General features: G+C 36.3%; 56 protein-coding genes (1 of these 56 only partly in view). 16 read left to right on the forward strand and 40 right to left on the reverse strand.

Going from position 1 to position 57671, the window contains the following annotated elements; translation table 11 throughout:
* The 8 genes from ACQKNC_RS00305 to ACQKNC_RS00340 form a co-directional block, all read left to right on the forward strand.
* A protein-coding gene (locus ACQKNC_RS00305; protein ID WP_427422921.1) for a TSUP family transporter crosses the window boundary here: on the forward strand, window positions 1-668 show its 3' portion. 100 nt of this gene lie to the left of the window's left edge; the window shows 668 of its 768 coding nt (coding positions 101-768); its start codon lies off the left edge, out of view; the stop codon is at window positions 666-668.
* A gap of 647 nt (window positions 669-1315) precedes the next feature.
* The gene (locus tag ACQKNC_RS00310; protein ID WP_427422922.1) at window positions 1316-1834 is read left to right on the forward strand and encodes an RNA polymerase sigma factor; all 519 of its coding nucleotides are present in this window, start codon (window positions 1316-1318) and stop codon (window positions 1832-1834) included.
* Window positions 1827-2714 (forward strand): DUF3298 domain-containing protein, encoded by an 888-nt coding sequence (locus ACQKNC_RS00315; RefSeq protein WP_427422923.1) that lies wholly within the window; start codon window positions 1827-1829, stop codon window positions 2712-2714. Before ACQKNC_RS00310 ends, ACQKNC_RS00315 begins: the two co-directional genes overlap by 8 nt.
* Before the next feature lie 364 nt (window positions 2715-3078).
* A complete protein-coding gene (locus ACQKNC_RS00320; protein WP_427422924.1) occupies window positions 3079-4203 on the forward strand; it encodes an endospore germination permease in 1125 nt (374 codons plus the stop codon).
* On the forward strand, window positions 4203-5660 hold the full coding sequence (locus ACQKNC_RS00325; protein ID WP_427422925.1) for a spore germination protein: 1458 nt from the start codon (window positions 4203-4205) through the stop codon (window positions 5658-5660). The genes ACQKNC_RS00320 and ACQKNC_RS00325 overlap by 1 nt, the downstream gene beginning before the upstream one ends.
* A gap of 712 nt (window positions 5661-6372) precedes the next feature.
* Window positions 6373-7134, forward strand: a complete 762-nt coding sequence (locus ACQKNC_RS00330) for a TerC family protein (RefSeq protein ID WP_427422926.1) — start codon at window positions 6373-6375, stop codon at window positions 7132-7134.
* A 207-nt stretch (window positions 7135-7341) separates the two neighbouring features.
* Window positions 7342-7974: a Bax inhibitor-1/YccA family protein gene (locus ACQKNC_RS00335; RefSeq protein WP_427422927.1), complete on the forward strand. Its 633-nt coding sequence runs from the start codon at window positions 7342-7344 to the stop codon at window positions 7972-7974.
* 108 nt (window positions 7975-8082) lie between these two features.
* Window positions 8083-8592 (forward strand): ferritin, encoded by a 510-nt coding sequence (locus ACQKNC_RS00340; protein ID WP_427422928.1) that lies wholly within the window; start codon window positions 8083-8085, stop codon window positions 8590-8592.
* A gap of 108 nt (window positions 8593-8700) precedes the next feature.
* Here the strand turns inward: ACQKNC_RS00340 and ACQKNC_RS00345 are convergent, their stop codons facing one another.
* The 15 genes from ACQKNC_RS00345 to ACQKNC_RS00415 all read right to left on the reverse strand — a co-directional run bounded on the left by ACQKNC_RS00345 (window position 8701) and on the right by ACQKNC_RS00415 (window position 29373).
* The gene (locus ACQKNC_RS00345) at window positions 8701-10767 is read right to left on the reverse strand and encodes an ankyrin repeat domain-containing protein (RefSeq protein WP_427422929.1); all 2067 of its coding nucleotides are present in this window, start codon (window positions 10765-10767) and stop codon (window positions 8701-8703) included.
* Window positions 10768-11195: 428 nt separating this feature from the next.
* Complete coding sequence (locus ACQKNC_RS00350; protein ID WP_427422930.1) at window positions 11196-13046, reverse strand: dynamin family protein; 1851 nt, start codon at window positions 13044-13046, stop codon at window positions 11196-11198.
* 262 nt (window positions 13047-13308) lie between these two features.
* Entirely contained in the window at window positions 13309-14190 is an 882-nt protein-coding gene (gene rbsK / locus ACQKNC_RS00355; RefSeq protein WP_427422931.1) for a ribokinase, read from the reverse strand.
* Between the two features lie 343 nt (window positions 14191-14533).
* Window positions 14534-15154 (reverse strand): MFS transporter, encoded by a 621-nt coding sequence (locus tag ACQKNC_RS00360; protein WP_427422932.1) that lies wholly within the window; start codon window positions 15152-15154, stop codon window positions 14534-14536.
* On the reverse strand, window positions 15097-15747 hold the full coding sequence (locus tag ACQKNC_RS00365) for an MFS transporter (protein WP_427422933.1): 651 nt from the start codon (window positions 15745-15747) through the stop codon (window positions 15097-15099). The genes ACQKNC_RS00360 and ACQKNC_RS00365 overlap by 58 nt, the downstream gene beginning before the upstream one ends.
* 382 nt (window positions 15748-16129) lie before the next feature.
* The gene (gene leuD, locus ACQKNC_RS00370) at window positions 16130-16723 is read right to left on the reverse strand and encodes a 3-isopropylmalate dehydratase small subunit (protein ID WP_427422934.1); all 594 of its coding nucleotides are present in this window, start codon (window positions 16721-16723) and stop codon (window positions 16130-16132) included.
* 30 nt (window positions 16724-16753) lie between these two features.
* Window positions 16754-18163: a 3-isopropylmalate dehydratase large subunit gene (leuC, locus tag ACQKNC_RS00375; RefSeq protein WP_427422935.1), complete on the reverse strand. Its 1410-nt coding sequence runs from the start codon at window positions 18161-18163 to the stop codon at window positions 16754-16756.
* A gap of 16 nt (window positions 18164-18179) precedes the next feature.
* Window positions 18180-19280, reverse strand: a complete 1101-nt coding sequence (gene leuB / locus ACQKNC_RS00380) for a 3-isopropylmalate dehydrogenase (protein WP_427422936.1) — start codon at window positions 19278-19280, stop codon at window positions 18180-18182.
* A gap of 177 nt (window positions 19281-19457) precedes the next feature.
* Entirely contained in the window at window positions 19458-20996 is a 1539-nt protein-coding gene (locus tag ACQKNC_RS00385) for a 2-isopropylmalate synthase (RefSeq protein ID WP_427422937.1), read from the reverse strand.
* Window positions 20983-22017 (reverse strand): ketol-acid reductoisomerase, encoded by a 1035-nt coding sequence (ilvC, locus tag ACQKNC_RS00390; RefSeq protein WP_427422938.1) that lies wholly within the window; start codon window positions 22015-22017, stop codon window positions 20983-20985. Before ilvC ends, ACQKNC_RS00385 begins: the two co-directional genes overlap by 14 nt.
* A 101-nt stretch (window positions 22018-22118) precedes the next feature.
* A complete protein-coding gene (gene ilvN, locus ACQKNC_RS00395) occupies window positions 22119-22634 on the reverse strand; it encodes an acetolactate synthase small subunit (protein ID WP_049664470.1) in 516 nt (171 codons plus the stop codon).
* Entirely contained in the window at window positions 22631-24397 is a 1767-nt protein-coding gene (gene ilvB / locus ACQKNC_RS00400; protein WP_427422939.1) for a biosynthetic-type acetolactate synthase large subunit, read from the reverse strand. The genes ilvN and ilvB overlap by 4 nt, the downstream gene beginning before the upstream one ends.
* Before the next feature lie 463 nt (window positions 24398-24860).
* On the reverse strand, window positions 24861-26531 hold the full coding sequence (gene ilvD, locus ACQKNC_RS00405) for a dihydroxy-acid dehydratase (RefSeq protein ID WP_427422940.1): 1671 nt from the start codon (window positions 26529-26531) through the stop codon (window positions 24861-24863).
* A gap of 356 nt (window positions 26532-26887) precedes the next feature.
* On the reverse strand, window positions 26888-28210 hold the full coding sequence (locus ACQKNC_RS00410; RefSeq protein ID WP_427422941.1) for a D-arabinono-1,4-lactone oxidase: 1323 nt from the start codon (window positions 28208-28210) through the stop codon (window positions 26888-26890).
* Window positions 28198-29373 (reverse strand): amino acid deaminase/aldolase, encoded by a 1176-nt coding sequence (locus tag ACQKNC_RS00415; protein WP_427422942.1) that lies wholly within the window; start codon window positions 29371-29373, stop codon window positions 28198-28200. Before ACQKNC_RS00415 ends, ACQKNC_RS00410 begins: the two co-directional genes overlap by 13 nt.
* Window positions 29374-29790: 417 nt before the next feature.
* Between ACQKNC_RS00415 and ACQKNC_RS00420 the strand changes: the two genes are divergently transcribed.
* Both ACQKNC_RS00420 and ACQKNC_RS00425 read left to right on the forward strand, forming a co-directional pair.
* Complete coding sequence (locus ACQKNC_RS00420) at window positions 29791-30339, forward strand: cysteine hydrolase family protein (protein ID WP_427422943.1); 549 nt, start codon at window positions 29791-29793, stop codon at window positions 30337-30339.
* A gap of 115 nt (window positions 30340-30454) precedes the next feature.
* Window positions 30455-30712 (forward strand): GlsB/YeaQ/YmgE family stress response membrane protein, encoded by a 258-nt coding sequence (locus ACQKNC_RS00425; RefSeq protein ID WP_053595582.1) that lies wholly within the window; start codon window positions 30455-30457, stop codon window positions 30710-30712.
* A gap of 247 nt (window positions 30713-30959) precedes the next feature.
* Here the strand turns inward: ACQKNC_RS00425 and ACQKNC_RS00430 are convergent, their stop codons facing one another.
* On the reverse strand, window positions 30960-31655 hold the full coding sequence (locus ACQKNC_RS00430) for a lytic transglycosylase domain-containing protein (RefSeq protein WP_427422944.1): 696 nt from the start codon (window positions 31653-31655) through the stop codon (window positions 30960-30962).
* 167 nt (window positions 31656-31822) lie between these two features.
* On the opposite strand from ACQKNC_RS00430, the gene mscL reads away from it, so the two are divergent.
* Window positions 31823-32212 (forward strand): large conductance mechanosensitive channel protein MscL, encoded by a 390-nt coding sequence (gene mscL / locus ACQKNC_RS00435; protein ID WP_370044391.1) that lies wholly within the window; start codon window positions 31823-31825, stop codon window positions 32210-32212.
* Window positions 32213-32343: 131 nt separating this feature from the next.
* Here the strand turns inward: mscL and ACQKNC_RS00440 are convergent, their stop codons facing one another.
* Together ACQKNC_RS00440 and ACQKNC_RS00445 are read right to left on the reverse strand one after the other, a co-directional pair.
* Complete coding sequence (locus tag ACQKNC_RS00440) at window positions 32344-32691, reverse strand: hypothetical protein (RefSeq protein WP_427422945.1); 348 nt, start codon at window positions 32689-32691, stop codon at window positions 32344-32346.
* Between the two features lie 445 nt (window positions 32692-33136).
* Entirely contained in the window at window positions 33137-33352 is a 216-nt protein-coding gene (locus ACQKNC_RS00445) for a hypothetical protein (protein WP_427422946.1), read from the reverse strand.
* A 189-nt stretch (window positions 33353-33541) separates the two neighbouring features.
* Here ACQKNC_RS00445 and ACQKNC_RS00450 point away from each other — a divergent pair, with 189 nt between their 5' ends.
* Window positions 33542-34657: a methionine biosynthesis PLP-dependent protein gene (locus tag ACQKNC_RS00450; RefSeq protein WP_427422947.1), complete on the forward strand. Its 1116-nt coding sequence runs from the start codon at window positions 33542-33544 to the stop codon at window positions 34655-34657.
* Between the two features lie 2 nt (window positions 34658-34659).
* Window positions 34660-35823: an aminotransferase class I/II-fold pyridoxal phosphate-dependent enzyme gene (locus ACQKNC_RS00455; protein ID WP_427422948.1), complete on the forward strand. Its 1164-nt coding sequence runs from the start codon at window positions 34660-34662 to the stop codon at window positions 35821-35823.
* Window positions 35824-35882: 59 nt separating this feature from the next.
* Here the strand turns inward: ACQKNC_RS00455 and ACQKNC_RS00460 are convergent, their stop codons facing one another.
* The gene (locus ACQKNC_RS00460; RefSeq protein WP_427422949.1) at window positions 35883-36311 is read right to left on the reverse strand and encodes an NUDIX hydrolase; all 429 of its coding nucleotides are present in this window, start codon (window positions 36309-36311) and stop codon (window positions 35883-35885) included.
* A gap of 480 nt (window positions 36312-36791) precedes the next feature.
* Between ACQKNC_RS00460 and ACQKNC_RS00465 the strand changes: the two genes are divergently transcribed.
* Window positions 36792-37088: a hypothetical protein gene (locus tag ACQKNC_RS00465; protein ID WP_427422950.1), complete on the forward strand. Its 297-nt coding sequence runs from the start codon at window positions 36792-36794 to the stop codon at window positions 37086-37088.
* On the opposite strand, the gene ACQKNC_RS00470 is transcribed toward ACQKNC_RS00465, so the two are convergent.
* The 5 genes from ACQKNC_RS00470 to ACQKNC_RS00490 all read right to left on the reverse strand — a co-directional run bounded on the left by ACQKNC_RS00470 (window position 37044) and on the right by ACQKNC_RS00490 (window position 40008).
* A complete protein-coding gene (locus tag ACQKNC_RS00470; RefSeq protein ID WP_427422951.1) occupies window positions 37044-37382 on the reverse strand; it encodes a cupin domain-containing protein in 339 nt (112 codons plus the stop codon). The genes ACQKNC_RS00465 and ACQKNC_RS00470 overlap by 45 nt on opposite strands.
* Before the next feature lie 39 nt (window positions 37383-37421).
* Window positions 37422-37943 (reverse strand): N-acetyltransferase family protein, encoded by a 522-nt coding sequence (locus ACQKNC_RS00475; protein WP_427422952.1) that lies wholly within the window; start codon window positions 37941-37943, stop codon window positions 37422-37424.
* 15 nt (window positions 37944-37958) lie between these two features.
* Entirely contained in the window at window positions 37959-38837 is an 879-nt protein-coding gene (locus ACQKNC_RS00480; RefSeq protein WP_427422953.1) for a YwqG family protein, read from the reverse strand.
* Window positions 38838-38979: 142 nt separating this feature from the next.
* A complete protein-coding gene (locus tag ACQKNC_RS00485; RefSeq protein WP_082172689.1) occupies window positions 38980-39132 on the reverse strand; it encodes a YpzG family protein in 153 nt (50 codons plus the stop codon).
* Between the two features lie 84 nt (window positions 39133-39216).
* Window positions 39217-40008: a nucleotidyltransferase domain-containing protein gene (locus ACQKNC_RS00490; RefSeq protein ID WP_427422954.1), complete on the reverse strand. Its 792-nt coding sequence runs from the start codon at window positions 40006-40008 to the stop codon at window positions 39217-39219.
* Window positions 40009-40524: 516 nt separating this feature from the next.
* Between ACQKNC_RS00490 and ACQKNC_RS00495 the strand changes: the two genes are divergently transcribed.
* A complete protein-coding gene (locus ACQKNC_RS00495; protein ID WP_427422955.1) occupies window positions 40525-42213 on the forward strand; it encodes a methyl-accepting chemotaxis protein in 1689 nt (562 codons plus the stop codon).
* A 312-nt stretch (window positions 42214-42525) separates the two neighbouring features.
* Here the strand turns inward: ACQKNC_RS00495 and ACQKNC_RS00500 are convergent, their stop codons facing one another.
* From ACQKNC_RS00500 to ACQKNC_RS00520, 5 genes are read right to left on the reverse strand one after another with little or no spacing between them, the layout of a single operon-like run.
* Window positions 42526-42774: a hypothetical protein gene (locus tag ACQKNC_RS00500; RefSeq protein ID WP_427422956.1), complete on the reverse strand. Its 249-nt coding sequence runs from the start codon at window positions 42772-42774 to the stop codon at window positions 42526-42528.
* A complete protein-coding gene (locus ACQKNC_RS00505; protein WP_427423495.1) occupies window positions 42767-43270 on the reverse strand; it encodes an RNA polymerase sigma factor in 504 nt (167 codons plus the stop codon). Before ACQKNC_RS00505 ends, ACQKNC_RS00500 begins: the two co-directional genes overlap by 8 nt.
* 7 nt (window positions 43271-43277) lie before the next feature.
* Complete coding sequence (locus ACQKNC_RS00510) at window positions 43278-43658, reverse strand: group-specific protein (protein WP_427422957.1); 381 nt, start codon at window positions 43656-43658, stop codon at window positions 43278-43280.
* Window positions 43659-43666: 8 nt separating this feature from the next.
* Window positions 43667-44416, reverse strand: coding sequence for an ABC transporter permease (locus ACQKNC_RS00515; protein ID WP_427422958.1), 750 nt, complete (start codon window positions 44414-44416; stop codon window positions 43667-43669).
* On the reverse strand, window positions 44413-45135 hold the full coding sequence (locus ACQKNC_RS00520) for an ATP-binding cassette domain-containing protein (RefSeq protein WP_427422959.1): 723 nt from the start codon (window positions 45133-45135) through the stop codon (window positions 44413-44415). Before ACQKNC_RS00520 ends, ACQKNC_RS00515 begins: the two co-directional genes overlap by 4 nt.
* A 266-nt stretch (window positions 45136-45401) precedes the next feature.
* On the opposite strand from ACQKNC_RS00520, the gene ACQKNC_RS00525 reads away from it, so the two are divergent.
* Window positions 45402-45989: a hypothetical protein gene (locus ACQKNC_RS00525; RefSeq protein ID WP_427422960.1), complete on the forward strand. Its 588-nt coding sequence runs from the start codon at window positions 45402-45404 to the stop codon at window positions 45987-45989.
* Between the two features lie 269 nt (window positions 45990-46258).
* Here ACQKNC_RS00525 and ACQKNC_RS00530 read toward each other — a convergent pair whose 3' ends face one another.
* From ACQKNC_RS00530 to ACQKNC_RS00580, 11 genes are all read right to left on the reverse strand, one after another.
* Window positions 46259-47362 (reverse strand): C45 family autoproteolytic acyltransferase/hydolase, encoded by a 1104-nt coding sequence (locus ACQKNC_RS00530; RefSeq protein ID WP_427422961.1) that lies wholly within the window; start codon window positions 47360-47362, stop codon window positions 46259-46261.
* An 87-nt stretch (window positions 47363-47449) separates the two neighbouring features.
* Window positions 47450-48298, reverse strand: coding sequence for a MerR family transcriptional regulator (locus tag ACQKNC_RS00535; protein WP_427422962.1), 849 nt, complete (start codon window positions 48296-48298; stop codon window positions 47450-47452).
* A 352-nt stretch (window positions 48299-48650) separates the two neighbouring features.
* Window positions 48651-48965, reverse strand: coding sequence for a DUF3784 domain-containing protein (locus ACQKNC_RS00540; RefSeq protein WP_427422963.1), 315 nt, complete (start codon window positions 48963-48965; stop codon window positions 48651-48653).
* Window positions 48966-48977: 12 nt separating this feature from the next.
* Window positions 48978-50270, reverse strand: coding sequence for an alpha/beta hydrolase (locus ACQKNC_RS00545; RefSeq protein WP_427422964.1), 1293 nt, complete (start codon window positions 50268-50270; stop codon window positions 48978-48980).
* A gap of 13 nt (window positions 50271-50283) precedes the next feature.
* On the reverse strand, window positions 50284-51363 hold the full coding sequence (locus ACQKNC_RS00550) for a DUF1648 domain-containing protein (protein ID WP_427422965.1): 1080 nt from the start codon (window positions 51361-51363) through the stop codon (window positions 50284-50286).
* A gap of 7 nt (window positions 51364-51370) precedes the next feature.
* The gene (locus tag ACQKNC_RS00555; RefSeq protein WP_427422966.1) at window positions 51371-51748 is read right to left on the reverse strand and encodes a GntR family transcriptional regulator; all 378 of its coding nucleotides are present in this window, start codon (window positions 51746-51748) and stop codon (window positions 51371-51373) included.
* A gap of 491 nt (window positions 51749-52239) precedes the next feature.
* Window positions 52240-52617, reverse strand: a complete 378-nt coding sequence (locus ACQKNC_RS00560; RefSeq protein WP_427422967.1) for a carboxymuconolactone decarboxylase family protein — start codon at window positions 52615-52617, stop codon at window positions 52240-52242.
* Between the two features lie 210 nt (window positions 52618-52827).
* Window positions 52828-54201 carry an argininosuccinate lyase gene (gene argH / locus ACQKNC_RS00565; RefSeq protein ID WP_427422968.1) on the reverse strand — a complete coding sequence of 458 codons (1374 nt, stop codon included), beginning with the start codon at window positions 54199-54201 and terminating at the stop codon, window positions 52828-52830.
* 82 nt (window positions 54202-54283) lie between these two features.
* A complete protein-coding gene (locus ACQKNC_RS00570; RefSeq protein ID WP_427422969.1) occupies window positions 54284-55474 on the reverse strand; it encodes an argininosuccinate synthase in 1191 nt (396 codons plus the stop codon).
* Window positions 55475-55843: 369 nt separating this feature from the next.
* Window positions 55844-56599 (reverse strand): SDR family NAD(P)-dependent oxidoreductase, encoded by a 756-nt coding sequence (locus ACQKNC_RS00575; protein ID WP_427422970.1) that lies wholly within the window; start codon window positions 56597-56599, stop codon window positions 55844-55846.
* Between the two features lie 8 nt (window positions 56600-56607).
* Window positions 56608-57555: an MBL fold metallo-hydrolase gene (locus ACQKNC_RS00580; protein ID WP_427422971.1), complete on the reverse strand. Its 948-nt coding sequence runs from the start codon at window positions 57553-57555 to the stop codon at window positions 56608-56610.
* Between the last annotated feature and the right edge of the window lie 116 nt (window positions 57556-57671).

The following is a 57671-nucleotide window of genomic DNA, read 5'->3' on the forward strand; positions in this document are numbered from 1 at the left end:
CATTACCTGCTCTTATGTTTGTTGGTCTCCCACCATCTGCAGCCGTGGCTACCAATAAGTTAGCAGGAACTATGGGGTCATTTACAAGTACTGTGACATTTTATCGCTCTGGAAAATTGGATATCAAATCAGTTTATAAGTTGTTCCCATTTGTTTTTATAGGTTCAATGATCGGTGCATGGATTGTCCATCTTATGGATCCTAGCGTTCTAAAACCGCTTATGCTTGTCATGCTAGCAGTTGTGGCTATTTATACTATTTTCAAAAAAGACTGGGGTAGCATTTCTACCTATAAAAAATTGACACCTAAGCGTTACGCATTTTTTGTGTTGATCATTACCTTCATCGGCTTCTATGATGGCTTTTTAGGGCCAGGGACAGGCTCGTTTCTACTATTTGCCTTCTTAATAGTTGGCTTTGATTTTTTAAAATCAGCAGGCAATGCCAAATTTTTAAATTTCGGAAGTAATATTGCCGCCCTTCTTATGTTTATATACTTGGGGCAAATAAATTATGCCTACGGTTTACCGATGGGACTTGCACAAATTGCAGGTGCAATTGTTGGTTCTAAATTTGCCATTAAACGTGGTAGCGGGTATGTACGTAATTTATTTATCGTTGTGACAATTCTATTACTTTTGAAAAATACATACGACTATTTTTCATGATTGATTCGTTATATCTTTAAAAACCAATTTAAGCGATGCAATTATATTGATTGCATCGCTTAAATGGTTTTAGATAAATATGTTGTTTTAATGTGACACTACTTTACAATCAAAAATAGTAAATTCTCGATTTGTGTATAGGCTTAAATATACCAACTTTATTACTCTCTGATTCTTCAAAGAGATAGAACATATAAGATACTTTTAGGTTCTTCTAGAAAATCGCCAGGAGACTATTTCTTCGATTGAATTCCACTTATTCAGATACTCTTCCTCCAGCTTCAAATAGCACCCGGTCAATATTATTTGTAATTGTGACCAATTTACCTTTTCCCCTTTCTAAGCAATAATAAAAGGTTTATAATTTGCTATGATTTTTCACCAAAATAAAGTTTAAAACAATATGCAACATTATTAATAAGGAAAAGTGAAACTATAATCAGCAGAGGTTTTCTTTACCCTACTGATTATTCACAAATCCGGTTTTTATAGGCAGTTAATGTGGGATAAATCACCATATACAAATTACTTATCTTTAATGTTAACAAAATAAGACAAGTTTTTATATGCTATCAACTTTTTTTCCCCCTTCACACGTCTAGTAGTTGTATACAAATTGAAAATGTTAAAAAGGGGCTTCTTAGGACATGAAAACAAGAAATGCATTTCAACACGAAGACGTGTTTGTCCAGTTTATTCGTGAACAGAAAGAACGGTTTTATTTGCTCGCGTATAGCTATACGAAAAATGAACAGGACGCACTTGATGTTGTACAAGACAGTATTCAAAAAGCAATGCTTTCTCTCGATCGACTAGAAAATGTCGAGTATATGAAAAGCTGGTTTTATAAAATCGTCGTACGAACAGCAATAGATTTTTTACGTAAGCATAAACGCTTACAGGTGACAGACGATGATACATTGCAATATTTAACACCTGCACAAGAGGATGTCTACGAAAACGTTGATTTAGAGCATGCGTTAGATGAATTACCTCTAATGTATCGTGAAGTTGTCATTTTACACTATTTTGAAGACTTAAAACTCGCTGATGTTGCAAATATCCTGAACATTAAGCTGAGTACTGCTAAATCTCGTCTTTATAAAGCGTTAAAGCTATTAAAAATTCAATTGCAAGATGTGAAGGGAGAAACAGCACATGGATGAAAAATTAAAAGAACTAGAAAAACAATATAATGAGATATCTATACCAAAGGAGCTAGATTTTGTGGTTGAAAACGCACTAAAACAAGGTAAAAAGAAGAGAAAAAAACGAGCGCCAAAATGGTTACTTGGCTCTGCAGCGGCAGCAATGCTTTTTACAGCTGGGTTAAATGTCAGTCCTGCAATGGCACGAACACTTTCAGAAATTCCTGTTGTTGGTAGCGTCGTAAAGGTTTTAACTTGGACTAAATATGAAGTAAAAGAAGAAACATTCGATGCTGACATTAAAGTACCTTCTATTGAAAATCTAAAAAATAAAGATCTTGCTAATAGTTTAAATGAAAAATACCGTTCAGAAGGTAAAGCTCTTTATGATGACTTTGTTTCTGAAGTTGGTTATGTAAAGGAAAATGGAGGCGGTCATGTAGGGATAGACAGCGGTTATGAAATCAAAACTGACAGTGACCAAATATTATCGATTGGCCGTTATACCGTCAATACAGTTGGATCATCTTCTACAACTATGCACTACGACACAATTGATAAAAAAGATGAAATTTTAATTACATTACCGATGCTGTTTAAAGATAAAAATTATATTAAAACTATCAGTGAAAACATTATTAAACAAATGCGTGAACAAGCTGCATCCGACCCAGATAAAAAGTACTGGGTAAAAGGAGGAGGTCTCCCTGATGAAGAAGTTATAGATGGATTTACATCTATTAAAGCTGATCAACAATTCTATATTTCTGATAAAGGTAAACTTGTTATTTCCTTCGATAAATATGAAGTAGCACAAGGCTATATGGGCGTTGTAGAATTCGAAATCCCAACGGATGTCCTAAAAAATGATCTTGTAAGCTCGAAGTATATTCATTAATCATTTGCTAATAATGTAAAACTATAATATCCGTGGGGGTTTTCTTTATCCCCACGGATTATTAGTCTTCACCAATCGAACTTTTACGAGCAGTTTTACCCGTACCGCACTTCTTTGCTGTGGGAAAAAACTGCTCGTCAATGCATGAAAAAATATAACTCTAAAATACGAGGTATTTGACATTTCAATCGTCAAATACCTCACTTTTTTTCTATGAAAAACTTTTCACGAACGAGGTGGGATTACGAAATTCACGAAAAGTTTATTTTTTTATTTCTTCTTTTCAGCGTAGTTTGTCACGCTTATAATCCTCTTATTTTTTGTCTAAGCTAAAATGTATCAATTAACGTTAGAGGGTTTTCATATGAAAGGCGTAGGAACAATTAGTATTTTACATGTTATCTTCTTATCTATGACTGTTATTGGCTTAAAAAATCATGTAACAATTATTCCCCCACTACTAGACGTCGTAGGGAGAGATGGTTGGGCATCTGTATTATTGGCTGGAGTTATTATATTCTTCTGGCTATTTCTTTTAGTTTATATTCAAAAAAAGACGAATCAGGAACCTATTAGAGACTGGTTAGATGGGAAAATCGGCAAAATTGGCTCTACAATTGTCATTTATATAATTGTTATTTATTTACTCATTTTGGCTGCTTTTACAATGGTTGAAACATTGCAATGGGTAAACACAACATTTTTACCTCAAACACCAGCCATTATATTATTACTCATTTATACAATTCTTTGTGTTTTACTCGTTGCAACAAGTTTACAAACCATTGTAATTTTAAACGTCTTTGTTTTATTCGGTGTAGTAGTCTTTGGTTTTTTTGTAGCATTTACAAATATACAAGTAAAAGAATACGAGTTATTACGTCCATTTTTTGAGCATGGATTCACACCTGTTATGAAAGGAATGATATATCCGGCATCAGGATTTATTGAATTAATCATGCTTTTATTTTTACAGCATCAATTTAGCGACCGCATTCGTTGGTATCATTTTGGCATCATGCTTTTAATTATAATGGGGCTTACTTTAGGGCCACTCATGGGCGCAATTGCAGAATTTGGTCCAACCGAAGCAGCAAAGCAAAGATATCCTGCCTACGAAGAATGGGGACTAGTATCCATCGGTCGCTATATTGAACATCTTGACTTTTTCTCTATTTACCAATGGCTTACTGGTACATTTATACGAGTCAGCTTCCTCTTATATGTTATAGCGGATTTATTGAAAATGACCGGGGATCCGAAGCAAATATGGAAAATGATAGCTCCACCCTTCTTTCTACTTTGTCTACCACTAATTATTTTAAATGAAAACATATTTCTAAAGGTGAAAGGGAACTATATATTGACAGTTACTTTTATTTTCTTTTTGCTTTTGTCAATTTTTTTCGTAATAATAGCTTTCTTTTCAGGTAAGTCTTCTAAAAAAGGGAAACCTGAAAAACAAGAAATGGAAAGTGGTGAATCATAATGCCTCAGCAGGAGAAGGCTATAGACCTAAACACCTTAAAAAAACTATTTCAAAAATCAGCAGATATTCAATTTCAGGAATATACATTTAATCAACATAAGGTTCATTTCATTACCTGTGATGCGATGATCGACCAACAATTGCTCAATGAAGTCATTATTCGGCGCGTTCAATTTCTTTATGATCATTTAGATGAGACATCCCTTGAAGAAAATATTACAAATCAACTTCATATCCCGACTCTTAAAAAAATCAAAGATAAAGAAGAAGCCATTACCTATGTATATACTGGTTTCCTACTGCTTTATTTTGAAGAGGAAGAGCTTTTATATGCTAGTAATGTTGCTAAAAAGCCTAATCGAAATCCCGAAGAAACGAAGATGGAGGTTCTTGTTAAAGGGCCAAGGGATAACTTTATTGAAGACATCCGCGTCAACATTGCACTATTACGAAAACGTTTACCTACAAATTCATTTTGTGTAGAAAAAGTGGAGTTAGGGAAACGTTCAAAAACAAGCGTGGCCATTCTTTATTTTGACGATATTGTCGATATGGATATTTTACACGGAATTAAAAAGCAATTGGCAGCTGTAGATACAGATATTGTCTTTAGTGGAGATGTCTTAATGGAGCGAATTAACAAAAACTCAAAGCTTTTCCCAAAATTCGATTACACTGGACGACCCGATTATGCAATTCAGGCTCTAATTAGAGGACGTTTTCTCATTTTTGTCGATGGTGTAGCATATGGCATCATCACACCTGTAAATTTATTTTTATTATTAAAATCTGCCGAAGATAATGAATACCCCATCGTTTTCAGTTCTATAGAACGACTTTTGAGGATTTTTGGTATTTTAATCGGTTTGCTGTTGCCTGCATTTTGGCTCTCTCTGACGACTTATCATCAAAATCAGCTACCATTCCAGCTTTTGGCAACAGTTGTCCAAGCAAAAACAGGATTACCTCTCCCCTCCTCTCTCGAAATGTTAATAATGCTACTAATGTTTGAATTGTTTCGAGAAGCTGGCTTACGTCTACCTTCAGTTATTGGAGGTACGATAAGCGTTGTGGGAGGTTTAATTATTGGTGATGCAGCCATTCGCGCAGGCGTGACAAGTCCAGAAATGATTGTGATTATAGCGATTTCTACGATTGCCTCATATACTCTTGTTAACCAATCCCTTGTGACAACTATCAGTTTATTGCGTATTATGTTCATTATTGCCAGCGCTTTTTTAGGTTTATTCGGATTTTTCATATCACTATACCTTACACTTCTTTACTTATGTAATATCCGGATCTATGGCTACTCTTACATGAATCTTGCAACAGATTTAAATTGGGCAACGATTAAAAAATCGATCTTCCGCCTATCACCAAAAGGCTACACTGAGCGTAACAAAGCACTTGCACCCCAAGATAGCTCTCGTACCTCTAGCAGGAAGAAGCAATGAAAAAAAATTATTTTACTAACAAGCTTAGCTAGTTCACTACTTCTTACAGGATGTTGGGATGTTACCGACCCCCAAAGAATGTATTATGTTCATGGCCCTGGTATAGATTATAAAGGCGATCAGTATGAAGAAGCATTAGCTAAAGATATTGATATTTATCGCCTTTCTGAATATCTATATCGAAAAAATGTGAAATTGTGAAAAAAACTAGAGAAGGATGGCAAGATCCCATTAACACCTAGTTCTATTAGTAAATTAGAAATAGACGTTAAAGTAAATTCTGGCCGTAAAAACTTTTGTAGAGACAATGAAAGAATAACATCCGCCGGGGATGAGCATCAGATTATTAACAACAATTTACTATCACCTAAAAAATTTTGCTTCATTTTTTTATTTGCAATTGACTTTAAGCATGCTATAATGCATTTATAAAGAATTGAATAGCTTTTGACAATTTTGTCAAAGGGGAGTAGCTAGCAGGTGCGAACGAAGCATCTGATTTCACATTCGTCATTACATGGTTATTTACCATCGGGTGTGAAGGCATATCTTGGCGTACATGATATTTTTCTGTGCAGCTTACAGTTAATTGCTTAGCAAGACCTTTGCCTATTTTTTAGGCAGGGGTCTTTTTATTTTGCCTAAAAAAGCGAAGGATACGTTAAAAGCAGTTTATTCATTCTGTTCTTAGTATATAGAGGAGGAAATAAATTTGGAAGCAATTTTATTAGAATACGCGTGGGTTCTCATCGTATTAATTGTACTGGAAGGTTTATTAGCTGCCGATAATGCTGTCGTTATGGCCGTAATGGTTAAGCATTTACCAAAAAATCAACAGCAAAAGGCACTATTATATGGTTTAGTGGGAGCATTTGTTTTCCGCTTCGCTGCACTATTTCTTATCACCACTCTTGTTAATTTCTGGCAAATCCAAGCTATTGGTGCTGCATACTTATTAATCATGTCTGGCAAGCATATTTACGATTCACGGAAAGCCGCACAAAATCCGGAGGAAATTCAAGAGCCTAAAAAACAATCTGGTTTCTGGATGACCGTACTGAAGGTTGAGTTTGCTGACATTGCCTTTGCCATAGATTCAATTTTAGCTGCTGTTGCCATTGCAGTTACACTACCTCATATCGGAAATTTTGATATTGGTGGCATTAATGCAGGGCAATTCGCAGTGATGTTTTTAGGTGGTATTATCGGTGTTATTATGATGCGTTTTGCGGCTCGTTGGTTCGTGAAAATTCTCGATAAATTTCCATCACTTGAAACAGCCGCCTTCTTAATCGTTGGTTGGGTTGGTGTAAAGCTGGCTGTTCTAACATTAGCACACGAAAAACTAGGTATTATTCCACATGAATTTCCACACTCACCACTATGGAAAACTATTTTCTGGATTGTTTTAGTTGGAATTGCCCTTGGTGGTTATTTAGTTGGTGTGAGAAACCAAAGAAAAAATGTAAAATAACAGAAAAATATCACCTAGTTCTAGCGAAGACTAGGTGATTTTGTATTACAAAACTAAGGATACTGGCACCCAGTAGACGGAAATTGCAGAACGAAATCGCCCCGATATTATGATAATGATACAAATTTTTTTGATCGAATCTTTTTCTTAATTGACTCGTATGTTAATACATAAAAGTTATTTTATAAAAAGAAAGGATTTTTCTATATGGTTTATGCTAAAAATCAAAACTTAAACAAAATTTTAAAACACTTTGCTTTTATGTGGGTATTGACAGTTGTCGGAATGTACATTGCAACATTATTACCTCCAGCTATTGTCATGCCTTTATCCATTATTGCTATTGTACTTCTTATCATCGCCTGCTTTGTACGAAGTCTTAAGCTTGCTAATTCCATTATGTATACAATCCCCTTTTTAATGGGAATATTACTATTTTGGACAACACAATTTTACATTACAGAGCTAGGACAGCAGCTTGTTCTACTTGTTTTCGTAGCAACCGTAGCAATTTTCATTGTGCTAGCACTAATTGGTATGATGATGAATAAAGACATTTCCAATTGGGGAAGCTATTTATTCACTGTATTAATCGTCGTAATTGTATTTTCACTAATCTTTATGTTTATCCCTGTTAGCAACATGGTCGCATTGATTATTGCGGGAATTACTGTACTACTTTTTAGTCTCTATACTGTTTATGACTTTAACAAAATCCGACATAATCATGTGTCAGATGCTGAAGTCGTTGGTATGGCTTTAAATCTTTATTTAGATTTTATTAATTTATTTGTCAATCTTTTAGAAGTCATTTGGCGTTTAAAAAATATAATTGATTAAACTTTCTAATTGAGAATAAACATCAATTAAGTTTTGCAATACTGCCTTTCTTCGCTGTATACTATAAGAGAAGCAACAGGTATTTACTTCAAAGGGAGGAAAACTTTTATGTTATCTGAAAAACTACACACAGCACTAAACGAACAAATGAATTTTGAATTTTACTCTGCGCATGCTTATATGGCGATGGCGGCATATTGCACAGATCAAGATTACGATGGCTTTGCCAACTTCTTTTTAGTACAGGCTGAAGAAGAACGCTTCCATGCGATGAAATTTTATAACTTCCTTAGTGATATGGGCTACCGCGCAACAATCCATGGCTTCGATAGCCCAGATAATCAGTTCGAATCTATTTTACATGCCTTCAAAACTGCCCTGTCACACGAGAAAGAAGTGACTCGCCGTATTTATAATTTATCGGATATCGCTTTAGATGAGCGCGAGCACGCGACAATGGCTTTCTTAAAATGGTTCATTGACGAGCAAGTGGAAGAAGAATCAACGTTCGACACATTAATCCGTAAAATTGAACGTATAGAAAGTGATTCTAACGCGGTCTTTATGCTTGACGCTGAATTAGCGACACGTTCATTTTCACCTGATGCTGAAGCTTAAAATTTAATATTAAATTGAGTCATTTTTTCCTCCTCAATGTTATAGTCGTACTTAACATTAACCCAGGAAGAATAAAAATGACTCTTTTCTTTACATATTTATATGGACTTAATCAAAGCTGCTACTATAATTAAGAAACCCTACTTCTTCGTTTGGTTTTAAAAGCAATAGTTGTTCTGTACCCTTTAAGTAAAATAAAGGCGCTTCATCATTGACATACGGTTCTCCTAAATCTTTATACCATTTTTCATTCAGCTGATTAGGAAAAAATTCAAACGAAATGTTTTCAATTTTATCGCCCATACCTATATAAGAACAATATTGCGTCTCTATATCTTTTCCTGTACTATCCTTCAAGTAATAAATATTACAGTCTATTTCACCATCTACAGTTATGTACTGTTCTCTCTTAGCTGGGTTTCCTAACTTATTAACTACATCTTTTCTGGAATTACCTAAAGTAATTCCACTTACCATAAAAATATTCTTTTGTTTATCAATCTTAATCATAAATTTATCTTGTTCAAATAATTCCACCAATGATTTATTAAACTTTTCAGCTACCTTTTGTGCTGAGTCCCCATTACTATTAACAGTTTTTATATCTGCCTTATTTTTGATTAGTTCTTCAACAACTTTTTTATCCCCATTTATTATCGCTAAATATAATGGTGTTTGCCCTTGTCCATTGAATCCATTTACATCTGTTCCCTTTTTTATTAATTCTGCTAGAAAAGTCAGATTATCTTTTTTATTATTAAGGAGAACATGGATTGCATTATTTCCAAATTTATCAACCTTATTAAGGTCTAGTCCCTTATCTATAAATATTTGAACTATCTCTTTATTTTGAGTAAGAATAGCCGTTTCGTATGTATTTTTACCATCTATATTCACTCTCTTTAAATCAATGTCTAGGTTTAATAATTCCTTGATTAATGCTGTATTGTTTAACTGCTGTAATAAGGCAACTTGTACAATATTGTTTCTCTCATTATCTACATCTTGAAGACCTACTTTCATTTCATTAATTAGGTATTCAATCATTTCTCTATTCCCGGTTTTCATTGCATAAAATAGGACGGTATTCCCCATCTCATCCTTTACGTTCATATCAACTCCGAATTTATGAAGTTCTTTTAAAATTTCATATTGTTCATTGATGACTGCAACATGCGCAAGGGTATGTTTCTCTTTTCCAACCTTGACACTTCCCATTCCTTTATTCATTAAGGAAATAGCTAAGTTTTTATTAGGTAATTTGATGGCTTCACTTATTGGATTTTCACCATCCCTATTTACAAAATTAACATTTGCCCCGTTTTCAATCAAAAAATTTATATCGTTCATATTTTGGCTTTTTACTGCTTCAATTAAAGAGTTATCCTTATCTTTCAATAAAAGATAATTTTCCCATGAAAATGTAAACTTTGTTATAAAGCCATAACCTGCAATAGCAATAAGCAATAAGAGACTTATCAATACAGAACTATATTTAAAGATTTTCTTTACTTTTTTCTTAGATATTTCACGTTGACGTTCTATTTCTAATAGTTCTTTCTTTTTATTTTCTTCCACATGTTTTTCATATAGTTTAATATGTTCATTTATTGTTTCTTCATTACTATAAATTGAAAGAACATGATCTTTTTCTCTTTTGCATCGCTTACATGTTTCCATATTCTTTAAGTTAAGACGTCCACATACACATGTCCATTTATCATTCAATATTTGTGAATAATATTTTGCATCATTTCCTTCATGTGCTTTCACAAACGTTATTTGCCTCGGGTTATTAATTTCTTTTAGTTCTACTTTCTCTAGCTCGGTTTCAGTTTTAGTCCATGTAGTCTCATCATTAAAAAGTACTTTATCAATGACTATATCTATGTTTCTTGCATGTAAAAAATTATCTAATAAAATTTTTTCATTGTCACCAAATGCTTGGTTAGGACCTATTGATTCAGTTAACTGAAGTTTATATTCAAGGCTATTAGATTCCCAACCAACTGGCTCACCAAATTGATCAAAACAATAGATAGTAGCATTAAAGCCTTTAATTCTTTTTTCTGAAATGTTATTAAATCTAAATGAACAATAAACCTTACCCGTTTCTTTACTTCTAAAAAGCTGATACTCAAGCATTTCGATTGGACAATTTATATTAACTAACATACAATTCCTCCGATTAATTTAACAACTCAAATTCCTCTTCTTTAGGCTTCACATTAGCTTTTAAACTTATTTCTTGGAGTAATGAAATAATTTTCGCAATTGCTAAAAAGAATATTCCTGTTACTACAAAAGATATTGCTGATACTAAAGTAGTAGTAAGATGAGATGTATAAACATCTTTTAATACAAAATATTTTTCTTCTATAAGGTTATTATCATATATTGAAACAATATCTATTATATACTAATTATCTATTATTTACTACGCACTCCAGAATACTTACCAGGATAATTTACACAATTTTTCTCTAGTACTTTATTCACTATTAAAGTTTGTACTGTTTTTAATCCCAATTAATGAAACATCACAAAATATAAAAAAATGCCCTAAAAGTTTAAATTACTTTTAGAACATTTTCTTTTAACGTTTATTCTTCATATTGAATATCTAATTTTTTCGGAATTTCTGGTATATCGTTTGATTTTACATCCGCTTCTGCTAAAGCTAACGTATGTAATGGATATTTTCTCTGAGCATCAAAAGGAATCGCAGTACTTTCCATTTTTTTGTTCATCTGACTACGTGCAAGTAGACCATTATTAGATAAATCAATGCTCATTATACTGTTAATCGTTTCTTTTAGCATACCAATATCCTTTTCTTTAAGTGGCATTTGCTCGTCCATTAAAAATGGTTGAATATTTTCTTTAATATAGCCCTGTGCCTCAATCAAACAAGAAAATTCATTTAATTTGTTAGCGTATAATTGTAATTGGCGCTTTTCTTTTGAGCGTTGTTGATTAAGCTCTTGCACTTTTTGCTCAATACTCACCAAACGATTTTTCGTTATATCCATAAGATATCTTTGTATTGAATCAATGGACTGAAGCATTATTGCCTCCGCTTCTTGCACTTTTTCAAATTGCGCAATACAAAGAATTTGCTGCTCATTTAACTTGTTAACTCGTTCCTTGAAAAATCCATTTTGTGTATGCTGACCAAAGATAGCTTTCATAAGGCCTTTTCCGTGAATTTTTTTATGCTGAGCGTCCAATCGATCATATTCACGTATATATTCGCTATGCATATTACGATATTCTCGTAACATTTGTTGATAAAAAATAGCAGTTTCTGTAAAACTTTCCACAACTTCATCTTGTAAATAATCATTTTGTGAGATGGTTTGTAAAAGTTGGTATAATGTTTGAACATTTTCAAATGTATTGGCAACCTGTTCGTATTCTTGCTCATATTCAGTCACAATCGCTAAATCACGTTGATAGCGTGAAAATTCATATTGTGAATCGCCTGCATATTTTTCAATGTTCTCAACAGCAGATTGGAAAGGATCTCTTTGTGGAATAACAGTTAATTCAAAGCGGAATCGTTCAAGCCATTGCAAGAAGCGAATTAAAATGCCATACGTTTTCTTATCACTATTTTCTGCAATCCGATGAATTTCTGAAATTAATTGTTCGTACTGACTATTTTGCCAAAGCTCATCACTATTAGTCTGTTTAGCTTCGATCGCTTCTCTAGCAGAGATAGCAACAAAATCACTTATTAAATGTCCATATCGTTCTCTCTCAGTATTGATAAACGTCTTCGTATTTTCATTTGAATCAATGGCATTGATAACACAAAGAGGCTCAACACCTTTGTTTTTTAACGTTTCCATCAATAATATTTCTGGATTAATAGCCATCGAACCTGAGCGTAATACCCAAAAGATTTCGTCGACACGGTTCATCAATGATTCTGGGAAGTAGGCCATTTCTCCTCCCCCAGATTCTAATGAAACAGAATCAATAATTGTCACTGATTTTAATAAATCATTTTTTAAATATACTTCTAGGTAATCTAAATGTTCTCGTAGTATTTGAGCTGCAAAAGTATCACCAGTTGTCAATAATTCTAGCTTACTCATATCGAATTTTGCTACAACACCATCTAAAAAATACGCCTTTATTTCTTCATGTTCACCATATCGCAAAAACGTATTGACCCCTGTTGGATGTTGATCACTAACAGGCAAAACTTGACGGCCTAGCAAACCATTCACAACTGTTGTTTTACCAACACGAGCTTTCCCTACAATAAGAATCATCGTTTCGTTGTTAGCATCTTGAATGATGCGATTTAAGTGTTTAGCTGTATCTTTTACATATGTATTTTGTAAAATAATGCCATGTAATTGTCGCAAATGATCAACTAGCTGTGGCAAAATATTATTCGCTGAGGCTGTATATTCGATCGGCACATTATCAATATTTGTCATCCTCAAAACCTCTTTTCGTATGTATCTAAAGTTATTATAAATGAAAATATTCTCTTATTAATACATAGTACTAAGAAATAACGACAAAAAAGGACAATATACTTAAATTCAGTTGTCACAAATAGGTAATAACTCTTACACCATTAAACCTTCTATCTCAGATATTATTACTCATTCAGACTAAAAGAAATAATTATTATCAGGATAAATCTGCAAGATTTAGTATTCTCGAACATTTACTATTATTCTTCTTTATTAATCTTTATTCTTCAATTCCAGCCATACGTGCGTAAACCGCTCCAAGTGTTGGCATTCCACCTTGTGCACCGAATTTCTCTACTGATAACGAAGCAGCAATATTTGCAAAATACACTGCCTGATCCAATGATTGCCCTTCTACTAAAGCATGAGCGAGTGCACCATTAAACGTATCACCTGCACCTGTTGTATCTACCGCCTTCGTTAAATAGCCAGGAACATGAATAGGATACTCACCATCAAAATAACGTGCGCCATCACTACCTAGCGTAATAATCATTTTATTAGGATATTTTTCTAATACTTGCTCAAAGTCATCTCCAAAAATTTCAGCACACTCCGTTTCATTTGGTGTGATATAAGTAATATCCTCCATCCATTGCACATCAAAATTAGCCGCTGGTGCCGGATTTAATAAAACAGGTACATTCGCTTCTTTACATAGTTTTATTGCAGAAGCGGTCGTTTCCATTGGGATTTCCAACTGCATAATTACCATCTGACTTTTCTGAATGATTTCTTTCGCTTCCTCTATATGCGCAGGCTTTAATTCATAATTAGCACCAGGCACTACAATGATACGGTTATCGTTATCGTAGATTAAAATATTAGCAATCCCAGTAGGTGCCGATACGCTCGTAATAGCTTCGGTTTGAACATGCTCTTGCTGTAAAACATTACGCAAAGTTTCACCAAAACTATCGGAGCCTACACAGCCTATCATTGCGACTTCACTTCCAAGCCGTGCCACAGCAGTTGCCTGGTTAGCGCCTTTTCCTCCTGGGATTGTTTGAAATTCTTTACCAAGGATTGTTTCTCCCTGCTTTGGAAAAACTCCCATTTGTACAGCCAAATCCATATTTATGCTACCTATAACTGTAATCATCTTTTTCCCTACCTTCCATCTTATTTTTCCATTTTAACTGAGAAAACAGTAGAAAGACAGGGCATTTACATTTGAAAATTGTGGAGTACTGATCTTCTAATCACATATTTCACAACATCCATTAATTTCAATTGCATAACAAACACATAGCATTAGAGAGTTTTTCATCATCCCAATTAAAGTTTTCCCAATAAACCTTTCCTTGCCTCTAATTCAATTTTTCTATCACAATCTTCACAGGAGAATTTTCCGTTCATATTTTGTTTATATAGTTTATATTTCCTTGTCCCTTCTACAACTTCAAATACTTTCTTACAAAAAATACAATGTAGCGAATAGCTAATCATAATACTTCCTCCTTTAAGCCGATGTAGTTTTTTGGGGAATATAACACAAAATATAATGAGACCGACAATAAAATACTTATAATACCGAAAATAATGGCAGTCATTTGAAGCGTAAATAATTCTGCAAACAGACCTAATAATAAGGTAAAGGAAATTTGTAAAATATTTTGAAATATACTAGAAATACTACCGAATCTCCCCATCATTTCAGGCGGTACATTTTGCTGATAAAACGTTTCATAACCAGTATTACTAAATGCCATAAAAAAACCTAGAAAAGCTAAACTTACAATTGCTAATATATTTGATGTCGAGGCATAAAAGGTTGTGTAAAATAGCATTGTCAGGAACAGGCCAAAAGCTATATATGATCGAGTAGACCATTTTTTGGCCAAGCTTGCGGCAACCATTCCACCTAAAATTGCCCCGGCTCCTGCACTACTCACCAAGGCTCCATATAAGCTATCGGATAACGCTAAATCTTGCTTTATAAATGTTGCTTCTTGAGAATCTAGTGCAAAAGCAATCATTAGTGCACTTTGAAACAGTAAATAAATCGTTATAAATAATGGATAAAAGCTATGACAGCTAGATAATCGCTTTTTAATAGTTGCCAAGTAATACGTTGCCTTGAAGTTTCCTTCATATCATCTACATCTGGTAATAAGTAAATGATCATAGCACAAACAAAAAATGTAAAGCTATTGAACCACATCGTAACTGTTGTATTAAAAAGCATGATGAGGAGCCCCGCTAGTGCTGGACCTACTAAAAATGAGCCTGAATTGAATGTGCCAAGTATTGCGTTGAATCGTTGTCTATCTTCTGAGGGAACAACCTTTGTAATATAATATGTACTACTAGGTCCAAAGAAACTATTCGCTATATTCGCTAAAAATAACAACGTATAGATGAGCCAAATAGATTCCATAAACGGCATACAAAAAACAATGAACCCTCGTATAACATCAGTTGTAATCATCAACCTACGTTTATTCATACGATCAATGAAAGATCCGGCTACCAAGCTTGTTAAAACTCTTGCTATTGGTCCGACAATAAAAATTCCAGCCATCGCAGCCGGCGATTGTGTTAAATGCCATACAAATAAATTTAGCGCTACAAGGTAAATCCAGTTTCCTAAACTTGAAAAACCTAACCCCCCAATTAACATACTGTATTTTCGAATGATAGCCCCCCCTTTCAACATAACTAACCTCATCATCATTCGATCCTTTTCACCGACCCAAATGCTTTATTCGGTGATGTTAAATTAACTACCCATGATTTCTACTAAACATTCCATTTTTTACCTCACAACTCTATTTATATATTATCAAAATATTGCATCAATTTGTGTGTAATTTTACAAAAAATATACATTTTAAATACCTAAAACATCCACCATGGGATTTAATTTAATTCGGCGGATATTATATATAAAAGTTGTAATCCTAGACATTTGCCAATTAAGGAGTTTTTCATAACTACCTGAGCGTTTCCCCCTTCAATCAAAGTAATTTTACTTCTTTATTAAAATAAAAAAACTGAAGACAACAAATGTGTCTTCAGTCTAAAGGTAATCGTTTCATTTATGAAAATGTAATACGTTGTGCTTCGTAAGCCGCGATTTGATCTTCGTATTTAAATGTTAGGGCAATTTCATCCCAACCATTTAATAATGTTTCTTTATAGTAAGGATCGATGCTAAAGCTATACACTTTACCATCTTCACCTGTTACTGTTTGTGTCTCAAGATTGACTTCCATTGAGTACGGTGTTTCTAAGCCTTTTGCTAAAATTTCATCACACTCTGCTTCAGTTAGCTTGATTGGTAATATCCCATTTTTGAAACAGTTATTATGGAAAATATCTGCAAATGACGGTGCAATTACTACATTGTAGCCGTAATCTAAGATTGCCCACGGTGCATGTTCACGAGAAGAACCGCAGCCGAAGTTATCTTGTGCTACTAAAATTTTGGAGTCTTTAAATTCAGGTTTGTTTAACACAAAATCCTTTATTTCATTACCATCTGCATCAAAGCGCCAATGGTAAAATAAATACTGACCAAAACCTGTACGCTCAATACGCTTTAAAAACTCTTTCGAAATAATTTGGTCTGTATCGACATTTTTACGATCAAGTGGAGTTATCACACTATTTACGATATTAATTGGTTCCATTTTCAATCATCCCTTCCGTGCAAATGGAATTTACACAGTTTCCTTTACGAATTCACGAACATCCACAAAGTGACCAGCAATTGCTGCCGCTGCAGCCATTGGCGGTGATACTAAGTGTGTACGAGAACCAGCTCCTTGACGTCCTTCAAAGTTTCTGTTCGATGTTGATGCACAGCGTTCGCCCGCTGGTACTACATCATCATTCATTGCTAGACACATTGAGCAACCTGTCTCACGCCATTCAAAGCCAGCATCTGTAAAGATTTTATCTAACCCTTCTGCTTCTGCTTGTATTTTCGTCGAATATGATCCTGGCACAACGATCGCTGTTACATTTTCATGCACTTTGCGCCCTTTAATAACATCTGCAGCTGCACGTAAATCACTGATGCGTGAGTTTGTGCAGGAACCGATAAATACGTGTTGTATATCGATTGAAGTTAATGGTTGACCTTCCTCTAAGCCCATATAGGCAAGTGCTTTACGAAGAGCAGCTTTATCTGACTCATCCTCATAATCTGCCTGTGTTGGAACATTATTTGAAACACCTGAACCCATTGATGGATTCGTACCCCAAGTGATGATTGGCTCAATTTCTTCTGCTTGAATAATTCGAATTGTATCGTATGATGCATCTTCATCGGATGCTAGGCTTAACCAATAATCTGCTGCTTCCTCAAACTTTTCTCCTTGTGGTGCATGTTTACGTCCATGGATATAGTCAATTGTCGTTTGGTCAGGAGAAATTAGCCCTGCCTTTGCACCAGCCTCGATTGACATGTTGCAAATTGTCATCCGTTCTTCCATAGAAAGCTTGTGGATAGCCTCTCCAGTGAATTCCACAATATGTCCTGTGCCGACACCGATACCGAATTTCGAAATAATCGCTAGAATAATATCTTTAGCAGCTACACCTACAGGGAGCTCACCTTCTACACGAATTTCCATTGTTTTCGGCTTATTTTGCCATAAAGTTTGTGTTGACAATACATGCTCTACTTCAGATGTACCAATACCGAAGGCAATCGCTCCGAACGCACCGTGAGTAGACGTATGGGAGTCGCCACAGACAATCGTTTTACCAGGCTGAGTTAAACCTAGCTCTGGTCCAATTACGTGAACAATTCCTTGGTCTGGATGCCCCATCCCTGCAAGTTCAACCCCAAATTCTTCAGCATTTTTTGCTAACGTTTCAATTTGGTTACGTGCAATTGGATCATGAATCGTTGGTAGATTTTTTGTAGGTACGTTATGATCCATTGTTGCAAAGCTTAAATCTGGACGACGCACTTGTCGTCCGTTCAACCTTAGACCTTCAAAAGCTTGCGGAGAAGTTACTTCATGAATTAAATGGAGATCAATATATAACAGGTCCGGTTTGCCCTCTTCTTGATAAACAACATGTCTATCCCAAATCTTTTCAATTATATTTTTGCCCATCATCTTCACCTATTTCTTAAATGTATGTTGTCATAATGCTTTCTGAAACAAAACTTGTATCAATCTCGTTAATAACTTTATCTGTCCATTCATTCGTCGAAAGTATACGACCGCCATCACGGACAAGATCTGCTGTGAAATAGCCATCATCAAATACTGCACTTACAGCACGTTCGATTTCTGCTGCCTCTTCCTTTAAGCCAAATGAATATTGTAGCATCATGGCAACTGAAAGAATTGTTGCTGCTGGATTTGCTACACCTTGGCCTGCAATTTCTGGTGCTGAGCCATGTACTGGTTCATATAGACCAAAATTATCTCCACGAATGGATGCAGATGGTAATACGCCTAAAGAGCCTGTTATAACAGATGCTTCATCACTTAAAATATCTCCAAACATATTTTCAGTAACTACCACATCATAATGACTAGGATTTGTAATTAATTTCATTGCAACTGAGTCTACTAAATTGTGCTCCACTTGCACATCTGGATACTCTTTTTTCTTCGCTTCTACAACTTCACGCCATAAACGACTTGTTTCTAGTACATTTGCTTTATCAACAGAGCATAATTTGCCTCCACGTAAACGTGCTAATTCAAAGGCATTTTCAACGATACGCTCGACTTCTGCAGTTGAGTAAACAGTTGTATCAATCGCGCCATTCTCAGTACGCATACGTGGTTCCCCGAAGTATACGCCGCCTGTTAATTCACGTACAATCATTAAATCGACGTTTTCGGCTACTTCACGCTTTAATGGTGAAGCATCTAGTAAACTCGGGAACGCCTTTACTGGACGTAGATTTGCGAATAAGTCAAAGTGTTTGCGAATACGTAATAATCCTTTTTCTGGACGTAATTCAGGTGGGTTATTATCCCATTTCGGACCACCAACGGCTCCAAGTAAAACTGCGTCACTATTTTCACACATCTCAATTGTTTCATCTGGTAGTGGATTATTGTGTTGGTCGATGGCAGCGCCTCCGATTGTCGCATAACCTAAATGGAATGTATGGTTGAATCGCTTACCAATTACCTGTAATACACGTACAGCAGAAGCAACAACCTCTGGCCCAATTCCGTCACCAGGAAGTACTGTAATTTTTTTCTCCATCGTCAAAACACCTTTCTTTGTATAGCGTTGAACTACGCTATTTTAGTAAGACTCTCACCTATTTGAATAGGTGAGGTCATCAATATTACGACTGACTACACGCTTTTGGGATGTGAATTTGCTGACCCATTGCACTACCATCAATATCTGCGACATTCACAGAAGCTTGATGATCCATTAACTTACAGGCTGTGCACGAAGGCTTGCTTGAATTAAATGACGGTTGATGGCATTTAAATAAGCTTTTGCAGAAGCTTCTAAAACATCTTGTGATGAGTTTCGCCCGGTTGCTGATACACCATCATAGCGGATATTAATCACGGCTTCACCTAGTGCATCTCGTCCCTTACCAACAGACTTAACTCGGTAATCAATCACATGAATGTCTCCTTGTACAAGTTGCTCAAGCGTATTGAAAATGGCTTCCACTGAGCCTGAACCTGTTGCAACAACTGTCTTCTCTAGACCTTCTGGCGTTAAAACAATTGCTGTTGCTGTTGGTATATTTTCTGTACCATATTGCACCTGTACCATCTTCAGTTCATAGAGTGGAACATCTTCTATTTGAACTTGTTGCTCTGTAAGAAGCGTTAGTAAATCTTCTTCCGTAATTTCTTTTTTACGGTCAGCAAGCTTTTTAAATTCAGTAAATGCTTTATTTAGTTTTTCATCAGAAAGGTTAAAGCCCATTGTTTCTGCTCGGTCACGGAATGCTGCGCGACCTGAGTGTTTACCAAGAACGAGCGGTACCTCCCCTTCACCGATTAGGGCAGGTGAAATAATCTCGTACGTTTCTGGATTTTTCAACACACCATCTTGGTGAATACCTGATTCGTGTGCAAATGCGTTTTTACCAACAATAGCTTTATTCGGCTGAATAACAACATTTGTCAATTTACTGACTAATTGAGATGTACGTTTAATTTCTTGTAAATGAATACCTGTTTCAACAGGGTATATATCTTTACGGATATGAAGGGCAACTGCGATTTCTTCAAGCGCAACATTTCCAGCGCGCTCCCCGATGCCGTTAATCGTACCCTCAACTTGTGAGGCACCATTTTCAATGGCTGCAATTGTGTTAGCGGTTGCCATACCTAAGTCATCATGGCAATGTGCAGAGAATTTTACCTTGTCAGCACCTTTTACGTTTTCAAGTAAGAATTTAAATAATGCACCATATTCTTGTGGCGATGCATATCCTACTGTGTCAGGTACATTAATGGTTGTCGCACCCGCCGCAACAACTTCATTCATAATGCGTACTAAAAATTCACGATCTGAGCGGAATGCATCTTCAGCAGACCATTGTACAAGCGGAAAGAATTTTTTTGCATATTTTACGGCTTCAACCGCTTGTTCTACCACTTGATCAGGTGATTTTTTTAGCTTGTATTCCATATGAATTGGGGAAGTTGCTAGGAAAATATGAATGTGCGGTTGCTCTGCCACTTTAATTGCTTCCCACGTTGTGTCAATATCTTTTTGTACACAGCGAGCTAAGCCTGTTACGATAGAGTTTTTCACTGTCCCTGCAATACGATTTACCGCATCAAAGTCACCGGGTGACGAAGCAGGAAAACCTGCTTCTATAATTGTCACTCCTAGGCGCTCCAATTGCTTGGCGATTTCAATCTTCTCTGCTGTATTTAGATTAATACCAGCAGATTGTTCGCCGTCACGAAGGGTTGTATCGAAAATATCAATTTTTCGCACTTGCAGCCACTTCTCTCACGACTTTTTCTTTACCTTCGTTAATGAATGGCATCATAGCACGTAATTTAGCACCAACTTCTTCGATTTGATGGTTAGCACCATCTTCTTTGAATTTTGTATATTCAGGACGACCGTTTTCGTTTTCTTGAATCCAACGGCGAGCGAATGTACCATCTTGAATATCCGTTAATACATCTTTCATACGAGCTTTTACTGAGTCATCGATAATGCGTGGTCCTGCAACATAGTCACCCCACTCTGCTGTATCTGATACTGAGTAACGCATTGTTGCCATACCACCTTCAAACATTAGGTCAACAATTAATTTTAGTTCGTGAAGTGTTTCAAAGTATGCTAACTCTGGTTGGTATCCTGCTTCTACTAAAGTTTCGAAACCTGCTCTTACTAATTGTGTAGCACCGCCACAAAGTACAGCTTGCTCACCGAATAAGTCAGTTTCCGTTTCTTCTTTGAATGTTGTTTCAAGTAAACCGCCACGAGCTGCACCGATTCCTTTACCGTATGCAAGAGCTAAATCTTTTGCTTGACCAGTTGCATCTTGATGAATTGCGAATAACCCTGGTACACCAGCACCTTCTTGGAATTGACGACGAACTAAGTGTCCTGGACCTTTCGGAGCAACTAGGAATACGTCCACATCTGCTGGTGGTGTAATTTGACCGAAGTGAATGTTGAAGCCGTGTGCAAACATAAGTGCTTTACCCGCTTCAAGATGTGGAGCAATTTCTGCCTCATATACAGCTTTTTGACGCTCATCTGGAAGTAAAATTTGGATAACATTTGCTTCTTGTGCTGCTTCTGCAACAGTTTTTACATCTAATCCATCCGCTTTTGCTGCATCGAAAGATCCGCCTGGGCGAACTCCTACTACTACATCGAATCCTGATTCTTTAAGGTTCAAAGCATGTGCGTGACCTTGTGAACCATAACCGATGATTGCGATTTTTTTCCCTTTTAATACTTCCTCGTTGATGTTTTGTTCATAGTACATAGTAGCCATTGTTTGTTTCCTCCTAATATTTGGGTTTGTTTTTTTCAACTTCGGATGCTAGCAAACCAACGAAGGGCTATGCATTCAAAGCTATCAATTTTATATGCAAACTATTTTAAAATAGAGAGCTGCGTATTTGAGATTTTTTGTGTTTCACGAACAGATGCAGTAGCCCCCGTACGTGTTAATTCTTTAATGCCATAAGGTCGAATTAGCTCAATAAAGGCATCAATCTTATCTGGATCTCCTACTACTTGATATGTGACAACATTTTTCGCTGTATCGATAATTTGTGGACGGAATGGTTCAACAATTGAGTTCATTTCCAGTCGTAAATTTGGTGGTGAAATTACCTTTACAAGCGCAAGCTCGCGTAGCACGATTGATTTATCTGTAATATCATTGACCTTTAACACATCAATTTGCTTTGATAGTTGCTTCACCAGCTGTTCAATTTTACGCTCATCCTCTACGTTTACAACAAAGGTCATTTTCGAAAAGTTTGGCTGTTCAGTATGACCAACTGTGATTGATTCAATATTGAATTGACGCTTCATAAGTAAACCTGTTACACGGTTTAACACACCGCTCTGGTTAATCACTGTTACTGTAATTACTCGTTTCAATTCTTTTTCACCCCAATCATTTCATGTAAACCTTTGCCTGGTGCTACCATTGGATACACACATTCAAGCTGTTTAACACGACAATCAATTAACACTGGCTCATCAGAAAGTAGTGCCTCTCGGAAAATACATTCCGCTTCGTCGATTGTGTTAATTCGATAGCCCTTAAGACCGTATGCATCAGCTAATTTAACAAAATCTGGTTGGATAGGCATTAATGAAGATGAATAACGCTCCTCATAGAATGTTTCTTGCCATTGGCGTACCATTCCTAGACAGCTATTATTTAAAATCACCACTTTTACTGGTAAGTTGAACTCTTGTAGCAGAGATAGTTCTTGTGCAGTCATTTGGAACCCTGCATCTCCTACAATGGATACAACTTTTTTGTCTGGCTTCGCAAACTGGGCGCCAATTGCAGCTGGGAAGCCGAAGCCCATCGTACCAAGTCCACCAGACGTTACCCATCCATGATCATTGTTTAGGCGATAATATTGTGCAGCCCACATTTGATGCTGACCAACATCTGTAGTGACAATTGCGTCACCTTCTGTGATTTTATGCACAAGCTCTAATGCTTCCTGCGGTAAAATTTCTTTGTCCCCTGGCTCCTTGCTGTACCATAATGGATATTTCTTTGTATGGTTATTTAACAATGCTAGCCATTCTGTTGTTTCTGGACCCTCGAATTCTTTTTTCAATAGTGCTTTTAATGCTTCTTTAGCATCTGCAACGATTGGAATATCTGTCGGAACGTTTTTTCCAATTTCCGCTGGATCAATATCGATGTGTACGATTGTTGCATTTGGAGCAAATGTTGCCAAATTACCAGTTAAACGGTCATCAAAGCGAGCTCCGATATTCAACAATAAATCTGATTTTGTAATAGCTATGTTCGCTGTTGCAGTCCCATGCATTCCTGCCATACCGATGAATAATTCATGCTCTCCATGGATTGAACCAAGTCCTAATAAAGTGTTTGCTACTGGAATTTGGTATCTTTCAGCGAATGCTGTTAACTCTTCCTTGGCATCTGCAAAGAGTACACCAGCCCCAGCTAAAATGACTGGATTTTTAGCCAATGAAATCGCCTGAATGGCCTTTTGAATTTGTAAATAATTCGGTTTGTATGTTGGTTGATAACCTGGTAAATAAATTTCATCAGGAGCCTGTGGCGGATTCTCCACATCAAATAACATTTGAGAAACGTTTTTAGGGAAATCCACTACAACAGGGCCCTTTCGACCAGTGCTTGCAATATGAAATGCCTCTTTAACAATACGCGGGATATCATTAACGTCCTGCACCTGATAGTTGTGCTTTGTAATTGGTGTCGTTATTCCCATAATGTCCGCTTCTTGGAAAGCATCTGTACCAATTACAGACGTTGCAACTTGACCTGTGAATATAACTAATGGGATGGAATCAATCATCGCATCAGCAATACCAGTTACTAAGTTTGTTGCCCCCGGACCGCTTGTTGCAATAACAACACCAGTTTTATTTGAAACACGTGCATAACCTTCCGCTGCATGGATTGCACCTTGTTCATGTCTTGTTAAAATATGACGAATCGGATTTTTATACATTGCATCATAGATTGGCAGTACCGCTCCACCCGGGTAACCAAAAACAATTTCAACACCTTGGTCATGCAGTGCTTGCACTAATACGTCAGCACCATCTTTTGCTTGATAGGTTTGTTCAGCTTTTACTGCTGTTACTAATTCTTCTTTCTCGTTGATAGAAACATTCGTACTCATCAAATTTGCCTCCTTCTTATCATTCAATTTCACATCAGTAATGCGCATCATTGAAGTATTACAAGCTGGTTATCTCATTGAAAAGAGATGACAGACTATTTCTTACGCCGTAAAAAAATAAAAAGCCTTTTTCTCCACACGCAAAGAATTACCTTACGTAGGGATGAAAAAGACTTTCCATGGTACCACCCTTTTTTATAGCAAATAATTGCTACCTCGTGAATAAATATAAGCATTTATGCACCAATGCGAATCATTCGCATCCAATATGGTGTCATAAATTATTTATTCATTAATAACGAGCACTTTCGATTATGCCCGGAGCTATCTAATGGCGATCACGCGTTTAATAGCCCACTCAGAGGGGATGTCGGATCTAGTTGTATCGCCGGCTTCCAGCACGACCGGCTCTCTGGTAAATACAAGGCTCTAGAACCTTTAACCTCATCAACGCTTTAACTTTTTAAATTTTCATAACGCCACCTGTAGAGGCGTTTGTTACTAATTTTGAATATCTTGCTAGCCAACCGCGCTTAATTTTCGGTTCAAATTCCGGTAGTTGTGCACGACGTTCAGCTAATACTTTATCTGAAACTTCTAAATTTATAGTACGATTTGGTAGATCAATTGTAATAATGTCACCATTCTCTACTAAAGCGATTGGACCGCCTTCTGCTGCCTCTGGTGAAATATGTCCGATTGAAATACCACGAGATGCACCTGAGAAACGTCCATCTGTGATTAACGCAACTTTTGTGCCAAGACCGCGACCTTGAATCGCAGACGTTGGTGCAAGCATTTCAGGCATCCCTGGGCCGCCTTTTGGTCCTTCGTAACGAATGACGACTACATGGCCCTCTTGAACAGTCCCGTTATCGATATTCTCTTGTGCCGCTTCTTGTGAATCAAAGACGATTGCTTCGCCTCTGAATACTTTGATAGAAGGGTCTACAGCTCCTACTTTAATAACAGAACCTTCTGGCGCGATATTACCAAATAACACCGATAAACCACCAACTGGACTATACGGATTGTCTTTCGTACGAATAACTTCATCATTTGTAATATGATAATCTTTTACAAGTTCACCCATTGTCAGTCCTGCAACTGTTGGTCGATCTGGGTGAATGGCTCCTGGAATAGACGCTAATTCATTAATAATGGCACTAACGCCACCCGCTTTATTAATATCATCCATTGAAATATCTGAAGCAGGCATAATTTTTGCTAGATATGGAACACGTTCTGCAACTTTATTAATATCTTCAATGTTATAATCGATTTCAGCTTCATTGGCGATTGCTAATGTATGGAGGACTGTATTTGTCGAGCCACCCATCGCCATATCAAGTGCAAATGCATCATCAATTGCTTCTTTAGTAATAATGTCACGAGGCTTGATATCCTCTTTAACCATACGGACTAATTGTTTAGCAGCCTCTTTAATAAGCTTATGGCGCTCTTCAGAAGTAGCGACGATTGTTCCATTACCTGGTAAAGCTACTCCTAGCATTTCCATTAAGCAGTTCATAGAGTTTGCTGTAAACATCCCTGAACATGAACCACATGTTGGGCATGCATTGTTTTCAATATCTAACAGCTCTTCAGCTGACATATTGCCTGATTTATGAGCCCCTACACCTTCAAAAACTGAAGTTAATGAAAGTTGCTTGCCAGTAGCAGAAGTACCAGCCTCCATTGGACCACCAGATACGAAGATAGATGGTACGTTAGTACGAACTGCTGCCATTAACATTCCCGGTGTGATTTTGTCACAGTTAGGAATATAGAATACTCCATCGAACCAGTGTGCATTAATTACTGTTTCAGCAGAGTCTGCGATAATTTCACGACTCGGTAAAGAGTAACGCATACCAATGTGCCCCATTGCAATTCCATCATCTACACCGATTGTATTAAATTCGAATGGAATACCACCCGCTTCAATAATGGCTTCTTTTACAACATCAGCAAATGTACGTAAATGAACGTGACCTGGTATAATGTCGATGTAAGAATTACAAACCCCAATAAATGGCTTGCCTAAATCTTTTGCTTTTACTTTGCCTGTTGCATATAAAAGACTTCGATGTGGCGCTCGATCTACGCCTACTTTAATCATGTCACTTCTCATTTTAAACGCCCCTCATTTATTGCTATGTTCGTTGCTATATACGAAATGTTCTGTCTATTTCGTTTTTGCGTATATGTTAATCTCCTAGAAGATAACTAACTGCTGTAACGAACGTGTTAAATTGTTGTAATCATAGTACGAAAAAAAGGTCTCGTCAACAGTATTTTTTGAATTGTTTAAACAATTTAAATAATCCGCAAAATTTGAAATCGTTTTCATGCTGATTAAGCATTGCTTTTATCTCGTTTTGATAAATATTTTGACATTTCGTTCAAATTTTAATTTTTTTAATAATCTATCAATAATATTTCAAAATCCTTCAACTGTAAGTAAACAGCTAATTAATGAGATAGCGCTTACAATGTAATTAATTTTCTTAAATACCCAGTTAAAAACACATTATCAGGATCATATTGACTTTGAATTGCTAAAAATTTTTCGATATCTGGGTATAGCTCATAAACATATTTAGCAGTTAAATGACTCAGCTTGCCCCAATGTGGTCGTCCCTTATATTTCTTCATCATCGTATGGACCCATTCAAAATAAGGCTCTTCCGGCATTCCTTTATACATGTGAAAGGCAATAAACGCTGACTCTTGCCCTTGAGTAGGACTTAAAAAACCTGCTTCCCCTGCTGACGTACGACATTCTAACGGGAAATGTACATCAAAAATTCCACTTTTAAAGGTTGCGTGGATCTCCTCCATACATGCATCAAACTGGGTTAATGGAATAGCATATTCACTTTCTTGGAACTTTACGCTACGTGGAGACGGATAAATTTCATAGCTAATCCCTGTTTTCTCCCCTTCAACTACATTGGCTGATGCTAATTTACTCATAGCGCCACTGAACGAAGGTTTCCATTTACATAGCTCTGACATTGCAAAAAAAGCACCGTTTTCTACTATTTGAAGTTTCAATGTTTCTATTCTCTTACTCCAATCACTCTGATAAACAGGCGCTATAGCATTCATGCGCTTCACTTGAATTGTTTCGCTCCCTGGGAAATAAAACCACTCAACATGTCGATGCTGTCGAATATCTTCAGCAAATATCCTCAGCCCATTCGCTAAAGTTTCTCTTGTGCTCACATAATGTAAGCTGTAAAGAGGTATTATCTTAATCGTTACCTTCACAAGCACACCCAACAAACCTAGCGAAACATGCAAAGCTTCAGATAAATCATCCATTCCTCTCACATGCTCCCTATAAGTACCTGTACCATCTACAAAACCCCATCTTGTTACAGCTGAGGATAACGAACCAAGTGTTATACCTGTTCCATGGGTACCCGTTGACACTGCTCCTGCAATCGTTTGCTCTTGAATATCGCCCATATTTATAAGGGCAAATCCATGCTTCGCAAGCAACGGTCCTATTTCATATAAATACGTTCCACCCCAAAGTGTCGCCTCTTGCTGCTCTTCATTTACAGCTATGAGCCCACGCATATTATGTAAAGAAAGTGCTATATGCTCAGGCATTGCAACAGCGCTAAAGGAGTGAGCTGCACCTGTGACACGAATCGTTTTTTCTGATTCACGTGCATGCTTCACGATATTCGTAACCTCTTCAATTGATCGAGGTAAGTACATCTCCGACGGAAAAGAGATTACATTACCAGCCCAGTTTGTCCACTTCTCGCCATTTTTCCATTTATCTATAGAAAACATTGATCATCCCCCCTATAGGTTGAATAAGCTCCTACATACTTGTCCCCTCTAATGCCATGTAATTCTTGAAATCTTTCACAAAGTTCACCAGCCTTTGCATGTCGAAAATATAGCGTGTCTCCTACGTTAACTTTTTTACGCTTTACCTTTACCGGTGTCTGAACTTCTCCTGCCCCTTCTAGGCTAAGATATGAAAAGAAGGTTGGCTCATAGAATACTGGTAATCGATCGGCACCAATTGCCCCAGATGCCGTATAACCTCCACCATGACAAACAACAATATTTTTTTCTGGCTTTCTTGTTACACTTAAAGCAAATCCAGCTGCCTTTTCTAGCTGTAGATGTGTAAATTGGTCAAATAAGGCTGGAGCATAAAATGCAGAGCCAACTGTAATTTCTGATACTTCCTTCTGTTGTGCCGTGTACGCCATACTTCCTGAACCACCACCATTTACAAAGTGCAAGCTTGGAAAATACGCTTTTATATGCGCGATTGCTAATCTACGAAACTGAGTAACTTGCTTTTTAGCTTGCAATTGCATTACTTCAATTAGTCTTCCTTTTACAGCATTGGCTGGTCGATTACCAACTCCTGCAATTTGTGCCTCATAGCCCATCGCTCCAACTACCTCAATAAATGCTTGATTTTTAATAAATTCGAGGAAAGGTGTAAGTGACTCAAGTGAATGAAGCGAAGAGCGTTTTGTACCAAAATAAAGCAGCTTAAAATCATTAGATACATTAATATCAATACATACTTGCACACGGACACCTAGCTCTTGCCCTAGCTCCGCTAAAAATCTGACATGTTCCCGCTTATCCACCATAAAAGTGACAGTTTTCCCCGCCCTTACAAAGTCCAATAACTGACGAACAGCAACTTCTTCCATCACGGGATATCCTAGTAGTAAATTATCAAATTGCTGTTGAAGTAAAAATATTGTTTCTGCTGCTGTAAACGTCATAAATCCCGTCACATTGAGGAGATTTTGTTGTAAATAGCGTAATATTTCCACAGAACGAACTGATTTTGTCGCAATGCGAATATTTTTCTCCCCACAAGAGTCATGTACAGTTGTAATATTCTGATCTAGTGCATCAAAGTCCAACCAAGCAAATGGACGCTCTAGTTCATGGAACGCTCGATCAAATCTAGTGGTCATGCTATCACTCCTTTGTTTACGCCATTGTCTTTATTATTCATTATAAAAATTCTATTTAGACAATAAAAAAACAACCGTGGACATGCAATCAATTTTGCCTTCACGGTTGTTTTAATAGTAGACAAGCATTTAACTCACCTTTCTATATTTTTAAGAGATTACGAGGAAAATATGAAATCCGCTGCTAAATTTAGTAACACTAGCAGATGCAAGCCTGCAATAAGTAATCCTTGGCGATTTAAACGTTTCATAGCTGTCATATTCATATAGACCACTCTCCTTTTTTTCACATTATACTCCCAGAAAAATCAATTTTCAAACTATTCTTAATATTAAATTTGAATCATTTTTCTGACAAACAGGCCCAAATATGGCATGATAAAGAGTGATATTATACCTATAGGGAGAGTGAAAAGGTTGAAAAAGGCTTTATTAGTAATTGATTATACGTATGATTTTGTCGCTACTGACGGAAAACTAACATGTGGAGAGCCCGGTCAAATGTTAGATAAGAAAATCTCATCCTTAATTCAAAAATTTATTGCTGAAAACGAATTTGTTGTTTTTGCGAATGATCTACATGAGAAAAATGATTCATTCCATCCTGAAACAAAGCTATTTCCTCCTCATAATATTCGCAATACTAAAGGACGCCATTTATATGGGCAAGTTGGTGAAATTTATAACCTTCACAAAGATAAAGTATTGTGGCTCGATAAAACTCGTTATAGTGCATTTGTCGGAACCAATTTATCGATTTTATTGAATGAACGAGGTATCAAGGAAATTCATTTAGTCGGCGTTTGCACAGATATTTGCATTTTACATACAGCTGTTGATGCTTATAATTTGGGCATTTCAACGGTAGTTTATGCAGATGGTGTTGCAAGTTTTGATGCTGTGGGTCATGAATGGGCATTACGTCATTTTGAACATACATTAGGCGCAACAGTTGTTAAATCATAAAAACCTAAGCGTGAATTTGTAATAATTACTAAAGAAGCAAGACGCGTTTAATATACTCCAATCAGGGCATAACTAAGTAATCGCCATTATATCTTAATTTAAGGAGATGAAAAAAATGATTAGCTTCATTTGGTATTTAATCATCGGCGGAGTTTTAGGTTGGTTAGCTGGCGTTATTTTAGGTAAAGATGTACCTGGCGGCATCATCGGAAATATCGTTGCAGGGATTGTCGGTTCTTGGATTGGTAGTATGGTTCTTGGCAACTGGGGTTGGAGAGTTAGTAATTTTTACGTATTCCCGGCATTAATTGGTGCTGTAGTGCTGATCTTCATTGTAAGCATTATTTTAAAAAGTATGCGTAAAGCAACCTAAATATGTAATAAAGAGCCATCATTTTTTGATGGCTCTTTACATATATTTTTGAAATATAAAATGATCAAGGGAATATTTTGAGGTGGCAACGTTTTACATGAGTTTGTCGAGTCCTTTTCGCATGTAAATATCCATTCGAATTTCCTTTTTACAACAACAAATAATTTAAATTACATACCGGGAAATCAACCCTATGTTTTGCCAAATTACAATATTTTATTAAAGAGCCATCTTTTTTGATGGTATTTTACTTTTCTTTATAAACGACTGCTTCCTTTAGTTCATCATGATAGTCATTATACAAATTGAAATAATATAACACCTTTTCAACATATTTATCACTGTGATTGTACTTAAAAACAGCTTGCTTTATATGACCATCTGCTGCACCATTTTTCGATAAATAATTCGCGGCACTAAATATAGCGTCCTCAATATCATAAGGATCTGCTATGCCGTCTCCATTAGCATCTACTCCAAATCCACCATATTTTTTAATCGTTTCTGGATCCATTAATTCAGCCTTCGATATATTCCCTTTTCCTAACCCCGAGCAGGAAGGATGTTTCCAACCAACAAATGTACAAGGCATAAACTGCATAGGACCTTCTGCCCCGGCTGATGAAACGAGCGATTTCATTGAGGAGAAGCGTGTTTCTATTCGATGATGGGCGGCAAGTAAAGTCCAAGGCACACCGTATTTTTCTTCTGCTGCCACATAGATGGGAATATATTTCTCAGGAATATTCATATCAAAATTTTGTTGAATTTCTTCTATTGCTATTTGCTGTGCTAATTTTTCAAATATAGGTAACGTCTGTAGTTCCTTCCACGCAAAAAAAGCGAAAACAATAACAGTTATCGCTATTGGTATTAATAAAGCTATCATGCCTAATTGAGAAGAAGGCGATAGCATCGGTTTTTTCTTCTTTTTATTCGCCATATGTCACACCTAATCTTTTATTCTTTTTCTATATTACCAAAATTTCTGTTTGTATAGCAGTTTTTTTAGAATATATTTACACTACTTTAATAGTTGAAAAGGAAGGGAAAAATATAGTAAAATATAATTCGATTATTTTATATGGATAATAATAGGAGGAATTTATTTTGTGGAAAGACTTTAAAGAATTTGCTATGAAAGGCAATATTGTCGATCTAGCAGTGGCAGTTGTAATTGGTGGTGCTTTCGGTAAAATTGTTACCTCCTTAGTTGCAAATATTATAATGCCATTAGTAGGTGTCTTAACTGGTGGTATTGATTTAACAGAAAGCTTTGTGTTTGGCTCAGGAGATGCGAAAGTTAAATTAGGAGAATTTTTACAGTCGATCATTGACTTTTTAATAATTGCATTTGCAATTTTCATGGCATTACGAATAATGACCAAGCTTTCTCGTAAAAAAGAAGAGGCTGTTGTGGAAGAACCAGCGCCAGAATTGGATGCTAAAGAAGAGCTACTGAAAGAAATTCGAGATTTATTAAAAAAAGAACAAGCTTAAAAATAAGAATCTGTCTAATTTCCCTTGGATAAACCGAGAAAATAGGCAGATTCTTTTTGTTCAATAGACTTATTCCTTTATGGGCGCAAATTCCATGGTTCAAACACGCCCACATGTTTTTCCGGTATTTCTTATTTTATAGCATCAATAATTCCATGTGCAATTTCATTATTTGTTAGCCATCTTGAGGAGTTCTTACCTTCTATGATAAACCCCAGTTTTACCTCTCGATAAATTATATTAGAAAGTAAATAACTTTTTGTACGGTCATTATTTATGTAAGAGCTACTCCCTTTTATATGATAGAAAATCACATTTTTTGTGTTAGGAATTGCTTGGAAAAGTGACTCCCAAATTCTTTTATCAGAACCATGAATCCAAGCAATTATTCCATCAATTGATCCCTTAGTTTGCTGTGACTCTATTAATGCTAATTTAAAGCTATTGTAATTCGTATATTCAACTATTAAAGGAAACAATTTCGAAGCATTTTTAGCATCATTTATCAGGTGTGTTGATTAACCATTTTTATCTACCTCAATTGATTTGAAGGCTCTGATTTCCGCTACGGGCTACTCGCTTTGTTGCTGTCGCTTCGCTTTCGCACAGATAAAACATTTGTTGCTGTCGCTTCGCTTTCGCACAGATAAAACATTTGTTGCTGTCGCTTCGCTTTCGCACAGATAAAACATTTGTTGCTGTCGCTTCGCTTTCGCACAGATAAAACATTTGTCGCTGACGCTTCGCTTTCGCGCAGAGCAAGGCTTCCTGCGGGCGAGTGTCGAGCCGCTTCCTCCGCTAAAGGAACGAAGGCTAAGTTCGTCACGTCCTGTGACAATGCCTTCGTGACCAACATCGTGTTGGCCTCAGGGTCTCGTCTGTCTCGCTTTCCCGCGGAGTCGATTAGCCCTACGCTACAATCAGTTAAAATGGGAATATATTAGCAAAATAGCAACAAAAAATCCTTTTATCCCTCAATAATAAACCTATTTTTCCCAATCCACACGCCTGATCATTTATCAAACTTTGCATTTTCTTTTGTTGTCTCCCGATAACGGTTACATGATTCTCTTGCTGTAGAAGCCATATAGAAACATCCTTTAGCATTCCTGTTCCACCTATTACTAGCCAATTCTTCATTTACCCCTCCTCCTTTTTACATATCCTACTATTCCTAGGCGATTTCCTATAAATAATATCATCAATTTTCTGAAATTATCTTGTTCTTCTTTAGTATACATGTTAAATTGGTAACAATTATTTAGAATATGGGGAAAAGAAAGTCTAATTAACTCCCCCCTTTATTATGATGAAGAAAAGAGTGACGACATGACAAACAGCAGAAGTATTGGAACAAAACTTGTACAACTTGGGAATATAAGTGATCCGAGAACAGGCGCTGTCAGCCCCCCAATCCATTTATCGACAGCTTACAAACATACAGGTATCGGAGAATCCACTGGTTTTGATTATACACGTACAAAAAATCCAACTCGTGCTCTATTAGAAGCAGGAATTGCTGATTTAGAGGGCGGAGATGCGGGCTTTGCCTGTAGCTCTGGGATGGCAGCTATTCAATTAGTTCTATCCTTATTTAAGCCTGGTGATGAATTAGTGGTGCCTGATGATTTATATGGTGGTACATATCGACTTTTTAATTTCTTTGAAGACACATATAATATTAAGCCTGTCTACTCAAAGTTTGAAACAGTTGAACAGGTAGAAGCATTAATCAACGATAATACGCGTGCTCTATTTATTGAAACGCCAACAAACCCGCTTATGCAGGAATTTGATTTGCAAGTATATGCAGAATTAGCTCACAAGCATGGGGCATGGTTAATTGTCGATAACACGTTTTATACACCATATTTCCAACGTCCAATCGAATTAGGTGCAGACATTGTCATTCATTCGGCGACTAAATATATTGGCGGACATAATGATGTGTTAGCTGGTTTAGTTGTCGCTAAAGGTGCTGAATTAGCAGAACGTATTGGCTTTATTCATAATGGTAGCGGTATGGTATTAGGAGCGATGGATTCCTGGTTACTTATTCGCGGATTAAAAACAATGCATCTTCGATTAAAGCAGCACGACGCGAATGCCAAAGCCATTGCCGCATTTTTAGAGGAAGAAGAGCTTGTGACAGATGTGCTATACACAGGAAAAGGTGGTATGCTATCATTCCGCTTGGAAAAGGCTGAATGGGTTGACCCATTCCTACGAAACTTAAAGCTAATTACTTTTGCTGAAAGCCTTGGCGGTGTTGAAAGCTTTATTACGTATCCTGCTACTCAAACACATGCAGACATGCCTTATGAGGAGCGTATTGAACGTGGTGTATGTGACCGATTACTCCGCTTCTCTATTGGAGTTGAAGAGGCTGAGGATTTAATTGAGGATTTAAAACAAGTATTCGATATCCTTAGAAAAGAGGCTTAAAGATGAAGCAGCATATTGAAACAAGCCTAATACACGCAGGTGTTCGTGACGGCTATGAAAATAAAAAAGGTGCAGTCAATGTACCTATGTATTTATCATCTACTTTCCATCAGGAGAGTATTGATGAATTCGGCGAATATGATTATGCACGTTCTGGCAACCCTACGCGTGAGGCATTGGAAAAAGCTGTAGCAGAGCTTGAAGGTGGCGTACGAGCCCATGCATTTTCTTCTGGAATTGCCGCTGTATCTGCAGCATTAATGCTATTATCTCAGGGGGATCATATTGTCATTACGGAGGATGTTTACGGAGGAACATACCGCTTCGTCTCTAAGATTTTACCACGCTTCGGCATTAGCTATACCTTCGTTGATTTCTCAGATTTAGCAGCGATTGAAGCAGCCATTAAACCAGCTACAAAACTGCTCTATATGGAAACACCGTCGAATCCGACACTTGGTATCACAGATATTCGCGGAGTAGTAACACTTGCCAAGCAGCATAAATGCTTAACGTTTTTAGACAATACTTTTATGACACCTTTACATCAACGTCCACTTGAACTAGGTGTCGATGTTGTTATTCATAGTGCTACAAAATTTTTATCTGGACACTCAGATATTATCGCGGGATTGACAGTAACTGCTGACGAAAAGATTGGTCAGGAGCTATACTTTATCCAAAATTCATTCGGTAATATATTAGGTGTACAGGACTGCTTTACTCTTTTACAAAATATCAAAACAACAGATGTGCGTTTTAGTCGTTCTGCTGAGTCGGCACAAAAGATTGCGGAGTTTTTAGCTGCTAATCCCCTAGTTGAGCAAGTTTACTACCCGGGGCTTGCATCACATCCTGGCTATGAGATTCATCATAGTCAGTCTACGAGTGCAGGTGCAGTACTATCCTTCCGCCTACCAAGCTATGAAACTGCAAAAGCACTTGTAGAAGCAATTAAAATTCCAGTTTTCGCTGTCTCTCTTGGTGGCGTTGAATCAATTTTATCCTACCCTGTTAAAATGAGTCATGCAGCAATGGAGCCTGAAGAGCGTGCAAAACGAGGTATTACTGACGGACTATTACGTTTTTCAGTAGGACTTGAACATGTGGACGATCTGATCGCCGATTTTGCACAAGCATTAGAGGTTGCCTCAAAGGCTATATAAAACACAACCGCGTTTCTAATTATAGAAACGCGGTTTTATTTTTATATATAATTTCTCAATCAGTTGTTCACACGAGCTAGCACTCGATATAAATAATCTCCATGTCCCTTTGCAAGTGTTACTTCTTGTTCATCTGTTATCCAGTAAAATGAAAACACAAAACCTGACTCGTTTAAACCTGTAGGACAATGCTGCCATGCATCTCGTTTTTCCTTTGTAGTTAAATGATAAAAATAACGTTTTTGCAGAACCCCTGAATGATGATTAAAATAATCTTGGGCAATTAACCCCTTAACTGTTAAATCGACTAAACCTGTCTCCTCAAACATCTCTCGGGTTACAGCCTCTAGTGGTGTTTCCCCTTCCTCAACCGTGCCTTTAGGAATTTGAATCCCTGCTCCTTCTGTATTTTGCTCAAATACTAGCACTTGTAACTGACCTTCATGCTCTCTCGTAATATAGCCAAATGCCTTCTCAACAACTTGCATGAAGTCATCCCCCTTTTTACATGATTAAAAGTTACAATAAATAGTCTCATCACCATATCATGTGGTTGATTTCCGTTCCGGCTGGGCGCTTTTCTAGGTGCGTCTGGCCCAACAGATGTCTTTTGTGCGAAAGCGAAGCGGCAGCGAAGCGGCAGCAACAACAGGTTTTCGTCTGTGCGAAAGCGTAGCGACAGCAACAATAGGTTTTCGTCTGTGCGAAAGCGAAGCGGCAGCAACAACAGCACGATTTTGGTCACGAAGGCGTTATCACAGGACGTGATGCTTTTAGTCTTCGTTCCTCTATTGCTAATCCCCGTGGAGTCACCCAGCCTTCACTCCAATCAACTAATATAAAATGCATATTTTAAAAAATGTCACCCACAAATTTTGGTGATGAATCAATAAATAGAAAAATTGGAACTGGGTTAAAAAGTATTGATATCAATTATATAACATATGTAAAAGAATGACATCATTTTCGTGCAAGAAATTGCCAAATGGAGTTGGTTTGAGCTACTCCCACTTTGGTTTTGTTATTCTGATATTTTTATCACGATGTTTGATGCTTTACCAGCGATTCTTGTACTTTTATCAGCGATGTTCGAGGTTTTATCAGCGATTCTTGTACTTTTATCAGCGATGTTCGAGGTTTTATCAGCGATTCTTGTACTTTTATCAGCGATGTTTGAGGTTTTATCAGCGATTCTTGTACTATCAATTCAAATATGTAATCTATGCAAGATTGATTTGCTCGGATTGAATGACAAGTGCTGTTAAGCCTGAATTACTACCGGATTCATGCGCCTCTCCTTTTTGCCAAAGAATACCGTCCCCAGTCTTTATCATTTCTTTTTCTTTATCCTCACCGCAAACCCATCCTTCACCCTGAATAACAATAAATAACTGTGGCACAGGCGCATCATGCATCCCAACAACACCACCAGGCTCTATATAAATGAGGCCAATATTTGTAGGCTCCACAGTTTTCGTGATTTTCGTATAAAAAGAATTCATTGATTGATAATTATTAATTTGATTGGCCATCTCTTGTGTGAATTTAAATATTTTCATGTTGTTTGCATGCTCCTTTCTATTTAAAACCCAAAATTATTATTTGCGAACCATTTTATACATTAAAACATCGTCTATATATTCATTGTCATGTAGCTTTATTTCATTTATTTTTCTTCCTTCTTCAACAAATCCCATCTTTTTATAGAGCGCAATAGCCCTTTCGTTTGTTGAAAATACGCCAAGACTAACTTTTTCAATATAGGGGTTATGCTCTGCCCACGATATTACCCTCTCCAGCAAAAGTTTCCCAATTCCTAGACCACGATATTCTTTTAGCACCATCATGCCAAACGTACCTGTATGCGCTAATCGCTTTCGATGTGGTGATTGAAATACAAGCCAGCCAACCAATTTTCCTTGATATTGTGCGATAAAAATTGTTTCACGTTCATTTGCCAATTTTGCTTGTATCCACTGTTTTTGCTCATCGATCGATCGCTGAAATTCTTCGAATGTAGTTATTAAAAAATCTTCTTCTGCTATTACTTCTTTCTGTATTTCTAGCATAGTTGCTGAATCTTCTTCGACAGCAACGCGAATATTAATTTGTTTTTCCATTTCCCCTCACCTCTTTTAAAAGCATTGTAAAACAACCCACGCTTTATCAAATTGTTTATTTTTACAATCTTCCTCACGAATCCAGAAGTACAATCTGCCACTATCGCCCCACATAAACCCTAGATCATCTTCCGAATCAATTTGGAGTAATAACCGCCAATCAGTCGCTCCTTTCTCTAATTCCTTTCGTAAAGGATCGCTATAACCTGTTGAGTCGCCACAATATAAGCCATTTGTCACCAGTTGACATTCCAAATACATGTCGCCTTGAATCGCATCTGGATAACCGTCTATACGATGAGTAGCCCTAGACAAATCATCTACCTCTATCCACTCGTATTCAAAATCTCTATAGCTATCAGCCTCCTCTTCATTTAAAATTTCTTGTAAAAACATCGAGTAAGGCGAATCCCATGATGGAAGTGTCAATTCATTTTCAAATTGTAGCGCTGCGCTGTCGATGTTACCATGCTCGTGTAATGATGCGGGAATTTCCATTCTATTCAGGCTACTAGTCTCTTGAGAGAAATAGAAAACTTTAAAGCCATCACGATCTTTCGGGTCGTATCCCCAAGGTTGCTCGACAGCATCATAGAAAAAAGACAGCACACCATCCGTGGGTAATAAGCTGTTTGTATCGTAAGTTTTGGTTTCTCTTAGATTTAGTTGGCAAAGAAAATACAACGGTCTATTGTCGTTTGTATAGGGCCATGAAAAACCTGATGGTACATCCGGACAGCCACCAATTTTTGAGCTGCCAATCTGAATTTTTTCTTCAGGTATTTGATTCACCATCATTCGAATGGATTCCTTTGCGAAAGTTAATAATTCCTCCGCTCTATGCTCTAATCCAAATTCCTTTAATCCTTTTTTTAGTTTTTCTACGTTGCTCATTTACTTTCCCCTCCTAAAATTTCGTATTTTTTCATATATCCATTTTATCAAAATAAAAACAAAAATCCCGCAAATTAACAATAAACAAAAGAAAAACCCAGAATATGTTCTGGGCTTGATGACACTTACTTTTCTAGCATGATTAAAACTGTCGGGCTTTTGCTTCACTTCTCAAGATACGGTTATGGAGAGTAATCTCCGTTTCACCATTTACTTGAGATTTTGAACGCTTAATCCTTGACCAGTTGCGGTGGATTTTTTGAGATTTTGGGTCTAACTGTTCAAACCTACTCATTTGCCATCCTCCTCATCAATATAGATTTCATAAGTGAAACCTTTTTTAGTATGACCTTACAATTAAAAATTATTCAGTTTTCTATCACCCTTGCCCCCATACTTCTTGCAATGTACTTCTAAATAACCCGTCTAATTTTTGTGTAGGATCATCCACTTTGACATAAAGATTTTTACAGTATGCTTCAATATGCTTTATTTCATTAGCTAAATACTCATTTATTATTTCAATTCGTGGCTCCATATTTAGTTCTTCACCAGTCATTTTTCTCTGCAAAAGCTGCTGAATTTCCGTTTTTAAAGGGCCATCAGAAATTATTTCATTTAGCAATTCCTGAAAATCAATTGGTGGAACCGTAATGTTTTTCTCTATCCATTTACATGCTAAAACTGGTCTTAAGACATAGAAATATTTTTTTATTTTTACTTCTGAGCCCTGTAAATACTCTCGATAATTGTTTTTAGCCATATTTAAATAGTGATATAAGCTTGCAATTGGAGAAAATACTTCACTTTCCAGTAATCTTACCATGTCAATAAATGAATATTGTTGGTCATAAACAATATTGCTTCGTAACCACTCTAAAAGAGGTGGATTACTTTTGCGAAATAGCCTTAATGCTTTTGTTATTTCCCACCCACTAATATCTAACAAATCATTAATAGGTACTTCAATGACATCTCTCTTAGCACCAATTCCTTGAGGGTCGATTGAAAGATACCATTGAGGTTGATGGATATATATGAAACGAACATCATAATCACTGTCCTTGGAAGGAAATCCCCAAGTGCGACTACACGATTCTACTGCATATAAAATTTTTATTTGATACTCTTTTTCAATTTCTTTTAATTTATTTAGTATTATTTCTTTCATTTAATACACCACTTCCCAAATTTCACTATTTAGATGAGGTCTTTAAAACATTTTAAAAACCTTCCATCACAGCCGACTATCTATATATTGCCCTATAAAGGCGATAATTAGGCTCCTCACCAAAACTTGTGCTTGATTTCTGTTCATGACATTACTTTTTTAAAAGTATCTCCCTCTTTATCCTTCATTCCTTTCTTTAAAGAATTTTTTTGTTATAATTCGAATCAATAATCGGGAATATATTCCTTAAAAATAAGTAACAGTTATATCAAAATACCTTCTTAGATATAGTAATTGTATGTAAAAATAAGTAAGAATTCTCTACAACTTAATATTTAATATGATTTAAGTATGATATATACTATAGAATGCGGGAAAATATATTCAATTTATATATAAATTGTAACTATAGAAGGGAAGTGTCAACTTTAGATTCTACACATCTGATCCAACGATTTTACCCATATTCTCATAAAAGAACAACTTAATATAAAAAAGAAGTGGAGAAAAATTACTATGTCTATCAGAAAAAAGCTATATATTGGATTCGGAACAATTATTCTATTTTTATTGATCAGTTCCTCTATAGCCTACTACCAAATGAATAAAATTAATAAACAGTACTCTTTGTTAATTGAGGATCGTGTATTTAAACTTATAGAAGTAAATAATTTACTCAATGCTTCTTCTTTAGAGGCGAACTATATTCGTTCTTATATTATCGAACCGAGTGACACAGCCATTAAAAATTTAGAAGATCAAGAAAAAATTATCAACAAAAAAATAGAGGAACTTGATAAACTATTCACTAGTCAAACGACACGAGATCAATTGCAAATTATTAAAACGAACCAAGCCATTTTCGAAGAAGCAGCAAATGAAATTATCATTTCATATAACAAAAAAATTGATTCACAAGCTATTATTGATATTATGAGAAAAAAAGGACGCCCTGCAGGTGAAGCGATTCAACAAGCAGTTCAAGAAATTGTCATTTATCAAACTGAACAAGTAGATAAAGTAAAAGCCGAGTCGTCTAAAACGGCACAGGTAAGTTCAATAATCATTATTATTTTCGCTATTGTTTCTACAATTTTTGCCTTATTGATTGCGTTATTAATTACACGGTCTATTACAATTCCAGTTAATAAACTAGCAGCCGCGGCAAAAGTAATTGCTAACGGGGATTTACGGCAAGAAGACGTGGAAGTGAAGACAAAAGATGCAATTGGAAATTTAGCGGCTTCATTTAATTTAATGAAATCCAATTTACACTCACTAATTAATAATGTTTCTACAAATGTAGAGCATACTACTTCTCTAGCCGAGGAATTAGCAGCAGGTACTGATGAGGTATCTCTTTCTTCCAACAACATTGCCAAACGTATAGAAATAACGGCAGACAGCGTTAGCCAAGCAGCAACAACTGGACGTGATTGCTCTATTGCCATGGACGAAACAGCATTCGGTGTTCAACGCATCGCTGAAGCAACACAAGCACTCCACACGAAAGCTGCCGATACACAGTCTATTGCAAATGATGGTGGGGAAATGTTAAACACGACTGAAAATCAGATGATGATTATTCAGCAATCCTCTCATGAGACAAACGAACGTATCAAACAATTTAGTGCTCAATCGGCTGAAATCGAAAATATTTCGAAAGTCATTACCAACATTTCTGATCAAACAAACCTACTTGCACTCAATGCAGCCATTGAAGCGGCACGTGCAGGTGAGCATGGACAAGGCTTTGCTGTTGTTGCAGATGAGGTGCGTAAGCTAGCCGAAGAATCGAAAAAATCTGCCAATCAAATTGTCGGCTTAACAACGCTTATTCAGCAAGATACAAAAGAAGTAGAAAAAGCGGTAAGCGTTACAGTGCAAAATATTGATGAAGGCGTTGCTTACGTTAAAAATGCACAATCTGCCTTTACTGACATTATGAAAGCAATTGAAGATATGGCATCTCAAATTGAAGACGTTACTGCTTCTACACAGCAAATTTCAGCAAGTACCGAAGAGGTTTCTGCATCCATCAACGAAATGTCTTCTACGGCAAATAATGCGGCTGAACAATCTGAATTGATAGCAGCTACCATTGAGGAGCAAACAGCAACTATTCACGAAATAAGTGTTGTTGCAAAATCCTTAAGCGAAGATGCAACGGCCCTACAAAAAAAGATAAGTAAATTTGATGTCTAATCATCAAAGAAAGTAGCTATAAATCTAAGACTGGGACATAACTGGTTCAAACCTTAAAAAGCGCGAGAAAATCAATTTTTTTAAAATTAATTTCTCGCGCTTTTCTGATGTGAAAATTTTTAATTTTCTTTGAAAATATACTATGCCCCCTGCCTCTTTTCCTCCACTCCGATCAACTAATATACAGGGCATATATAAAAAAAAAAATATCATCCACAACTTTTGGTGATGAGCCGATAATTAGTATTTTATTCATTAAAAATACCACAACCGAATGATTGTGGCAGTGAGAAATTTAATAGTTAATAAAATTTATTGCAATAAAATTTGGAGAATTGTAATAAATACAGCCGCGACAATGGGCACTATTTTCAAAGAAGTGTAGCCGATTGAAGATGTACATATTGGCTCTAATGGATCCTTTGTTGGTGATGCTAAATATTGAAGAAAACGTTGCCAGCGACTTTTCTTGTATGTCATTAGCTGCTTGGGAATCTCCACTTTATCGTGATCTAAGCTGTCTTTTAACCATTGTTCCTTTTGAAATTCATCCTTAAGCATTGAAATCCTCCTTTAGCTCTTCCTTTAAAGTTCTTATCGCATTATGTAGCCTTGATTTAACTGTGCCAAGAGGAATGGACAAAATTTGTGCAATTTCCTCCTGTGGCAAATCATGATAGTAAACAAGCAAAATAACTGCTCGTTGCTTTTCGGGTAATTGAAGTATCGCCTCTTGTATCGTTAATTTCTCATCAGCAGACATTCGATGACTTGACGTTGGTACTAAAAACGGGAAGAGCGTGCGCCATTTTTTACGTCGATTCAATTTATTAATCATTAAGCGATAAGCGATTTGAAATAAAAACGCCTTAACCGTCCCCTTTTGCTGGTCAAAATCTTCTTTTATATATTGTAAACGCTCAAAGGTATCTTGCACAATATCAATGCTCAGCTGTTCTTCCCGAGTATAACGAAATAAAAAGCAGTACAAAGGCTCATACAAACGACTATAGAGCTGTTCGAAGCCCTCGACATTGCCGTTTTTATAGGCCTCCATCCACTCCTCATTGCTTATCATCTAGCTCATCCCCCCAATGAGCCTTAATGGACTTCAATGTCATGGACACACGTGAAACTAAATATATGACTATTACAATGACCCATGCTTGCGATTGATTTGTAAAAAACTGCACATATGGATTTTCAATTGTTAGTGAAAAAAACAAAAGCATATTTAATGCCTGCACACAAAGTATTGTGTAGATGGCTATAACGAGCGTTAAAGTATCAAATACATTCCAACGTAAATAAATGGTTGTTTTTTTATAATTAATTTTTCCATTTTCGCGAACTACATATTTTTTATTCATCGGGATTGTAATTCCCAAAATAATAATACTCCAAACGCCAACGACAATAATAGATACAATAAATCCAATTCCCATAAAATCACCTACTGACTGCTATATACTTTTTTAGCGATGGCTGCTAACACCATGCTAATAACTGCTAAAATTATACAATATTGATATTGCGGAAGCCATGTTTCGTTAATTAAATTCAAGTACATTTGCAAGCTATCATTTAAATAAAGCATTGGATTCCAGATTAAGAAAATAAAATAATCCTGTGGATTTTTCTCCGCAAGCGTTAAAAACATCGTTGTCATCGTTACTGAAAACATGAATAAAATCATAATAGTCACTAACATACTTTGAGCTACTTTCTCGTTTTTAAATAGACCTGCCAAAATAAAACTCAATGGATATAATGCCAATAATACAAAATTACTCATTAAAATTATCATCAAAAAAGAAGTAAGAGAAATATCAATGATGAAGGAATAGCCAATGAGAAGTAGCACTAAAAATACATTTAATAATGCAAAGACACCAATCCCCATTCCGATATAATAAGTTAATGGCTTAACGCCTGTTCGCTGCACCCATTGAAGGGTTTTATTGGCCTTCATATCTGCTAAATAGATTGTAGCACTAGAAAAAGAAAAGAAGAAAATTAGCATTAATATAGACATTGGTAAAAACTGACCTTTAATCATAAAATCTATCGGATCTCCAGCCACTATACTTTTACAAATCACTGAAGTAATCATAAATATAAAGGCTGGCAACAAATTTCCAATAATCATTCCTGGATTGCGGATACTTTCTAACATATACATGCGTGCAATTTGTTTAATCATCCCGCTTTTCCTCCTAAAATTTGGCCTGTCACTTCATAATAAAGACCTTCGATTCCTGGCAATTTCGCGTCTGTGTATTTTTGATAGAGTTCATCCTGTGTGCTATTTTCAATAAGCTTCCCGTCTTTTAAGATCACTACATAATCAAATAACGGTTCTAACCCTACCACCTCATGACTAATAATGATGATCATTTTGTTACGTTGATGAATTTCTTGTTGTAAGTAAAACATCAATTGCTTTTTCTTTGTTAAATCTAAATCAGCAAACGGCTCATCTAATATGATGATTGGTTTATTTAATAAAAAAGAAAGGAAGATGGAAACTGCTTTTCGTTGACCGCCTGATGCATTTTTCAATAAGATGTGGTCATAAGTAGGTAACCCAAATATCTCATATAGCTCTCCCAAATCATTTTTATTGTTGGTCAATGTAGTAAAAAGAGCCATCACTTCACGAATTTTCAGATGCTGATAACTCGAAAAAAATTGATACTGCAGCGCAACTTGTTCATGCACATGTTGGGACGAATCATTGAATAAAATAGAACCACCATCAGGTTTTATATCTCCAGCTATACATTTTGATAATGTAGATTTACCCGCTCCATTCTGACCTAATAACAAATAACAATATCCCATTTCAAATGTGGCCGACACACCATCCAAAACGATCACACCATTATATTTTTTCACAATATCCTTCACAATAAGCTCCAAAATAAACCCTCCCTTTTTTAAATGTTCACTGACTATACAAACGGGGATTGCAAAAGGTTCATTTTATTTTAAAAAAATGAAATAAAATTATATGTTCCTATAAAATGATTTTTTATGTAAAATTAATAATTATTGGTAATTAAGTAAAAATAAAGTTGTGTAATCCTAACACGGCTTCTACTGACGACGTTCGCTGAGTGGTTAGACCAATTTTTTCTTGTTTTTACTTCACGATTAATAGAATACTAATTAAGGGAGTTACTGAAGTGAGCAATTTTGAAGAACTTAAGTATTTTTTAGGACCACATTTTGGTCCAGAGATAGGCTGGGAGCTAATCGAATACGCTGTTATTGATCATCGACAATTAAGTAAAAAAGAACGATCCAAATTCAAAGAAGAGCTCCTTTATATGAAGAAACTGTTAGAACAAAATCAATATGATAAAATACAACAAATTATTGAGAAGAATGATTTAGAAGATACCAAGCTTTGTAATATTGAAAAAATACAAAGATTTATTGAAGAGGTTTTACCTATTATTGAGAAATATGAATATAAGAAAGGTATCCCTTATGTCCCTTTTAAAGCTTTAAACTATCTGTTTGATACAATTATTATCCCAACTAAAACATTTTTATCTTTTGACTTTATTGCTATATATATCAAAAAAGAAGGAGATACATTTATACATCATATCTTGCAAGATTTACAATATGTAAAAAAAGCCTTTGTGGAGAAAGATGAAGCTAAGATTCAAAAGTTACGAAAGCTTTCCAAAGAAAAAGGGGTTAATATTTTAGAAACACAATATCGTGATGAATTTATCCAAGTAGTAACGAACGAATTAAGTTAATAAACAAGATAAAGAGAATTGACTACAAATGAAAGCACTAAATATCCCGTTCATCCCTCAAAATATTCGATCCATAAAGTATAACTTCAGTTAGTTAATAGTAATTTTTCTACTTTATAATAAGTAAAGATAATAGAGATTTTGCGCTTTAGTGTAAATGTAAACACCGAGCACCAATGTGTACTTCTTTCTCTTTTCACTATCGCATCCTGTATGATTGTTTGGTACATACAAAAAGACCTCTCACCAGGGAAAGGTCTTTTTGTTGTTTAAGATTTTATTATTTTCCAAAATTCTGTTCCATAGCTTTTATTATTAAATTCAACAGGCGTTTGTGTTTTCGCAAAGTTCTCGCCAACGTCTATTTTGTTTACCTGATTTTGTAATGGTGAGCCAAATGAAAACTCCATTTGCAAATCAGTAAGGTTAAATAAAATTGAATGTACTGTTCCAAAGCTTTCTTTGTAATTATGGACGGATAACCCTTTAGGGAACTCTGTTAAAAGAAGTTCTTGGATTTCATCAATGGATCTTTTTCCACTTTCCTTAAATTTCGCCTCTAAAATATCATATCTTAATTGAGAATGCTCGAGTTTGCCATGCTCCATTTCTTGTATTGCGGAAAATAGTCCATGATTAGTCGCAATAAGATAATCTAGTTCAGCACGTTTAACTTCTTTTATTCCGTCGTATGTTCCAATCAAAGCCGCGTCACCAGTTGCATCAGCAATAAGTAAATTCATATTCGTTCCTACTGGCATATTGTTAACCATATATATTGCTTCTTCTACATTTTCACAGTTTTCTAATAGGGCTCTAACAATAACCATAAACTGTAACCCTGGTACTACTGGTGGTCTCATACCAGGATATTTGCCAATGGGCATACCACAAGATGCATATGCAACACATAGCCCCTTCTCATTTAAGCCTTCACTTCGACCGAATGTAGAAACTGAAAATCCTGTATGAGTAAATTTCCCTTCGACGTCTGTTGTACACAAACGCATATCTGAAATACCAGGTGATAGATCATAATTTCTTAAAACATATGTTTTACCATCTGCCATTTTTCCAGGTAATATAGCCCCTAAACTACATCCCCCAGGAATTAACCACGCATTTTGATAATAATTTAATTGTTCGGGCTCATAGCCAAAGCCGTCCGCAAAGCCTTCTAATTCTTTATTTAAACCTGGGCAATACTGCTCAATTTGTGCTTTCATTTTAAAATAAGCGTTGTCAGAAGTTAAATTTTCCGTAAAGAATAGCGATTTCGCAAAAGGGTTTTTTTGATATTCTCGCGCTTGTTGTTGCCCAATCTCGTACGAACTACCTTTAAGAAATGCAAACTGTCCTGTATTTGTTTTCATCGATATACCCCATTCTATATATTAGTAGCAAGATATTTCTTACCTTGCTAAATACAGAATAAAGTCTCCATCTACTGGAGAGTTTAGCTAGTTTCTTACTTTCACAAAAACTTTCGTCAAAAAATCATTTGGATGTAGCTCAATATTTGGTTTAATATTAATTGGATTTACGACTTCAGTTGGTATTAACCCCTCTATGTATTGCTCCATAAACATCCCTTCTACCTGAAGTGATTGCTCAGTAAGCCATTCCTGCAAGCGACTATAGCCAAAATGTAGCTCTGAATACGGTCCTTTTACATCTATACAAGCATACTTGCCTTCTGATATTACTTTAATGTGCTCCATCTGTTGCGTTCCTTTTACTGGTAACAGCAGTTCAACATCTGCTATATTTTGGTTACTGTTCTGTTGGTGGAGAATTGCAACAAGCTCACCATCTATCTCAAATTGATACGCATATATTCGTTCAAATAATTTTTGTACTAGCTTATCCATTTCAATAATATGTATCTTTTCACGGATGGAGAGCACCTGTGTTTTTGGTCGTTCTTCTATGTAACAACTTGATAATATTGGCTTTGGATTAAATGTCTCTTTGTCCCTTATAGAATTTTTTACTTGGACAATATTTTGAATTTGTTCAGCGATTATTTCTTGTTGGTGCTCTAATTCCTGAACTTTTTTATTTAATCTTGCCTCTAAATCTTGCCTATTATTTTTTCCGTTAATAATCTGTTCAATTTCTTTTAATGAAAATTGGCAATGTTTTAGAACCTGTATAGTATTCAGCTCTTTCATTTTATCGTAATCATAATAACGATAGCCTGTCACTTGATCTATAAAGGATGGTTCGAGTAACCCAATATCGTTATAATAACGAATGGTTTTTATAGGAACATTGCACAGATTCGAAAACTTTCCAATGCTATACATAATAAAACCTTCTTTTCAAATATTGTTGAAATCGATTAACGACTTAGTTATTACTATATCGAAATATAGAAATGTGGTAAATGTTTCAAATTTAATGTTCATTATCATAACATGGCAAACATTTTGACGAGTGTCCTCCCAAGCCCAAAAAGAGTATACTCTGATTTGAGCATACTCTTTTTGTTAAATATTATTTATGAGCATTTCTAATACTTACTGCAATGAATGATTGCACTGTTAGTTCGTATGTGAATTTCCCTTGCTTTCGCGGGTATTCGCCCTCTTCGCGCAGGTACTTACCCTGCTTCCGCGGGTATCTACCTATTTCGCTCGACTCTCCATATATAGGAACTTATTTTTTAAAGCGATTACGTATGTTGGCATATACAAGCGTGAAAATTGTAAGACCTATAAAGAGAACGAACCCGATAATAAATAGCCATTCCGTTTTGAATAGGTCGTTCAGTCCCCATAAAAGTAAACAAAAACAGTAGCCATACATTACTTTACCTACAAATTTTGCGAGTGCTTTTTCGTTATATTTCTCTTTCTCACTATCAGACATCGTATTGTAGCCCGCTATTAAAAATGCACCTTTGCCTTGTGATAAAACTATCGCAAAGATTAGGAACGGAATCATTATGATAAACCAAACAATAGCATCCATGTTGCTTAGTCTCTACTTTTCATTTAGAATAAACTGCTGAATGGCTGGCAGTAATTCTTTATGAAGTGGTAATGATGGGTCTGAATATGTTGCTAAATTCTTCGTACGATCTGCCGGAGCATTTTTTAGCACATGATTCATTCCGTCCATATATACAAGCTTGGCATCTGGCTTGCCTTTCTTTAATGCTTCTGCATCCGTTGCAACTACTTGTAAGTCAGTTGTTCCTTGAATAATTAAAACTCGGCTATTCACTTTCGCTAGTTCACTTGCAGGGTTATACTTTAACCATGAAATCATATATGGTTGAATGGAAGAACGGAAAAGAGATTGTAATTCTGGCGAAACGTTCTTCACTAGCTCGCCTTTTTTTAAAGATGCAAGAGTATCTGTCGATTCTTTTAGAAGCTCTGGTGCTAACTGACCTTTTAATTGCTCTAACAAAATTTCATCTATTGGTCTTCCAGCACCTGCTATCGAAACAAAGGACTCTACATTTGCTTTTTGTGCTGCTAGCAAACCAATAAGTGAGCCTTCGCTATGTCCAATAATATGAACACTTGAATAAGCTTTATCAGCTAAAAGGGTATTAATTACTTGAACTGCGTCATCTACGTATTGGTCAAAAGTTATATCTTCTTCCTTTGTTAGAAGGGACTTGTTATCACCAAGCCCACGTTTATCATAGCGGACAGAAGCAATACCGTCTTTTGCTAATCCTTCCGCAATCATTTTTAAGCTGTCATTTTTACCAGCTATTGCTGAATTTCCATCCTTATCAGTTGGTCCAGAGCCTGCTATGATAAGCGCAACTGGAGATGGCTCCTTACTAGCCTTTTGAAGAGCCACTGTTAACTCACCATCTTTAACGGGAATCTTTAATGTTTCATACGTAACTGGTTGTTCTGGTTGTTCTTTGAATGGTTTTAAGACAAGTGGAAGTTTGCCACCATTTTGTTGAAACGTTGCTTCAATTTGCCCATCTTTTAATGTTCCGTTAATTTCAATAGCCGAGCCATTTAAGTTGATCGAAACACTCACTTGATCACCATTGTATTTAATGCTTTTAAATGGATAATTGGATAATCCTTGTACAGGTACTGATAAATTCCCGCTATCTTTCTGCAAATCAACGATAATTGGAAGTGCTCCGTTTGGTGTTTCAATGTTCCCTTCCCATTTACCTACTAGCTGTTCATTCATTTTATTGTCCCTTTTCGTCTCTTTTCCTTTTGTGTTGTCTTCCTTCTGAGTGCATGCTGCTAATAATAAGAGTGCACAACATAAAAATAATAGTTTTTTCATAAAATCTCTCCTTCTATTTAAAGATGGTCAATAATATTGGTAATAATATGACGAATAAAATGATATAGCTCCATTTATTCGCCAGATTCACGGTCCAACCAACACCGAATTTTTTTTGTACTAATAATGAAGGGTCATTTTTATTGATGTATAAAATACCCCATTTCCAGTATCGATCATCAGCTGCAGCTGTTTCGTTTGTATGTAAATCGTCAAAGCGTTCATTACTCTTAGTTAACTTCCAAATTAAGAGGGTAAGCCCTCCTAAAGAGACTACAATAAAACCGATAAAAAGCGGGAAAAAGTAAGGAATTGTTTGATCTTTTAATATCACTGTCTTGTAATGTGAAACTACAAAAAGTATGGTTAAACTATAATTAATTGCAGCGAAGTACCAGCTACCATATTTCCGTTGTTGAAGCTCTCTATTGGCGGAAGCTTCTTTCTCTTGTGCACTCAATTGTAATTTGGCACTTTTCATGCCTTTACTCATGATGAAAAAGCTAATTTGTAGACCTAGTAAAATAAGCGGCATTTCAATAACTGATAGCCATGTTTTTTCTGTCCAGCCGTCTACCTCACCTGCAGCATTCCAATGGGTAGCAAATACATCCGGAATGGCATTGTAATTCATATAGGTAAAGGTAATTAATGCTAAAGTGATAATAATTGGTAGTGCAAAAAATGTAGGTGAGAGTACTTCATCTTTTTCTCGTATAGATAAATCCATCACATAGACAGTTTTTACATGTGCTTCCCAATTCTCTTGTGTTTTTAGTTTTTTTGTTTTTATATGATAAAACATATAAAGTCCAGCTGATATGAGAAGCAAGACATATAGCAAGATAAAGGATAATAAAACAAAACTCTCTTCCTGAATGGATGTAAATAGTAGTAAAACTTGGCCTAAAAGAAATGCAACTGCTATACTCCCTACCAACATGCTGTAGTGCTTTTTAAATATTTGTAATTGTTGATGTTGCACATAGGGCTCTGGAATTGAAACGCCAAACACTGTTGTTTTTCTCGTCAAATAGGGTGTTACTATTTCCAGTACCCCTACAAAGATAAAAATGCTTAATATAAAAAGCATATTTCCCCTACTTCCATTGTTTTAAAATTCGATGAAACAAATTTGTCATCTGATCTTTTTCGAGACCACGTGCAAAGGCCTCTGCCATAATTGGTTTTAATGCATTTTCTACTTTTTCAACGTCCGTTTCTTCCAGCTCTTTTTTTTGACCACCAATAATGATAGCCTTTGCTTTCGGCTTTAATTCGATTAACCCTTTTTCTTCAAGTTCATGATAGCTTTTACTTACCGTACTGACATTAATCCCTAAATCCGTAGCCATTGAACGAACTGAAGGTAATGTATCGCCATTTTTTAGCTCTCCTTTAGCAATTAACTCAATTAACTGATTTGCTAACTGTTTGTAGAGCTGTAATTCACTGCTTGGATCTAAATGAATATTCATCTTACCCCTCCAATCTGTATCGCTCATTACCAAACAGAAATCTGTCATACTTAGAGTAAAACAGTTTTCTAAAAATGTCAAATTCTATATAAAGCGGTAATTACCTTCCCACTGAGGTTTTTAGAGGAACTAATGCGAGATAAAAAAAAGGACCCAGAAAAATTCTGGATCCCAAGAACACTTATTTCTATTTGATCTGATCTGTATCGGTTTTTGCTTCTTCTTAAGCTACAGCAAAACAAAATATTCTCTGCCTCACCAATTCCTTAAGATTTTAGAAGCTCACCCTATACAACTGTGGCGGACTTTCCTGAGATTCCTGGTCTTTGGGTGTTTGACTACTCATTCTACATCCTCCTAATCATTTTAGATTAATAAGTGATTCCTCTCTTAATATGAACCTTAACACAAGTGTTTATTCATCTGCTAAGCATTTTAATTAAAAGTGCCTTAGAATATAACTCCAAGGAAATGTTGGGTTTCCGTTTCATTTATGCTTCTTCTTTAAAGACCTGTTGCGCAATGGTTAGAGCATTTTGCACACGCGGAAAACCTATGTAGGGAACTAATTGTAATAGAGCTTCCACAATTTCTTTCTGTGTGACACCCGCATGTAAACCTCGCTTAATATGTGTTTTTGTTTGTGGGGCAGCACCTTGTGTTACCACTGCTGTAATGACAACAAGTGCACGACTTTTTGCATCTAGTCCTGGTCGTGAATAAACATCACCATAGGCAAATTCAATAATCATTTTGCGTAAATCCGGTGCAACATCAGCTAGTGCATCTGCTTCAATCATTCGAGCCGCTTCTTCCTTTGTGATATACTGTTTAATTGTTTCTAACCCCTTTGTAAAACGCTCATTCATGGAAAATCCCTCCCGTTGTTATTTCTTTACACAAAAACCCCAATTCCGCGTCTCCAGAATTGGGGATTGTCCTTCACTTATGTAAGGGTCACTTTTTCGTTTCACCCTCTGGCTTTAACGAAAAAGGAAATGGTTTTCATAGTGCCTCACTGGACAGCTTTAATGAATATCTATGCAAAAGTCACTAGGACATGCACGCTAAAGAAATGGTTATGCAAGACAAGTTTTTGCTTTTTCAATTTGGATTATTACTTGATCAAATCCTGTACCACCTAATGAATGACGACGACGAACGGCTGCTTCAGGTGCTAATACATCGTAAATATCCGCTTCGATAAGCTCACTTTCTTTTTTCATGTCTTCAAGCGGTAAATCTAATAAGTAGATACCCTTTTGAATACATGTGAATACAAGTTTTCCTGTCACTTCATGTGCTTCACGGAATGGCATACCTTTTGTTGCTAGATAATCTGCAAGCTCCGTAGCATTGGAGAAGTCAGAGTGTACTGCCTGGTGCAATCGCTCTGTATTGACTGTCATTGTGCGAATCATACCTTCAAAGATTTTTAGAGAACCAAGAATTGTATGGACTGTATCGAACATACCTTCTTTATCTTCCTGCATATCTTTGTTGTATGTTAACGGAGTTCCTTTAAGAACGGTTAATAAGCCCATTAAGTTACCGTAAACGCGTCCCGTTTTTCCACGGATTAACTCTGCCATATCAGGATTTTTCTTTTGTGGCATAATAGAAGAACCTGTTGAGAAGGCATCATCTAATTCGATAAATTTGAATTCATCAGTCGACCACAAAATAATTTCCTCAGCAAAACGAGATAAATGCGCCATTAATAATGATGAATTGCTTAAAAATTCAACGATAAAATCACGGTCACTTACTGCATCCATAGAGTTTGCATAAACCTCGCTGAATCCTAAAAGCTCAGCGGATTTTAAGCGGTCGATTGGGAAAGTTGTACCCGCCATGGCACCTGCACCTAAAGGCAGAATATCGATACGTTTAAGCGATTCTGTAAAGCGCTGTTTATCACGCTCTAACATCCAGAAATAGGCCATTAAGTGATGGGCAAATGAGATTGGTTGTGCACGTTGTAAATGTGTATAGCCTGGAGCAATTGTTTCTACATGCTCCTCAGCCTTTTCAAGTAACGTGTTTTGGAATGTCTCAATTAAACCGATTGCTTCCTTCACACGTTTTTTCAAGAAAATATGCATATCTGTTGCTACTTGATCATTTCGGCTACGACCTGTGTGTAGCTTACCACCTACAGGACCAATTAAATCAATGAGCATTTTTTCTAGATTTAAGTGAATATCTTCATTGGCAACTGTAAATTCAAGCTCACCAGCGATGGCTTTCTCTTTTAATTGTGCAAGTCCACCGAGAATCGCCTCTACGTCAGCTATTGGTAAAATTCCTGTTGCGCCAAGCATCGTAACATGTGCTACGCTACCTTCAAGGTCTTCTAGAACAAGCTGTTGGTCAAAGCCAATCGATGCGCCGAACTCGTCCACCCATGCTTCTGCTGATTTTTGGAAACGTCCGCCCCAAAGTTTTGTCATAACAGCTCACCTTTTCCTTAATATCTTTTTGTAAAGGTGCAGAACAGCGCAAAGCTATCCTACACCTTGTTTGTCAAAACTATTATTTATTTACTGAAGAGTTAACCACAGTTGGCAGACCCCATAATTCGATGAAGCCTACTGCTGAAGCATGATTGAATTGATCTTCTTTAGAATATGTTGCTAACTTTTCGCTATAAAGTGAATTTGGAGATTTACGTCCTTCGACAATTGCATGACCTTTGTAAAGCTTCACGCGCACAGTTCCGTTCACAAATTTTTGTGATTCAGCAAGGAATGATTCCAGTGCTACACGTAATGGTGAGAACCATAAACCATCATAAATTAGTTCAGATAATTTTTTCTCAATGACTGGTTTGAAGTGTGCTAACTCTTTTACAAGTGTTAAGTCTTCAAGCTCTTTGTGAGCCGTTAATAGCACTTTTGCTCCTGGAATTTCATATACTTCACGAGATTTAATACCAACTAATCGGTTTTCTACGTGATCGATACGACCAACACCGTGTGCTCCAGCTACTGCATTTAGCTCTTGAATTAAATCAGCAAGCTTCATTTCTTTACCGTTTAAAGTTACTGGCTTACCAGCAATAAATTCAATTTCCACGTATTCTGCTTCATCTGGAGCGTTTTCAACAGAAACTGTTAAACCATAAGCTTCTTCTGGTGGAGATACCCATGGATCCTCCATTACTCCCGCTTCATTTGCACGGCCCCATAAGTTTTGGTCGATAGAGAATGGTGAATCTAACGTTGCAGGAATCGGTACATCATGTTTCATTGCATATTCGATTTCCTCATCACGGCTCCAACCCCACTCACGTACAGGTGCTAATACTTCTAAGTCTGGATTTAAAGCTTTGATGGAAACTTCGAAACGAACTTGGTCATTCCCTTTACCTGTGCAACCATGAGCTACTGCGTCCGCACCTACTTGGTTCGCAATTTCTACTAATTTTTTAGAAATTAATGGACGAGAAAGTGCCGATACTAGTGGGTATTTTTGTTCATACCAAGTATGCGCTTGTAATGAGATTAATGCATATTCTTCAGCGAATTCATCTTTCGCATCTACCATATATGATTCAATTGCTCCTACTTGAAGAGCTTTATTTTTTACGAATTCAAGATCCTTACCTTCACCAACGTCAAGACAAACTGCGATAACGTCCCAACCTTGTTCTTTTAACCACGGAATTGCTACAGAAGTATCAAGACCTCCTGAATATGCTAATACTACTTTTTTATTTGCCATAAAAAATGCGCCTCCAATTAATCTATAAGATATGTATGTTTATACATCCATTTAAAAGTTTATACACGAATAGTATCATGTTATAAAAATAAAAACAAGTGTATTTTTATAAATTTATAGACTTTTATGTTTATTGTAAAAAGTGAGTTACTCCAATACTTTAAGCCCTCGTACAAACTATGAATATTTTTACTCGGAAATACGATTTTTTACTCGCTACATGAATGTATATCATATAAATTTTAGGAAAGTAAATGGCTAATTGGCACAACGAGGGATTAACATAAACTATTTTGTCAACAATAAGGGGTTTTAAAAAAAACTGTAAACACACTCAATTTTTACTCGAGTACATTTACAGTTTAATTACTATTTTTTATTAAAAAATGATTTGCCTAAAAATTCAACGGTTGCAGGAGCGATTGCATATAGCTTGCTCGATAACCCCATGATTCTTGGTAAATTTACCTCTCGTACAGGGCGCTCAATTGTTTTTACAGTAGCTTGTGCGACTTCTTCAGCGGTTAATAAAAATCTTCCTAAAGACTCTCGATAACCACTTTCATCACTCGCCTTATCTAAAAATGGTGTATCGATTGGACCTGGATGTATTGCCGTGACTTTCACATTATATGGAGCCAGTTCCATACGGAGTCCATTCGTAAAGCCCACAATCGCATGCTTTGTAGCAGCATATACACTAGCCTTCGGTGTCGCTACCTTTCCTGCCTGTGAGCCAATGAAGATTAACTGACCTTGCTGTCGTTGCATCATAGGTGCTGCTAGACGTTTTGCTAAATACATCGGTACACTAACATTTAGCTCAACCATTTGTGAAATAGCTTCATCTGACAATTCAGTTGCAATGCCAAATTTACCTACACCGGCAGATAAAATTGCTACATCAAGAGGAGGTAGCTGTGTACATACTTCATCTATCGTAGCTAAATCAGTTAAATCTGCTTGGATAACGTTAGCACCTACGCGTTCTAATGCTTTCAATGCCACTATATTGCGTCCTGTTGCATAAACCTTATGACCCTGTGCTACTAATAATTCTGTAATTTTCAGTCCAACGCCACTTGTTGCACCTGTCACGAAGATAGTCTTTTTATTCACGCTCATGTTTACACCTACTTTCTATGAAATAAATAGATACCTTCTTCAGATTTTGTAGATGTAATCATATTGTTGGCCTCTAAGTAATCTAAATAACCGAGCGTTTTAGATAGTGTCAGACCAAGCTGACGTTGAAAAATTGCTGGGTAAAAGCGCTTCGTTACTTGTACAGCAGTTAATGCTTTGTCACCAAATAATTCGCAAACCTTCAAAGCTTGCTGATGCTGGCGTTCTAGTCGTTTATCAATTAAATCAGGAATATTCTGCAACTCTGCGCCATGTCCTGTATACATTGTTTTAACTGGTAATCGTCGTAATATTTCTAGCGATTCATTATATTGTAGTAACGATTTCGTACGTCCTAATGTACGGTCTAGTGGTGGCTCAATTAACGGGTTTGGCGTTATTTTTTCCAGCAATAAATCTCCACCTATTACATGATGCGTTTTTTCATCCCAGAAGATTAAGTGACTTTGTGCGTGTCCTAATGTTTCAATAGCCTTTAATCCTGGATGTCCTGGCACTTCATCCCCATCGTTAAGAATTTGTGTTAACGGTCTTTCGCCTACAAGCTCTATTTCACGGCGGACATGTACACTGGGCTGGATATATTCTTGAGGAACACCGTGTTCAAATAAGCGTTCACTGTAAAACTGCACATGGTAACGTAAAAAATCCTCGTCATGACGAAGCCATTTATCATTATAGGCATGCCCTAAAATTTCTGCATGCGGAAAGGCATCCACCCAACCTGCATGATCTGGATGATGGTGGGTTAACACAACCTGTTCAATATCTCGCATGTCAAAGCCAGCTGCTCGAATACCCCATTTTAGCGCATCATAGGCTTCCATTGTTTTTGGACCAACGTCAAAAATTGTCAATGCATCGCCTTTTACAACAAATGCATTTACATCTCCTACTTCATAGGGTGTTGGTATTTCTATTTTGTATATAGACAAAAGCTGTTTCCCCCTTTAATGCAACTAGTGAATATCGATTCATTCTATTTTACAAGTTTTTCTTCCTTTCGTCACCCTCCTGTTGACAGGTTGACGTATTATCAATATAATTTTGA

The organism is Lysinibacillus sp. NPDC094177, from assembly GCF_050279145.1.
Taxonomy (GTDB): Bacteria; Bacillota; Bacilli; order Bacillales_A; family Planococcaceae; genus Lysinibacillus.

What these genes read in the sequence shown, in the direction of transcription:
- ACQKNC_RS00310 (WP_427422922.1), top strand. Translation starts at nt 1,316, where the DNA reads ATGAAAACAAGAAATGCATTTCAACACGAAGACGTGTTTGTCCAGTTT.
- ACQKNC_RS00315 (WP_427422923.1), top strand. Translation starts at nt 1,827, where the DNA reads ATGGATGAAAAATTAAAAGAACTAGAAAAACAATATAATGAGATATCT.
- ACQKNC_RS00320 (WP_427422924.1), top strand. Translation starts at nt 3,079, where the DNA reads ATGAAAGGCGTAGGAACAATTAGTATTTTACATGTTATCTTCTTATCT.
- ACQKNC_RS00325 (WP_427422925.1), top strand. Translation starts at nt 4,203, where the DNA reads ATGCCTCAGCAGGAGAAGGCTATAGACCTAAACACCTTAAAAAAACTA.
- ACQKNC_RS00335 (WP_427422927.1), top strand. Translation starts at nt 7,342, where the DNA reads ATGGTTTATGCTAAAAATCAAAACTTAAACAAAATTTTAAAACACTTT.
- ACQKNC_RS00340 (WP_427422928.1), top strand. Translation starts at nt 8,083, where the DNA reads ATGTTATCTGAAAAACTACACACAGCACTAAACGAACAAATGAATTTT.
- ACQKNC_RS00345 (WP_427422929.1), bottom strand. Translation starts at nt 10,767, where the DNA reads ATGTTAGTTAATATAAATTGTCCAATCGAAATGCTTGAGTATCAGCTT.
- ACQKNC_RS00350 (WP_427422930.1), bottom strand. Translation starts at nt 13,046, where the DNA reads ATGACAAATATTGATAATGTGCCGATCGAATATACAGCCTCAGCGAAT.
- rbsK (WP_427422931.1), bottom strand. Translation starts at nt 14,190, where the DNA reads ATGATTACAGTTATAGGTAGCATAAATATGGATTTGGCTGTACAAATG.
- ACQKNC_RS00365 (WP_427422933.1), bottom strand. Translation starts at nt 15,747, where the DNA reads ATGTTGAAAGGGGGGGCTATCATTCGAAAATACAGTATGTTAATTGGG.
- leuD (WP_427422934.1), bottom strand. Translation starts at nt 16,723, where the DNA reads ATGGAACCAATTAATATCGTAAATAGTGTGATAACTCCACTTGATCGT.
- leuC (WP_427422935.1), bottom strand. Translation starts at nt 18,163, where the DNA reads ATGGGCAAAAATATAATTGAAAAGATTTGGGATAGACATGTTGTTTAT.
- leuB (WP_427422936.1), bottom strand. Translation starts at nt 19,280, where the DNA reads ATGGAGAAAAAAATTACAGTACTTCCTGGTGACGGAATTGGGCCAGAG.
- ilvC (WP_427422938.1), bottom strand. Translation starts at nt 22,017, where the DNA reads ATGGCTACTATGTACTATGAACAAAACATCAACGAGGAAGTATTAAAA.
- ilvB (WP_427422939.1), bottom strand. Translation starts at nt 24,397, where the DNA reads ATGAGTACGAATGTTTCTATCAACGAGAAAGAAGAATTAGTAACAGCA.
- ilvD (WP_427422940.1), bottom strand. Translation starts at nt 26,531, where the DNA reads ATGAGAAGTGACATGATTAAAGTAGGCGTAGATCGAGCGCCACATCGA.
- ACQKNC_RS00410 (WP_427422941.1), bottom strand. Translation starts at nt 28,210, where the DNA reads ATGTTTTCTATAGATAAATGGAAAAATGGCGAGAAGTGGACAAACTGG.
- ACQKNC_RS00415 (WP_427422942.1), bottom strand. Translation starts at nt 29,373, where the DNA reads ATGACCACTAGATTTGATCGAGCGTTCCATGAACTAGAGCGTCCATTT.
- ACQKNC_RS00425 (WP_053595582.1), top strand. Translation starts at nt 30,455, where the DNA reads ATGATTAGCTTCATTTGGTATTTAATCATCGGCGGAGTTTTAGGTTGG.
- ACQKNC_RS00430 (WP_427422944.1), bottom strand. Translation starts at nt 31,655, where the DNA reads ATGGCGAATAAAAAGAAGAAAAAACCGATGCTATCGCCTTCTTCTCAA.
- ACQKNC_RS00445 (WP_427422946.1), bottom strand. Translation starts at nt 33,352, where the DNA reads ATGAAGAATTGGCTAGTAATAGGTGGAACAGGAATGCTAAAGGATGTT.
- ACQKNC_RS00450 (WP_427422947.1), top strand. Translation starts at nt 33,542, where the DNA reads ATGACAAACAGCAGAAGTATTGGAACAAAACTTGTACAACTTGGGAAT.
- ACQKNC_RS00455 (WP_427422948.1), top strand. Translation starts at nt 34,660, where the DNA reads ATGAAGCAGCATATTGAAACAAGCCTAATACACGCAGGTGTTCGTGAC.
- ACQKNC_RS00460 (WP_427422949.1), bottom strand. Translation starts at nt 36,311, where the DNA reads ATGCAAGTTGTTGAGAAGGCATTTGGCTATATTACGAGAGAGCATGAA.
- ACQKNC_RS00470 (WP_427422951.1), bottom strand. Translation starts at nt 37,382, where the DNA reads ATGAAAATATTTAAATTCACACAAGAGATGGCCAATCAAATTAATAAT.
- ACQKNC_RS00475 (WP_427422952.1), bottom strand. Translation starts at nt 37,943, where the DNA reads ATGGAAAAACAAATTAATATTCGCGTTGCTGTCGAAGAAGATTCAGCA.
- ACQKNC_RS00480 (WP_427422953.1), bottom strand. Translation starts at nt 38,837, where the DNA reads ATGAGCAACGTAGAAAAACTAAAAAAAGGATTAAAGGAATTTGGATTA.
- ACQKNC_RS00485 (WP_082172689.1), bottom strand. Translation starts at nt 39,132, where the DNA reads ATGAGTAGGTTTGAACAGTTAGACCCAAAATCTCAAAAAATCCACCGC.
- ACQKNC_RS00490 (WP_427422954.1), bottom strand. Translation starts at nt 40,008, where the DNA reads ATGAAAGAAATAATACTAAATAAATTAAAAGAAATTGAAAAAGAGTAT.
- ACQKNC_RS00495 (WP_427422955.1), top strand. Translation starts at nt 40,525, where the DNA reads ATGTCTATCAGAAAAAAGCTATATATTGGATTCGGAACAATTATTCTA.
- ACQKNC_RS00500 (WP_427422956.1), bottom strand. Translation starts at nt 42,774, where the DNA reads ATGCTTAAGGATGAATTTCAAAAGGAACAATGGTTAAAAGACAGCTTA.
- ACQKNC_RS00505 (WP_427423495.1), bottom strand. Translation starts at nt 43,270, where the DNA reads ATGGAGGCCTATAAAAACGGCAATGTCGAGGGCTTCGAACAGCTCTAT.
- ACQKNC_RS00510 (WP_427422957.1), bottom strand. Translation starts at nt 43,658, where the DNA reads ATGGGAATTGGATTTATTGTATCTATTATTGTCGTTGGCGTTTGGAGT.
- ACQKNC_RS00515 (WP_427422958.1), bottom strand. Translation starts at nt 44,416, where the DNA reads ATGATTAAACAAATTGCACGCATGTATATGTTAGAAAGTATCCGCAAT.
- ACQKNC_RS00530 (WP_427422961.1), bottom strand. Translation starts at nt 47,362, where the DNA reads ATGAAAACAAATACAGGACAGTTTGCATTTCTTAAAGGTAGTTCGTAC.
- ACQKNC_RS00535 (WP_427422962.1), bottom strand. Translation starts at nt 48,298, where the DNA reads ATGTATAGCATTGGAAAGTTTTCGAATCTGTGCAATGTTCCTATAAAA.
- ACQKNC_RS00540 (WP_427422963.1), bottom strand. Translation starts at nt 48,965, where the DNA reads ATGGATGCTATTGTTTGGTTTATCATAATGATTCCGTTCCTAATCTTT.
- ACQKNC_RS00545 (WP_427422964.1), bottom strand. Translation starts at nt 50,270, where the DNA reads ATGAAAAAACTATTATTTTTATGTTGTGCACTCTTATTATTAGCAGCA.
- ACQKNC_RS00550 (WP_427422965.1), bottom strand. Translation starts at nt 51,363, where the DNA reads ATGCTTTTTATATTAAGCATTTTTATCTTTGTAGGGGTACTGGAAATA.
- ACQKNC_RS00555 (WP_427422966.1), bottom strand. Translation starts at nt 51,748, where the DNA reads ATGAATATTCATTTAGATCCAAGCAGTGAATTACAGCTCTACAAACAG.
- ACQKNC_RS00560 (WP_427422967.1), bottom strand. Translation starts at nt 52,617, where the DNA reads ATGAATGAGCGTTTTACAAAGGGGTTAGAAACAATTAAACAGTATATC.
- argH (WP_427422968.1), bottom strand. Translation starts at nt 54,201, where the DNA reads ATGACAAAACTTTGGGGCGGACGTTTCCAAAAATCAGCAGAAGCATGG.
- ACQKNC_RS00570 (WP_427422969.1), bottom strand. Translation starts at nt 55,474, where the DNA reads ATGGCAAATAAAAAAGTAGTATTAGCATATTCAGGAGGTCTTGATACT.
- ACQKNC_RS00575 (WP_427422970.1), bottom strand. Translation starts at nt 56,599, where the DNA reads ATGAGCGTGAATAAAAAGACTATCTTCGTGACAGGTGCAACAAGTGGC.